This window comes from Streptomyces sp. NPDC093111 (assembly GCF_040683955.1).
Classification (GTDB): domain Bacteria; phylum Actinomycetota; class Actinomycetes; order Streptomycetales; family Streptomycetaceae; genus Streptomyces.
Genome location: NZ_JBFBNW010000006.1, coordinates 56,701 through 110,891, shown reverse-complemented (window position 1 = coordinate 110,891; position 54,191 = coordinate 56,701). Strand labels below are relative to the sequence as shown.

Below are 54,191 nucleotides of genomic sequence, written 5' to 3'. Positions count from 1 at the left end.
GGACCGAGCCCACCGGGGACCGGGGACACAAGGTCCCCCTCCGGCGGAAGACGAGCTCGAAGACCAGGGCCAAGGGCAAGGGACAGCGCGGCAGTCGCCCCCGCACCCCGCAAGCGCAGCGCCCGGCGCGCGAGTCGGAGCAGTCGGTGGACCAGCTCGTCCAGCAGGTCCTCCCTCACGTCCCCGCCCTGCTCGAACGAGACGGCAACCCGGCCATCACCCGAGTCCAGCTTCGGGAGATCCTCCGCCGCGAGGGACTGAAGGGTGGCCGGAACGACCGGCTGAGCCTCGTCCTGCAGGAGCTGCGGAGCATCGACACCACGACGACAAGGAGCAACGCCCGATGAGGACCTGCCACTACTTCACCACCATCCGTACGCAGTACGAGCGGGAGATCGGCTTCATGCTCGCCCACTCCAAGCGGTACGAGGGCAGTCCGGCGGCAAAGTCCAGCGCGAAGCAGGCCGCGTCGGCGAAGCAGCGGATGGCCCGGGCCCTCAGCGGCCATGTCGGGCGCTGCCCCGAGTGCGGTTGAGCCTGCAAAGCCCCAGCTCAGCGCCCCTGTCCGTCATGGGTGGCCCGGCCTCGCGCCGGGCCACCGCCCCGCTTAAGGAGGTATGCCGTGATTCCGCCTTCTCCTCGGTCATCCGAGCCCACGGTCATCGAGGCCGGTGCCTGGGCGGACGTCTTGGTCCGCCGACGGCTCGTACACGCCGCAGTCCTCGCGCCCACCGGCCAGTGGCTCGTCCAGGGCCGTCCCGGCGGCCCGGTCCGCGTCCTGGCGGGACCGGCCGACGTCGTCGCGCTGGCCGCCTCCATCCAGCTCCGCATCCGTTCCACGAGGCCCGAATCCCGATGACGTACCCGACCCAGAACGGCACCACCCCGGAACCTGCTCCCGACCACAACTCGGTCTCGGGGCGAGCAAGTTGGGGCGGAAGTAGTACTTCCGCCGAGCCCGCCCCTGAAGGGGCGGGAGAGGACCTGCACCGGGGGGCGCAGGTCCGGGGGGCTTCGACCGAGGGCGGATCGAAGCCGGAGGAGGAACGCAAGCCGAATCGTCGACCTCGTGAGCGTCCTGCTCGTCAGCGTCCGCGTCAGCCGCCCGAGAAAAAGCGCCGCCACCTGCGTACGACCCGCTTCAACGATGCCGAGTACGCTCTGATCGTTTCCGCCGCCGCCCAGTGCAACCTGACCGTCGGCGGCTTCCTCGCCCGTGCCGCGCTCGCCGCGGCCCGGGATCTCGACCGAACGAACGCCGAGATCGCCACCGAACGCGATGTCTTGACCGCGCTGTTCGACAGCCGGCGCAAGCTCGGCTGGGCCGGCAGCAACCTCAACCAGATGACGAAGGCCCTCAACGCCGGTGCCGGTGCCACCTTCCCTCAGCTGGAGGCGAGCCTCGCGGCCGTACGGCGGGCCGCCAATGCGGTGCACGCCGCCGCGACCGCCGTCCTCGAACAGCAGCAGGCATCATGATCCCGAGCGTCAACGACCCCGGCGACCGGACCATCGGCCTGCTCGCCTACCTCTACGGCCCCGGCAAGCACGAGGAACACACCGACCCGCACCTCGTCGCCTCCTTCGACGACATGTCCCCCGACCCCGGCCGCGACCCGAACGCCACCCTCAAGGACCTCCAGCAGCTCCTGGACCAGCCGGTGATGGCCCTTCCCAAGCACGCCCGTCCGGCCAAGCACGTGTGGCACACCTCCGTCCGCACCGCCCCCGGCGACCGGACGTTGTCGGACGAGGAATGGGCCGGCATCGCCCGCCGGATCGTCGCCGCCACCGGCATCGACCCCGGCGACGGACAGCCCGGCTGCCGCTGGGCCGCCGTACGGCACGCGGACGACCACATCCACATCGTCGCCACGCTCGTCCGCGAGGACGGCCGACGCCCTGACGACTTCCGTTCGGGCGCCCGCGCCCAGGCCGAAGCCCGGCTCATCGAGAAGGAACTCGGGCTCCACGAGGTCGCGCCCGGCGACGGCACGGCCGCTCAGCGGCCCACCAGCGCCGAGCGACACAAGGCCGAGCGACAGGGCCGCGAGCGCACCGCCCGCGAAGAACTGCGCGAGACCGTACGCCGTGCGGTGGCCGGCGTGAGGAGCGAGGAGGAGTTCTTCGACCGGCTCGCCGGCGCCGGCCTCCTGATCCGCAAGCGCACCGCACCCTCCGGGGACCTCCTCGGATACAAGGTCGCTCTGCCCGACGACCGGAACAAGGACGGCGAGCCGGTGTTCTACCCCGGCGCGCGCCTCGCCCCCGACCTCTCACTACCCCGCATCCGGGAGCGCTGGTCCGCCGACACCCAGAACGGCCTGGCTCCCCGGCAGGAGGATGCCGTCCGTACGGGACCGAGCACTCCAGCCGCTGCCCGCCGCAGGACAGCATCGGCAGCCTGGCAGGCCGTGCTCGTCATCGAGCACGGCGACGACGCGGTCGCCGCCGCGCACATCGCCGCGGCCGGTGAGATCCTCGACGCCCTCGCGAAGACGTCCGCCGCCCACACCCGCCGCGAACTTCGCAACGCCGCAACGGCCTTCGAACGGGCCTCTCGCTCCCACGTCCGCGCCGTACGCGGACACGACCGCGCCCTGCGCCAGGCCGCCCGCGACCTCGTCCACGGCGGCCCGGCCCTCGGCCGCGGTGAGGACGGCGCGAGCACTGCGATGGCGATCGACATGCTGTTCTTCCTGATCACCGCCGTCGCGCACTGGCACGCGAAGAAGGGTCACGCGCAGCAGGCCGCCGCCGCCGCGCGGGCCGCCGAGTACCTGCGCTCCGCCTACCAGGAGGCCGCCGCCGGCCCCCTCGGCGTGCTCTACCAGCGCGGCCGGCGCCTGAACCGGCCCCTGCTCCAGCGCCAGACGGCGGTGCTGCGCGAGGCGCTGCCCGCTCTGGCCGAGCAGATCCTCGCCGAGCCCGGCTGGTACGCCCTGGCGACCACCATCGCGGACGCCGAAGCCGCCGGCCACGACCCGGCCGCCCTCCTGTCCGGCGCGGTCGAGCGCCGCGAACTCGACACCGCGGAGTCGGTCAGCGACGTGCTGGTGTGGCGAATGCGGAGGATGGCCGACCTGCCCGCCGACGCCTCGGAGCTGCCCTCGTACGACACAACAGGCAGCCCGTCCAGGGCGCGCGGGACGGCAGCCCGCCCCTCTGCACCTGGCCGACGCCGCAGCGGGGAGGACGCCACCGGAAGGACCCGGTAGGCCCGCCGGCGAAGGGCCCGTACGGGATCGCCGCACCGCCAGGAAAAGGGACACCACCACCGTCCTGGCCTCCTCGAAGGTCACTGTGGACTTTGTGAATTGAAGCTCCCGGAGGTGTGGGGCACGATCATGACGCGAGCAGGACGAGGCAGAGGAGGACGTCAGGATGTTTCACCGGATACGCCGCCGGGCGGCGGAGCCCAGCGAGGCGCAGCGCCGGTTCTTCGAGATGTCGGCGCGGCTGCAGGACCAGGTCCCGCCGGGCATCGGGGAGCCGCCGGCCGAGCCGGAGCGCAGCGCGCCGGCCGTCGCGGTGGACGACTTCCTTCCGCCGGAACTGCGGGTGCCCAGCCACGACCAGCTCGACGGCCGCATGATGCCCTGGAAGCAGCCGCTCGTCCTCGACGGCGAGATGGTGGCCTGCGCCGAGTGCGGCGCGTACCGGGACTGGCTCGTCCTCTCCACGCACGATCAGATCTGGTTGCGCTGCCGGGCCGGCCACCAGCAGCAGGAGGCCCGCCTCGACACCGCCTGGTACAACCGGAGCGCCGGGCCGGCGGACGCGACGCACGCCACGTTCGAGGACTGCCTGCGCCACCTCGGCCACTGACCCCCACTCCTCCAACCCCACCGGGCCCGCGGGCCCGCACTGACCACCCGTTTCCAAGCACCAAGGGGTCAGCTCCGTCATGCGCGTTCGCGTCGCCACCACCGCCCTCGGCACCGCCGCCCTCCTCGCCGTGCCCGCCTGCTCCACCGGCACCAAGCCCGACACCGCCCCCTCGGCCCGTACCGGCAGGCCGACCGACGCCACCCAGAAGGTGGCCCTGCTCTCGTCGGCCGCGCTCGAGACGCGCCTGCTCGACGAGAGCGATCTCGGCAGCGGCTACCTGCGCAAGCCAGAGCGCCCCGCCCGGCACGACGACATCACCGTCGTCGGCTGCCCGGCCCTGGGCAAGCTGGGCGGCGACGCGGCGACCGGCGGCACCCTCACCTTCCCGCGCAAGGCGAAGGCCACCTTCGCCTACGCCGACAGCGTCTCCGAGCTCTCCGAGGAGCTGTACAGCGACAGCGCGAACAAGCTGTCCGACGGCATCGGCCAGATCTTCGACGCGATGACCGGCTGCCCGGACTATCAGGTCGTCGCGGGCGGTACACCGATCGACATCACCTCGCAGAAGCTGACCGCACCCGACGACCGCGGTGACGAGCAGTGGAGCCAGCTCCTGACCTTCTCGGCCGGAGGACGGAACACCGTGGTGAAGCAGACCGCGATCCGCAACGGCAGTCTGCTGCTGATCGTCTCCGGCTCGCCGGCCCTCGTCGACCTGCACCTCGACAAGGCTCTCGCGAAGGCGACGACAGCAGCCCGCTGACGACCGCGACAAACGAGGTTGACGCCCCCGACCATTCGGTCGGGGGCGTCAACCTTCTCGTGCTCTATTGCCCCTTGGCGGGCTGGGCGAAGGCGATGATCTCTTTGATACCGGGGGCGTAGCCGTCGGAGGTGTCGACGAGGAGCGTGGGCAGGTCGAGGGAGATGTCGACGAAGCCGACGGGGACGTACGTACCTGCGGCGATCTCTGCCAGGAGGCTGTGATCGGCGTGGGCCGCGCGGTGCGCGTCGTCCTCGGCGCGCTGGGTGATGCGCTGGACGATCGTTCCTGTGGGTGTCGTGCAGCGGATGACACGGATCGAGGCGATCTCGGTAAGGGGTTCCAGGCCGGGACGCCACAGGCGGTCCTGAAAAGCGGACTCCGCGACGACGGTCACGCCGGCCTTCAGGAGCACCGTGATCGTGTCGAAGAACGCGTCGCGAGCCGGGAAGTTGAGGTTATCGGTTCCGTCCGGTGACGGGACGGCGTTGAGGACCATGCCCTGCTTGATCTCATCGCGGATGACCGCCGGGCAGCCGAGGTGCTCTGCGAGGACGCGGGCGAGCGTGCTCTTACCCGTGCCGGGCGGACCGCTGATGACCAGGAGCGTGGGTCGGTTAAGCACGGCAGATCCTTCGCGAAGGTGATGGGCTAAGCGCTGGCGGGGAGTGACGCGGCGAGCCGATAGGCGATGAAGCCGGGCTCGCGGGCCAGTTTGCCGTACGTCGTCGGGTGCTCGTGGGCCATCGAGAGCGCCGGCTGGTGCTCGACGAGCCGTTCGAGGGCGAGGCCGGCGGCGGCGAAGTCGTCGAGCCATGCCTGGAGGGGCTGTCGCCAGTAGCGGTGCGTCATGCCACCCGACCAGGTCTCTTCCACGTGACCTGCTTCGAAGTAGCTGCCGCCGGCGGCGATCCAGTCGGCGGTGGGGTGGCTCGTCGAAACGATGATCCGTCCGCCGGGACGGAGAAGGCGGCGGAGCTCGGCCAGGGTGGCGACGCGGTCGTGCACGTAGTGGATGACCAGGGCCACCAGGACGATGTCGAAGGTGTTGTCATCGGCCCAGTCGAAGGGCGCGTCGAGATCGTGCTGGCGTACGGGGACGCGGTCGCCGACACGGTCGCGGGCGGCACGGACCATGTCGGCGCTCTGGTCGCAGCCCACGACGGTCGCGCCTCCGGCCAGGAGGGCGTCGAGGTAGAGGCCGGGGCCGCAGCCGGCGTCCAGGACGTGTCGGCCGTCGAGGTCGCCCAGCAGTCCGAGGACGGTGGGGCGGTCGTAGTGGGCGTTGTACGCGCTCGTGCTGGCCTCGCGGGCGAAGGTGTCTGCGAACCCGTCGTACGCGGCACCGTCAGACGAGGGCACGGATACCTCCCGGCCGTGCGGCAGAAGCCATGGGGCGAGAGGTGCCGGTGCGGCCGAGGGAGACGGCAGGGAACAGGGTGTCGAGGAGCCGGCGGCTGGGGGTTCTGCCGGCGGTATAGCCCGGGTGCAGGCCGCGGACGGCGTGCTCGTAGACGTGGGGCTGCGTGGGCAGACCGTCGGCGATGCAGGCGTCGAGACGGCTGTCGAAGGCGCGGAACCACTCGCGGTACGTCTCGTCCAGCGGTGTGGTTGCGGGCCACCGTTCGTAGATGAGAGCGCGGGCCGCGGTGAACGGGGTCGGGCTCGCTTCGTAGGCGAGGGTGACGGCTCCGGGGCGGGGCACCTGGTGGTAGACGCAGGTGACGTGGCCGAGGAGCTGGAAGCGGTAGGCGGCCGTGCGGTGGAGATCGAGCCAGAAGTTCCAGTCCTCGCAGTGGTTCATGGTCTCGTCGAACCGTACGGGAGTGGCGGCGGGGTTTCGCAGCACCACGGAGCCGGTGTGGATGAAGTTGGCGATGCTGAGGAACCCCGCGTCGAAGGCGTAGTCCTTGCGCGGCAGCCGGTCGTGGAGCTGGGGCAGGGCTTCGAGCCAGGTGGGGCTGACGAGCGCCCGCCCGTACACGGCGCTGACGTCTCCGGCTGCCAGGGCGTCCGCAGCGGCGCGCAGGTGGCCGGGCAGGAAGATGTCGTCATCGTCGAGGAACGCGACGTACTCGCCTTCGGCCAGGTCTAGGGCGCGGTTGCGGGCCCGGGACACGCCTTCGGTGGTGTCCTGGTCGATGAGCGTAATGGGCAGGGTTCCGGTCCAGCTGTCGAGGACGTGGTCGACCGGTGAGCCGCCGTCGCGTACGACGATCACTTCGAAGGCGCCGTACGTCTGCCGGGCCAGGGAACGCAGGGCCCGGTGCAGGGGGCCGGGCCGGTCCTTGGTCGGGATGATCACGCTGATCACGTGGTGCTCCTCGTCGTCGCGGTGAGGCGGCAGGTGACCCGGCTGGAGGCGAGCGCCCGGGCCGGGCGGTCACCGCTGCCGAGCAGGGCAACCGCCGCGGTGGGGATGGCGGCCATGCGGTAGAACTCGGCGCGCGAGCGCCGGGCGGTGGCGGAGGTGGTGACCTCCATGGCCCAGTCGATTCGGCCGTCGCGGGTGACCTTCAGGCCGCGTCCGGCCTGGGCGTCGCTGACGAGGACGGTGCCGTCGCTCAGCTGCTCGCACCCGCCGGCCATCTCGCAGAACAGTCCATCGGGGCCGTGCTCCCACACGATCTGACTCGTCACCGGGTCGATCTCCACGACGCGGGAGCGGCCGTGGGCGCGGCCGTTGTCGAAGACGAGCACGTTGCCGCCGGGCAGCGCGGAGGGCTGGTGCTGTCCGGAGAGCTCGCCCGGGCCCCACCACCAGCGCACCTCGTGATGGCGCAGGTCGAGGACGGCGATCAGGTCGAGGTTGCGGAAGGAGACCAGGACGTCGCCGGCGGCCCACAGCCCGTGCGGGTGGGCGTCGAGGACCTCGACGGTGTTGGTGTGGAGCACGTCGCTCGGGGAACCCGGGCGCGTACGCAGGAAGAGGGAGACGTCCCGCCCGCGTGCCCACACCTCGCCCCTGGTCAGCCGAGGCGCGAGCGCCCCGGGAACGGCCGTATGCCCGGCGGCCCGGTGCTGCTCGATGACGTCGTCGACCAGCGCCAGGAGGAGCGGCACGGTGGACAGGAGGTCGTAGAGGGAGTGGGCCGCGCGGACTTGTCCGTCGGGTCCGAGGACGGTGACGGTGTTGTCGAGCAGGACGTGTCCCTGCCCGCGGCTGGTGACGGCGCGGGGCTCCTCGGTGAGAACGTAGATCTCGCCGGAGCGTGCGAAGTCCAGGTCGTGGTGGACCGGCAGGTGGGCCTGCCAGACGAGCGTGGAGTCGGGGGCCAGCTTGATCAGGCAGTGCAGCGGCACCATGGCGTACAGGTGACCATCCGGGCCGAGTTCGACGTGGTTCCAGCCGCGGAGCCACGTCGGCGGGTTCGTCTCGGGGTCGGCCTGCCCTATGGGGCTGCTCCAGGCGTGGACGAGACGGGCCTCGGTGTCGACCACGCAAGCGAACGGCCGGGGATAGGAGGAGGACGGGGAGAACAGGAACATCTCGCCGCTCTTCGTGGGCCGCGAGGTGGAGGGCATGGGCATGATCGGAGATCTCCTGTCTGTGGCCGCGCACGCCGGCATGGGGCCTGGGCGGAGACCCGTGGCGTGCACGGGGCGACTCACTGGGGGCGCAGGGTGGCGAACTCACGGCGGACGGCGACGGCGAGCTCACGGGCGACCCGGTCGGCCACACGCTTGCCGAGCTCGGAGCTGGCGCAGGCGGCGGTGTAGACGATGCCGCTGCTGGTCGTGGTGTCGGCCGGCTGCGGGTAGACGTCGTACGCGATGCGGCGGGGCTGCTCTTCGCTGCCGTCGGCGGCCAGAAGTTCGGGCCGCGCGGCCTGCGGGCTGATGTGGAAGACGAGGCTGGACTCGACGGTGCCGGCGTGGTGGTCGTTGTGCCGGGCGACGCCCGTCTCCTCGGCGAGCGCGTTGCGGAAGTCCTCGCCCACCACGTCCCACCAGTGCACGATCATGATCCGTGCGTCGGGGGACCTGCGGGTGACCAGCCGGGCGGCCTCCTGGAGGAAGGGCCGGTTGTCGATGGCCGAGTTGACCATGATCAGGCGCCGGAAGCCGGCGTCGACGAGCGAGTCGAGGATTTCGGTGACGAGGGCCGTGAAGGTGATGCCGCTGATGGCGATCACGCCGGGGAAGGTCCCGCCGAGCCTGCTCGGGGTGGTCGGCACGCCGTAGTTGATCGACGGCGCGACCACGCCGTTGACGTCGTCGGCAAGGAGGTGGGCGAAGTGCTCGCTGATCATCGTGTCGGAGGCCAGCGGCAGATGGGGGCCGTGCGGTTCGAGCGCGCCGACGGGCACGATCACATGGCGGCCCGCCGCATGGCGGGGCAGGTCGGGAGAGGTGATCTCGCCGAGCAGCATCGAAGAGGCGTCCTTTCTTGCCGGTAGGTGGGTCAGGCGTCGGGCCAGCCGAGGCTGGGGACCTCGGTGGGGCGCAGCGGGTCGGCGATCTGGAGGTTGAGGAAGTCCTCCTTGTTGCCGCAGCCGCCGGCCGCGCCGCACGGCGCCCACGTTTCATCGCGGAGCGGGAGTTCGAAGGCGGGGTCCAGGACGCTGCCGAGGGGGGCGAGGTCCTGGGCGGAGTAGTTGGAGCAGCGGAAGACCTGGCCGTGGATGTCGATGAACACCGAGTCGTGGCCAGCGCGGCAGAGCATGCCCTGACAGGAGGACAGGCCCTTCAGCGCCGTCTCGGCCAGCGCTCGGCTGCCTCCGCACTGGGCGAGGATCGCGAGCGCGTCCGACGCCCGCAGCGCCGGCACCGCGGCCGAGGCGTCACCGGTCTGGGCGACCTCGCCGGTGGCGGCGGGGTCGTAGCCGAGGTCCACGTTGAACCGCAGCCCCGCCTGCACGGCCGCGTCCCGGGCCCGGGCGACGGCCTCGGCGTTGTCCTGGAACAGCAAGGCGTTGACGACGACGAAGCAGCCGTAGGTCTCCTGCGCGAACGAGGCCGCGGCGATGAACCGCTCCAGCTCCACCTGCCCGTCGTGCCAGGTCAGCCACAGTGATAGCCGGCCGAGGTTCGCCGTCGTCTGCAGCTTCGGCAGGCGGCGCGGCAGCAGTATCGCGTTGGACAGCAGCTCCACGTGCTCGACGCCGGGCTGCCGCGTCAGCCACGCCGCCTTGTCCAGGAAGAACGGCGAGGCGAACGGCTCGCCCAGGGACCCGAGGCGGACCTTCACCGAGAACGGGCGCGTCCCGATCCACTCGACGACCCGCTCGTACGTCGCACGGTCGGCGGGGTCGGCCCAGTCGTACCGGTTGCTCTTTGCCCAGTCGCCCACGGACACGCAGTAGGTGCAGTCGAGGTTGCACAGGCGCTGACTGGCGACGTACCAGATGCGCACGGGTTGCTGCATCGTTCCTTCTCCTAGCCGAAGGTGGCGATCGGCCGGAAGTCGCGGCCGGGGAAGTCGGGCTGCTGGTTGTGGCAGCGCCGGCACAGGAAGTCCGCCGGGGAGGCGTCGATGCCGAACACCTTCCGGCGCAGGGCGGTGGCCGGCTCGCTGGTCATGAGCTCGGCGATGGTTCCGTCGCCGATGTGGCCGAAGACCTCACGCTGGTAGTAGTCGTTGCAGCACAGGAAGAGGTGACCCGTGACGCTCACGTTGAGGTGCTGCACCGGCCATCCGCACCCGGTCAGCCGCCCGGCGGCGTAGAGGTCCTGGGCGTACTCGCCGCCGACGTCGCCGGCGCGGTCACACGTCAGGCTCGGGTACACCTCGGCTCCCAGCGCGCCGAAGCGGTCCTGGACCCCGGTCAGGTTCTTCGCCAGCCGGCCGCCGACGCCGTTGACGACGATCTGGACGGGCAGGCCGGCGATGATGGCGGCCTCGGTGTTGCGCATCGTGTGGCCGTAGCTGCGCGACCCGGTCAGCTCGCCGAACTCCGCCTCGTCGACGCTCGGCACATTCACGATCAGGTGCCGCAGAACACCGAGGCGGACCAGCTCGTCGATCTTGCCCGGTGTGAGCGCGGAGGCGTTGGAGTACAGCGCCAGCTGCAGCCCGTGCTCGGCGAGAACGCCCAGGCGATCGATGAAGTGCCTGTCCAGGGTCGGCTCGTTGAAGAACTGGAACGTCACGTAGTCGACCCGCTCAGCGGCGAGCTTCGCGACGATCTCCTCGAACAGGGCCATCGGCATGGTCTGCGGCGGCTTCGGGTCCGTCGCCACCGGGCAGAACTCGCAGCCCCAGTTGCAGTGCGCCGTCACCTCGATCTCGCCGGACCACAGCCGGTAATCGCGGCACAGGTCCTCCGGCCTCTGCAGCCAGCCCCGCGCCTCAGCCGCCGCGACCCGATCGGCCCCGAACCGCCTCCGAAGGGCGGATGCCGTCTGCGGCCTGGAGGACGCCTCCCGAAGCAGACCGCGCATCTGCACGTCGGACTGCCACACGATCGCACGATCCAGGCCCACCACCCCGAACACAGCGTCCGCGGGAGGCACGTCCCCGACCGGGTAAGCGGGGCCGGCCGAGTCCGACAGATAGACGAGCGGCGACTCCTCGCCCGGCTCGAGCGTCGAAAGGTAGGGAGAGGTCTGGAGCCACGAATTCGCCCCGGACAACTCGCGCGGAATCCCACAGGCGGTCGGTGCGTTGGCTAGCGATGTCGAGTACGAGGCAGCGGGCCCGGGCGGGCGCGGTGGAGCGTCAGGAAGCGACACGAAGGTCTCCTTCGAGGGAAGGCGAGGGAAGCCCGATCGGGACGCGCACGGCTGTCCGGCAGCGGGACCACGGCGACAGAACACCGCCTGCTTCAGCGCTGGGCGTCCAGAGGTTCGAGACTCCAACAACTGGGCTCCGAGTGCCACACGTTGACGGTAGTCCCGCAGTAGTCCCGGATCGCCGAACCGAGGGCAGTGCACCGCGGACGGTGCTTGTATAGCGCTGTGGACGAGTTCACTCACCCGCTCGCGTACGCCCGATCCCAGCGAGGGCTCACCGGTCCCGATCTAGCGCGCGAGATCCGCGCACGCGCCGCCCTCCGCGGGCTGCGCTCTGGCACCGACAAGCAGCGCGTGCGCAAGTGGGAGGTCCTGGGCGTTACCCCGGACTCCGACACCCAGTACGACATCGCCGCAATCTTCGGCGTGCCGGCCGCCGAGGTCGACCCGGCCGACTGGCCGAGGTGGCTCCACCCAACCGAGGCGGACGTGGTCCCTCTCGGCCCTTCAAGCACCGTGCCCGCTCTGCGAGAGGCCCTCAACAGCAATATGGACCGCCGCGCATTCCTGACCGTCTCAGGCACGGCCCTCACGGGCCTGGCCGCCACATGGGCCATCGCCGGCCCCGTCGCCCTCGGCCCTTCGGTCATCGACGGCAAGAGCGTCGGAGGCGAACTCGTCACCATGCTCGAACAGAGCACCAAACGCCTAAGCTCGGTGGCCACCGAGCAGCGCCAGCACCTGGCCACCCTCCTGGACGCACACCTCGCCACGGTCACGGACCTCATCGAACATGCCCGCTACGACAAGCCGACCGGCTGCCGCCTCCATGCTCTCGCCGCCTCCCTCGCCCAGACCGTCGCCTGGCACCGCTTCGACCACGGCCAGCACACTCAAGCGACGAAGCACTGGGTCGCAGCCCTCCACAGCACCCACGCCACGGGCGACCACGACATGGGCGCCGCCATGCTCGGCGACCTCGCCTACCAGGCCGCCTGGCGCAAGGACCACACCACCGCCGCAGGCATCCTCACCCACGCGCTCACCCGAACCGAACACCCCGCCGCCCAGTCTCTGCTTCACCTCCGCCTCGCCCGCACCCTTGCCGCCCAGGGCGAGAAGCGAGAAACCCTGCGGGCTCTGAACGCGGCAGAAAACCTATTGGGGGCATCGACTTCCAGGCCACTGCCCACATGGTGCTCATGGATGTCCGCCGCCGATCTCGCCGTCGACTCCGGCCAGTGCCTCCTCGACCTCGGCGACACCGCCCGCGCCCACCAGCTCATCGCCGAGGGACGAGACCTGTTGCCCGCCGCCCGCGACAAGACGAGAGGGGTCTTCCTCGCATACCAGGCCGCGAGCCACCTCAAGTCGAAGGAGCCCGAACTCGCAGCCCGAACCGCGGACGAGGCCCTCCGGCTCGCCCGCCGGATCGGGGCACCACGCTGCGAGAAGCTCGTGCAGGACCTCGTCCCCGAATTCGAACGCGTTCGCACCGCTGAAGGCGTCAACGACCTGCTGATGCTGGTATCTGCATAACCGACTCGCTCATGCCAGGACGTGACGGTGGGTGGAATGCTGCGCATGACGTCGCAGACGCGCGCCCGCCATCCACGCCCTGGCGGTCCAGGGCAACGAGCCCAGAACGCGAGAAGCTCGGCCACCCCAAATCGGGGTGACCGAGCTTCTCGCACATCAGCCGGCGGACCGGGCCAGCTTCACCACTTAGCAGGCCGGGGCACGCAGGAGGCGATCCTGAGTGCTCTCGGGCAGGACCCGACGCAGGACCGGCACGGTGGAGCTGAGAGAGGTCGCGAACGCGGCGACGAGGTCGTGCGGCACGCTTGCGCCGAAAGACGCAGCCCACAGATACCGTGCCCCGAACGCGGGCTCGGCCCATGCCTGCCATCCAGCCGGGCCGGCCTCGTCGGCCTCGGCCGTCAGGGCGCGCGGGTCGCTGTCCTGGATGAGAGGAGGTATCTCGCCCAGGCTGAGGTGCGAGGTGAAGGTCGGGTCCATCGCCCATGCGTCGGGCTGATCGATGTGGCGGAGCCAGCCGTGCGCCGTGGCGGCGTCCATGACCAGCTCGGGCCCGGCGAGGGGGACGGCGGGCTGATCGCTGGTATCGAGCGCGAGGAGGAAGTCGACGAGGACCTCGCCCGGGACATCGGGGGTGAAGTACGCGGACCATGTCGCGAGCGGGCTGTTCGTGTCCGCACGAGCCGAGACCTGCCAGGCGATCGGCAGCTCGCCAAGATGGAACGGCTCGTCCGCCAGGACCCACTGGGCCCACCGGAGGGTGTCAGGGCTGATGTGCAGGACGGTGCTGCGTACGACCTCTCGGTCCCCGTCCGGCTCCTGTCGCCCGCGGACGATCGTCAGGCTCGTCCAACCAAGGTTGGCGAGCGTGTCGGCGACGGCGTCGTAGAGACGCCCGTCGTCACCGGCCAGGTGCCGCGGACCGACCCAGTACGCAGACTGAGCGCCGTTCACGACGGAAGGATCAAGCGGGAAGTCGGGGTACAGGGGCGCCTCCAAGGGCTCGATGCGGTTCTACTTGCCGCCGGCACTACGGCGGGGGCGGCGTGGGGGTGCCTGGACGGGTTCCTGCCAGGTCAGGGCGACGGCGACCTCCGGGGGCAGGTGACCGAGTTGGGTGTTCTCGTCACGTCCCTCGGCGAGGTAGACAACGGTCTGGCCGGTCTGATCCACGGACTGCACGACCTGCGCCAGCCGGTGGGCCGTCGGGAAGAAGGGGTTCATGGCCTGGCGGACCGGGGTATCACGGTCGCAGCGGGACAGCAGGTCGGCGAGGTCGCCGACGGTCATCTCTGCGGACGTCACGAACAGCCTCCAAGGTGGAGAAAACGGCGAGCGTTGGAATCGGCTGACAGCTGACAGCGGCCGTCGGCCTCGGGAGCGGGAGGGGCTGGTGGACCGTGACGTCACACTCGACGTGAGGTCTCCAGCACGCGCGCCACGGCGGCGGCCACGATCTCGGCCGGCGTCTCGGTATCGAACGACAGGTGGTAGCCGCGCACCTTGGCCGTGCCGGTGACGGCGATCTTCCACCCCTCGCCGTTTGTGCCGGCGCGGCCAAGCGGGAACCAGCCGAGGTAGAACCGGCCGTCCTTGGAACTGACGTGCACGTCTGCGCGGTCGTCCACGATGAGGTGGAAGTCCTCCGCGGAGAACTGGTCCATGACGAGCGTGGGCTGGCCGGGACCGAGCTGCCACTCTCGGAGTCGCAGGGCCTCTACGTTCGTGGAGAATCCAGGGCTTACGGGAGCCACGGTCACGGGCAATCACCTCTCTGACCTGGGGTTTCTTGCAAGGTCGTCTACGTTGACATGCCCCTGCCCGCGTTGGCCAGTCTTTCGAGGATCTTTCCTGTCTGCCCCCGGCGAACTGTCCTTCGACGGCGAATGTGGGGTCTCAAATGCCGTGTCATTTTCTCCGGTCCAGTCTCACGCCCGTGTCATGTCGCAGGTCAGCGGCTTGCATCGAACGGGAGTCCTGAGGATTTGGACACGATCGTGAGACTGAACGGCCGGACACGGCGTGAGACACCGCGAGAAGCAGCAGGTCACAGGCTCGGGCTAGGACACGTGCCGCGAGATCCTACAGCGAACCGCGGGGGCTCCCGTTGGCTCATGACTGATGGCTGATCGGCCACGGAACGCCAGTCGGGCACCCTCGAACCACGCCTGAGCTTTCCACCGGTGCCGGCGGCCGAGCCGCCAGAGCCGTGCCTGACACAGGACTTGGACGACGGTGGGGATGTCAGCGGCGAGCTCTAGGATCCCGGCATGGTTTCCCCGGAGAGCATCGAGCGAATCATGACGCGGATCGAACTCGAGGGGGACGGTGAGTTCTGCGGCTGTGGAGCGTGGGCGGCCCGCCTGGTACGGGGCCGCGAGTGCCAAGGGTGCTACCGGATGCGCCGCTGTATCGAGAGGTACGGGATCACCATCCCTAAGTACAACGCTATCTGGCGCGCGCAGAATTTCCGGTGCGCCCTCTGCGGGAACAATGAGGAGCCCTGCGACGGCGGCATCCCTCACGTTGAACCACGCCCCTGGCAAATCGATCACGACCATCACTGCTGCGGCATCAAGGGTTCCAGCAACCGGTGCTGCGTTCGCGGGATCCTTTGCCTCACGTGCAACCTGAATGAGCTGGCACCATATGAGCGCAAGCGCCGTCGCGGCGCTGGCTTCCCGATCCCAGTCATCGACGCCTACCTAGCCAACCCGCCGGCGCGCCGCCCGGAAGCCCGTGTCATCCGCGGCCGCGACGACGCCTACCTGCCGACATCTTGGGCCTTCCTGCACGATGAGCAGGTGGTCAAGCACGGGCATGTGAGGTGGTGAGCCCTCCTCCGTTGGAGCCCCACCGCCCCGCGGGGCTGTGGGGAACCATCCCTCGCCGGATGCCCCTCGGGGCGCGTTCCGATGCCCGGTCGGCTAGTTCCGCTCTGCTGCGGGCGGCTTCCTGTGCCTACCCCGCCCCTTGCCCATCGCGGGCCGATCCCACTCGGCAGGCTTCTCCTGGACGGGCGGCGGCGGGTACAGCACGGCCTTCGCGGCGGCCAGGTTCTCGACGATGCCGACCACCTTCCACTCCGTGCCGGTCCACTCCTCGATCGCTCTCGGCGCGTCGGGCTCGACGTGGGCTCCGCGGTGCGGGCCGTCTCCGAGGGGCACGGCGCGCAGCTTGCCCCTCGAGTCGGCCTGCCGCTCGGCGCGTCGGCGCGCCCACTCCTCCAGCGGTTCGTCGTCCTGCATGTGGGCATGGTGGCCGAGATGCTGGCCGGTCCGCCACCTGGTCACCCGCGGGGATGAATGAGCGAGGTGGGCAGGGCGGGAGCGACAAATGGATTGTCGACAGCCGGTTTTCGGCTCACGCCCCGCCCCTAGCAGTTGCCGGGCAGGATGGGGGCATGTCTGAGACTCCGGCCAGGAAGGCCGTCGACCCGAGCGCGTACGCCCTCGACATGGAGATGAGCCTGCTGCTCCCCTCCTCTGCGCCGCCCCCCTGGGCTGCTGCGGTCCACGAGGCAGCCCGCCACCTCGTGGATCTTCCGTGGGGAGCCGGTGGCCGGGCCGCCGTCGACCTGGCCACGCTGTCCCTGCTCCTGTTCGCCCGCACGTACACCTGCGACCGCGCCCCCAAGGACGTGCCCGTCACCGAACTGCGCGAGGCACTGGACGGTCCAACAGACCGAGAACCGCGCATCATCGACGAGATCGACCAGGCGCTGTCCGAGACCGGGCAGGGCTACGACCGCGCTGCCGGGCGGGGCACGCCGCTGTGGGATCTCTTCAACACCGCCCGGAACCAGTACGCGGGCCGGCTCGGGGCGAGCGCACTGGCCGACGACATCGAGCCCCCCGCTCCCGGCCCGTCGCCCATGCGGGGCGCGGCCGGGCGCCTTGCCCAGTTCTTCGCCGACACGTCGGTCCCGCCCGGCGAGGGGGCGGTCGCGCCGGAGGTCGAGTCCGGCCCCCTCGTCATCGAGTCGGACCGGATCCAGCTCGTAACCGCGGGCAGCATCATGCCGCTGCGCTGTCCTCGGAACCACGACGCACGCACGGTGCGGGTCGACGGCCCTGACGTGTCCACGGAGTGCGGTCAGGGGCATATCTCCGGGCACTGGTCTCTGGACGCTGCGCGGGTGCGGATGGCGGTGGCCCGGGCGACGGGCGACCGGCCCTCCGTACAGGGGAAGCGCGCGCTCAAGGAGCTGCTGATCGTCTCGACCGACCTGCCCCGCCACAGTGACCCGCAGCAGGACAACGCGTTCCTGCGGGCCGCGAGGCACCCGGTCGTCGGGCGGGACGACGTCTTGGAGCAGATTCACGGTCTGATCGACGACCGTCGCTGACCACAATCGAAGCTGTCGGCGTACGGCAGCGGTACCAGCGAATTGCTCGGCATGAGGGCCGGTCGACAGGGCCTGGTCGGCGGGGCGTCCGGTGTCAGCGGTACTCCCAGACGTTGTTGGTCGCGGCGCGGGTGAGGTCGAGCACCACCGCGAGGCCGTGATGGTCAGAAGCTCCGGCTGGGGAGTCCAGCAGCTGGTAGTCGGTGATCGCGTCGCGCAACGGCGCCGACGCCCACAGCTGGTCGATGCGTTCCTCGGCGCACGTGCGGCGGAGCAGCGATTCGTCGCTGGTCCGCTCGTACAGCTCCCAGGCCGCGTCGACGAACCCGGTGTACGACAGCGTCTCGGCAACCCGGCGTTCCGGCGTGATCCGGCCGCCGGACTCGGACGGGAGCCTCGTACGGGCGGACCTGTTGTACGGGCGCATCTCGGCGTAGTCCGGCGCCGGGTGCTTCGGGTCCGCGGGCGGGTAGTTGATGTCGCCGGCGACGATCCCGTACGGCCCGTACCGCAGGGCCCGGGTCGCCAGCAGCTTGGCCTCGTGCCGGGCCCGGTCCGGGACGAACGGGTCCAGGTGAGCGCTGATGACGGTGAGCGGAGCGGGGAGGCCCACGTCGAAGACGGCGACTCCGAAGCCGTGCAGGGTCTGGTCGGCGAAGTCGGTGTTCCAGTGGGTCCAGCGGCCGAGCGTCTCGCGGCGGTAGAGGAGCGTCGGCACGATGCCCGAGCTGGACGGCGGGAGCGGCAGCGGGTCCATGTCCAGGTCGTACGCGGCCCGAGCGAGCTGCCGGTGCCCGAACTCCCCCCAGCCCAGGGCCTCCTGCAGGAAAACCAGGTCCGGACGCCCGATGCTCAGGATCCGCTCGGCCAGAGCCGGCCACCGGTCCTCCGGATCACCGTTGCCGTTACGCAGCCCTCCGAGCCACAAGTTCTGAACGACAGCCCGCAGTTCCATCAGCCCCCCTGATCACCAGCAGCAAGAACGCGGCGCGACCCTACCCAGCGCGCCCAGGCAGTACGCGTCTCAGGCTCGATCCATGCCAGGCTGTTGTCGGGACAAGTCCGATGATTCGATCTAGGTCCGATTGCGAACGTTCGGGTGACACCTCGGCGCGTCGCCACAGGGGTCAGAGCCCGCTCCCGGTCGGTGTGATCGGATTCGGAGTCGTGGGCCCGGCGGGGTCCCTGCCCTGTGCTCGACCCGACATCGAGCACGCCGTGGAGAAGCCAACTCGGCCGGCACCGCTGCGTGGTCCGCATGTTCCTCGTGGCTCTCCGCCGCGCGTGCTGTGTCGGGACGGCTCCGCGGTGTTGAGGAGCTTCGAGTTATGAAGGCAACCGCCGTCGAACGTCGCGCCGAAGTGCTGCGCCTGTACACCGGGATGTCCTGGCAGTCCGCCCGGCGCCGGGTCGAGGCCGCCACGCCCGGCTCCTTGCTGATCCCGCAGCCGGACGCCGACCAGATGCTGCTGGAGGCCCGGGTGATGGCCGCACTGGCCTGGCGCCGAATCGCGACTGTGCACCCATGGGGCATCGAATGCGTCGACCCGCGCTCCGACCGCCTCCTGATCCGATTCGAGGCCGACCTGGCCGAGCGACGCGACCCGGGGGAGTCCCAGGCCCTGGACCTGGCCGAGGCGCTACTGCCGCGCGCCGACGAGTACGGCGACGTCAAGGGAGTTCCGGGGGCCCGTACCCACATCGAGGACGGTCAGGTGGTGTTGCGCGTGCCGGACACGTCCGCCTCCGTCACGCTGCTCGGTCTGGACCCAGACGAGTGGCTGCGCGCGGTCGACGTCCAGGACCGGCGGCTGGGCGCCTACGGCATGACGCTCTGCCACCGCGACCAGACCGCCCGGTGGCACCCGGCCGAGCGTCCCTACCGGCGGTCGGGCCGCCGGGGCACCGCGGCGTCGGCCTGGCTGACCAGCGGGCTACTGCGCCGTGTCGGCCTGATCCGCACCCTGGGTGCGCCGCTGGCCGTGACCGGCTGGCTCGGCCACCACGAACGCGACGGCGGCGAACGCTGGATCATCGACCCCACGTTCGCGGAAGGTTCCGGTGCCACCGGCCACCGGCGGCTGATGGCACTACTCGCGGCGCCCGGCTGGGGCTTGCCCCTCGCCTCCGTGGACGAACACTGCTCCTGCCATCTGCCGCCCGGCTACAGCGACCAGTGCACCACCGCCGCCGCCGGCCTGGCCGAGCGGCGCGGAGTGCTGGAGGTTCGCGCCATCCAGCGCCGCGGCGACCGCCTGAAGCGGATCCAGGAGTACCGCCCGGCGACCTTCGCTGCCCAGCAGCAGCTTGCCCTCTCCGTACCAGCCTGGGTCGACCGCTGGCTCGAGCGCAGTGGATCCCCCGCCGCGAAGGCACCCGTACCGGCATAAGGACGGAACCGGGCAGCACGTGGCGCTGCGTACGGCGGCACGCGGTGGAGCCAGCGTGACACGGCAGCAGACGAGAGCAGGCCCCTGGAATGACGTTCCAGGGGCCTGCTGTTGGGGGTGATCTCCGGCTAGATCTCGCTGGTGTCGTCCGGCTCCGGCTCGGCCACCACACGACGGCGGGTGACGACCAGAGCGACGGCGCCGGCGACGACGAGGAGGCCGGCACCTCCGGCGATCCACGAGGTGGTGTCCGCGCCCGTGTGGGCGAGGGAACCTGTCGGGGTGGCCGACGTGGAGTCGCCGTTCGGGGCTGCGGTTGCGGTGGACGACGAGGTGGCGGGCGCGACCGTGGCCGCAGTGGGTGAGGAGCCGGTGCCCGACGTGCTGGAGTCCGTCGACATGGGCTTCGGAGCGCCGGTCGGGTTGCTGCTCGGCTTGGTCGTAGGCGTGGACGGGGTGCCGGTGGGCCGGTGCGTCGGCTTGTCCGAGGGCGTGGGCTTCGGATCGGTCGCAGTCTTGGCGTTGGTGACGGTCACGGTCACCGGGGCGCCGGGGCCGGCGGTGAACGTCTTCGACGGCTTGTAGAGGTCGTAGCCGGCGGGGGCCTTGATCTGCTTGACCCAGAACTCCGTCGTCCGGGCCGACACCGGCAGCTCCCCGGAAGCCGTGCCCCCGGCGCCGGTGGTGAGGGTCAGGAGCGTCGAGTCGCTGGTGCCGATGTTCACGGTCGCGCCGGGCAGGAGCTTCCCAGTCTTGTCGTCCTTGGCCTGCAGGAGGACCTTGGCGGCCTTGAACGGGTCGGTGATCGTCAGCCGGGTGGTCGCGCCCGGCGTGACGATGACGTCCTGGTCGGCCACGACGTCGTGGAGCGGGCTGCCGGAGGCCGTCTCCTTGAGCCGGTAGACGCCCGGCGCGAGGTCGGGGAAGGTGAGCTTCCCCTGGCCGTCCGTCTTGCCGCCCCCGACCTCCTGGCCGGCGGGGTCGAGCAGCAGGAACGCAGCGCCGGAGAGCACGTCCCCGGCGGGGTCTTTCTTGGTGATCTCGACGCTGCCCGCCTCGGGGGTCGGTGTCTCGGCGCGGGCGGCCGTCGCTGAGGGAGTCGGTTCGGGGGACGGGGCGGCGACGGCGGCAGCGGGCGTGGCGAGCACGGCTGCGGTGGTCAGGGCGAGCGCGGGCAGGATCTGGTGGTGCTTCATGGCGGGAACTCCGGGCGGGCGGTCGGTACGGGGAGGGTGCGCTCGACGATCAGCTGGCCGTGTCGCTCGTGCGCCGGCGGCGGCTGAACAGGTAAAGGCCCAAGCCGCTGGCGAGCAGAGCGGTCGCGCCGGCGATCAGCCACGGTGTGGTGTCCGCGCCGGTGTGGGCGAGGGAGCCGGACGGCGGTGCCGGGGGCGTGCTCGGCGGGGCCGGGGGCGTCGTGGGCTGGGCCGGCGGCGGGGTCGGCGGGGCCGGGGGCGGGGTGCTCGGGGTCGGCGGCGGGGTGGTCGGGACGGGCTGGTCGGCGAGGGTGACCGTAACGTCGGCGCCGGGCTTCGCGGTGAACGCGACGGGCGTGGTGTCGAGCTGGTAGCCGTCGGGGGCCTTGGTCTCAGCGGCCCAGTAGCGGGTGCCGGCCTTGAGGGTGACGTCGAGGTCGGTCTCGGCGGTACCGTTCGTGCCGGTGGTCAGCGTGGTGACGACCTTGCCGGGGATGTGCTTACCGGTCTTGTCTTTCTCGTCGGCCCGGATGGCGATGACCGCGCCCGCGAGCGCCCGGCCGGTGTTCTTGTCGATCTTCTTCACCGACAGATCGGCCTCCTTGAACGGATCGGTGAGGTCGATCGGGTTGGCCTGGGCGGTGCGTCCGGCGGTGATGGTGATGGTCTGCTCGGGCACGAGGTCGTGGATAGGGCTGCCGGAGGAGGTCTCGCGCAGGCGGTAGGTGCCGGCCCGGAGCTGGTCGAAGGCGAGGACGCCCTGTGCGTCGGTCTTGCCCTCGGCGACCTTCTTCCGGTCCTTGTCCAGGAGCTCGAAGGCGGCGCCGGCCAGGCGGCTGCCCTCGGGGTCCTTCTTCCGGATGGTTACGCCGCCGGTCGCCTCGTCCACGGTGACGGTGGCAGAGTCCTCCGCGCTCGTGGTGCCGCCGACGAGGAGCATGCGCTGAGCGGCGGGGTTCTTCGGAGTGAGGACCTGCAGGTCGGTGGCGGGCAGGCCGTCGGTCTTCGCGGTGACTCTGGCGGTGCCCGCGGTCTTCGCGGTGAACTCCCACTGGGCGGTGCCGCTCGCGCTCGTGGTGACCTTCCCTGTGGCGGTGCCGGAGCCGGACTCGGCCAGCGCGACGGTCACCTTGGGCACGGGGGCGCCCGCGCTCGTGGTGATCTTTACGGCGATGGTGACCTTCGTCCCGGCGGTGGTGGTCTTCACCGAGGGGGTGATCGTGAGGGTGTAGGGGCCGGCGAGCCGCTTGGCCTCGGTGATGTAGCCCTGGGCGAGGGTGCGGGCGGTCGGGGATACGACGGGGTAGGCGAGGCGCTGCTTGCCGCGGGTGCCGTCGAGGGCGTACGTGCCGCCGGCCAGGTACTCGTACACGACCGCATCGACGGCTGCCGCCTGCGCGTTGTCGCGGGTCTGCCCGTACCGCCCGATCACGTACGCCGCCTGGGCGAGACGCTCCTTCGGCACGGTCTTGCCGGTCACCGACGACGTCCAGGCGGTCACCGGCCGCGGGGCGCCGTAGCCGTCGGCGTCGGCCGGGCCCTTGCGCTCAGGGTCGGCGCAGTAGGTCTCGGCATCTCCGTGGACGGCCGGGCCGGGCGGGCCATAGGCGCCGATGTGCGAGGCGTCGGCGTTGCCTTCGGAGTCGGGGATCGTGTAGCCGGGGCCCAGGGAGATGGGAGCGGGGGCTGCCTGGGCGGGACTCCAGGCCAGGGTGCCGGCCACGCCGGCGGCGGTGGCCACGGCCAGGGTTCGGAGGGCACCGCGAACGGTACGGGCATGCACGAGAAAGACTCCTTGGTGCGAGTGAGAGGGAGGATTCAGAGAGATCGGCCGAGGCCGACGCCCTTGGGAGGCGGGGCGACGGGCAGAGGGCCCGTCGTCTGATTGGCTGGCGCTGGTGCGGCAACGTAGAGGTGACGGCGGGTGTGGAAGGGGACGTCCTGGGCGGTGCGGTGGACCGGCTCGGTGGAGATCAGCGAGGCGGTGAAGGCCGCGACGAGCGTGGTGGGCGTACCGAATGAGAAGCGCGCCTGCCAGTGAGGTTCGCTCGGGTATCCGCCCCAGGCCCGCCAGGTCGGACCGTCAGATCCCGTGGTGGCGTAGCGGTGCAGTACGCCCCCGAGCCCGTCCGATGCCAGGAAGGTCTGGGTGCCGTCCGTCTTGACGCTGTGGCTCCAGCCGCGGGCGAACAGCGGCGCGTACGCCTCGTACGGCGCAGCCTCGTCCTCGTACAGCCAGTCGCGGTCGCTGTGCCGGTCTTCCAGGTAGAGGTCGAGCAGTTCGGTGTGGAGATCGTGCAGCAGCTCGACCGGTGTGGTGGCGTCGAGGGTGATCTGCCAGGCCACCGGGCCGAACGGGACACGGTTGGCGGCGATGGTCCACGTTCCCTTGCAGGGCTTGTCGGGTTCGAGGGCGAGGCGCGTCCACAGCCGCAGGCAGGGGCTGGTGGCGAAGGCTGTTCCCTCTTCGGGCTGGTGCAGTGACCAGTCCTTGTCGAAGGGGAAGGGCCAGGCGGTACGGGGACTGGCTGGGCCGGGTCCTGCCAGGTGGCGCGGAAGGACCTTCACACTCTGGGCGGGGTCGAGATTCTGGAACGGGTCGGACGACACGAAGTGGCTCCTGGAGAGGCCGAGCGCCCTCGGCACGGGGATGGAGAGAGTCGGCTCACCGGGCACGGCCACCGCTGCGGGCGACTGCCGGGGCGGGGGTCCTGTGAGCGGTACGGCCCCGGGTGCGCGGCGGCGCGGACTCGTCCCACACACCGGGGAACCAGACGGCGGCGTAATGCTCGATGGCGTCACGCAACCCGGTGGTGACGGCGCCCTCCCACGGCGGCTTTCCAGGCCGGCGGTACGTGGCGAACGTGCCGTAGTGCTTGCTGTTCACCAAGGTGTTGCGAGCCTCGTCGCGGCGGTGAAAGGTGCCGTGGTCCACGAAGTCGAGCGCCACCGCGTCGATCTCGCCTCGGTCCGGGTGGACGACCGCCAGGCGCAGGCCACCGTACATGTCGGCGTGGATGGTGCGGCTGAAGTCGATCCGCAGCCGCAGCGGTGCGCCGGCGACGGGGGTGGCGTAGTACGTGTTGCCCACGACGGTGCTGTCGGGGAAGGGAAGGCACAGTTCGGCGAAGAACTCGGGGGCATGCAGGGACACGAGGCGTCTCCGGTCGAGGTCGAGCTGGTGTCAGCGGCGCGGACCGGGCAGGGCCGGGCGGCTGGTGGTGCTCCAGCGCGGGACGCTAGCGGCGGGGAGCGTGGCCGGGCGGCGGGATGAGACGGCCCGCTTCACGTCGAGCGGGGTCGGAGGCGGCGAGCTTGGCGAGAGGATGGGGGTGAGCTGGGCCATGCCCTCGACATAGCTGTGGGTGTCCTGACGCCAGCGCAGCAGCGGGGTCAGGTCAGAGACGCACTCGGTGACGGCCTTGAGCAGGGCGACGGGGGTGTCGGTGCTGGCGGTGGCGTACCAGAGGGGCCGGTCGAGGGAGGTGCCTGCCCAGATCTCCCAGCGGGCAGCGCGCGTGGCCAGCTCGCTCTCCGGGGCGAGGTGACCGGTGGTGAAGTGGAGTGCGGCGAGCCCGTCGGGGGCCTTGACCGCGAATGTGTCGGGCTCGGGGCGGTCGAGCTGCCAGCCGCGGTTGACGAGCACGGCGACGGCGTGGAACGGGTTGTGCTCCGCGCTGTCGGCCACGGGGCGTGTGAGGTAGGCGTCGGGGCCCTGTTCGTATGCTTCGGCGAGGGCGGTGGTGAAGGCGGTCACGAACTCGGTCGGGGTGGAGTCGTTGAAGCACACGCCCCACGCGGGCGGGCCGAACGGGTCCTTGTAGGCGTTGATCCGCCACAGGCCGTCGTCCTCGCCTTCGGGGAGGAAGCCGAGGCGGATCTTGCGGTCCGGGGAATTGACGTAGACGTTGCCTAGGTCGTCGTGCTCCAGGTCCCAGCCGAGGGCGAGAAGCGGGGCGAGTGCGGGGTCGCCGATCGCGAGGGAGCCGGCGAGATGGCGCGGGGAGACGTAGACGTCGCCGTCGATGTCGGAGCGCGGGTCGGGCGCGGGGCTCATCGGACCGCCTGGGTGGTGACGGTGATCTCGTGGGCGGCGGTGTCGAGGCGCTCGTTGACCTCGGTGGTGTCGCGGCCGGTGACGATGTAGAACCCGGCTCGGGCGGTGAACAGGTCTCCGTGGGGCGGCAGGAGGATCGGCTCGCCGAGCTGGCGGGTCCACTGCACCTGGCGGAGCCAGGGGGTGTGGGCGGCGAATTCCTGGTTGATGTGGCGCTGGGTGAGGGTGCCGGAGGCGGCCGGGTAGAGCATGCGGATGCCTGCGGTCTCGTGCCGGGTCGGGGTGAGGTCGGGGGTACGGCCGCAGGCGAGGTCGGCTGCGGCCTTGGGCAGGTCGATGCCGGTGGCGAGGCGCACGAGGTGGCCGATCATGTCGCCGCCGATGCGTGCGTTGACCTCGATCAGGCGGGGGCGGCCGTCGACCAGGCGCATCTCGACGTGCTGGACGCCGTCGGTGATGCCCAGGGCCTTGATCGCGGCGGCGGCGACCGGCGCGACCTGGACGAGGAGCGGGTCGTCGGGGTCGACGGTGTGGCCGGTCTCCTCGAAGTACGGGGCCGGGCCGAGGCTCTTGCGGGTGACGGCGACGGCGGTGGTCTCGCCGTGGTGGGTGACGCACTCGACCGAGATCTCCGGGCCGTCGAGGTACTCCTCGACCAGGACCGCGGTGTCCTCGTGGCTCTGGCCGGCACCGGCCGAGGCGAAGTCGAAGGCGTCGGGCAGCTGCTCGGGCCGGTCGATGCGGATCACGCCGATGCTTCCGGCGAACGCGGCGGGCTTGAGTACGGCGGGGTAGCCGATGGTCATCGTCGCCAGCCCCGCCTCCACCAGGGACCGTGCCTTCATCGAGGCGGCCGAGGGAACGCCGTGGCGGGCGAACAGGGTGCGGGCGGTGGCCTTGTTGCGGCAGGCCCGCATCACCTCGACGGAGTTCGTCGGCAGTTCGAGCGCGCGGGCGAGGCGGGCGGTGGGTACGAGGTGCCACTCCGTCCAGGTGACCACGCCGGCGAGTTCGTGGCGCTCGGCCAGGGCACGGCCGGCGGCGAGCAGGTCGGTGGTGTTGTCGAGGTCGGCGACGGCGTGGTCGACGATGTACGGCCTCTCCCACGACGGCTCGGTACCGGTCAGCAGGACAACGTCGTAGGCGGCGGCGACCTGTTCCAGACAGTAGCCGCGATACGTCTCATCGCCTGGCGAGACGACGAGGAGGCGGGGGCGAGCGGACAAGAAGGGTTCTCCGTATCGGTGGAGGGCAGGACGGGGGAACTCAGGCGGCGCGGCGGCGGCGCAGCTCGAACGCGCTGGCCCAGCGGGGGTGGTCGTCGACCAGGCGACGGGCGTAGAGGGCGGTGAAGTTGTTGTTCAGTCCGGCGACGCCGTGCGGGAGCTGGCGGCGCAGGTCCTCGAAGAGGTCCTTCACGCCGACGCGGGTGGCGCCGGCTGCGAGGCGGCGCGCGGCCAGGCGTTCCAGGGCGCGGTACACGTGCGGGTTGTGTGCGTCGAAGGCGTGGAACTGCTCGGTGATGGTGCGACCGTGCGCAGGGTTCGGGCCGAGAGCGACAGCGGGCATGGGGGTCTCCACAGGCTGGGGAAAGCGTGGCGCGGTCAGGAGTGCAGGGCGGGATCGGTGCGCAGGCGGGCGAAGGCGCAGAACAGCCCGAGTGCCTGCAGGGCGGCGCAGGCGGTGATGACGTGGCCGAGTGCCTCGGGCGGGGTGAGCGCGGTGAGCACGCCGGCGACGGGGAAGGGCAGCAGGAGGATGAGGATGGTCACCGACAGGGTGCTGCCGAACTTCTCCGGCGGAATAAGGCGGGAGCGCAGGGTGCGCAGGACCACCGTCATGCCGCCTTCGCCCGCCATGAGGAGGGCGACGAGGATCAGGTAGGAGCGGTAGTCGGGGGCCTGGGCGGCGGCGAGACAGGCGAGCGAGGCGAGGGCGGCGCAGGCGGCGCCGACCGGCCACAGACCCAGGCGGTCGATCGCGAACCGGCAGATGGTAACGGCCAGAAGCGTCGCTCCGGCGGCGGCGGACCAGACCAGGCCGACGGCGGTGGTCGACTGCCCGAAGTGCTGGACGACGATCACGGGGCCGGCCGCTTGAAGGAGGCCCGTGGCCAGGTTGGACAAGGTCAGCCCAGTCACGAGCCAGCCAAGCGCGGGCAGGGAGCGGATGGTGCGCCATCCGGTGAGCAGGCCGGCGCCGGACTGCCCCTTGGGCGCACGGGCCGGGGCGACGGGCGAAGGGGGTGTGCGCAGGGCGAGCAGCGCGGCGAGCAGCGAGAGCGCGGTGATCACGGCGAGCATCTGCGGCGGGCCGGTGAGCAGGAGCAGTCCGGCGAGCGCGGGGCCGGCCAGGGTCGCGGTCTGGTCGATCCCGAGCAAAACGGCCTGGAGCCGGTGGGCGCGTGCACCGGCTCGGCGGCCGGCCGCAGCCCCCGCGGTCTCGGCCGCGATGTAACTGAACTCCGTGAGCACGCCAGTGGCCGCCGCGAGCGCCATCACGGTCACGCTCGCCACGATGCCGGACGGATGAAGGTAGAGAAGGACCGCGCCGGCGGCGAGAGCCAGCGCCCGCCCCAGCGAGGCGAGGTGGAAGACGACGGAAGCTCCGCGCCGGTCGACGACCGACCCGGCCCACCCGAACGCCGCCAGCCTCGGTATCCACTCCAGCGCGAACGCGGCGCCGGTCAGCGTGGCGGAGCGTGTGGTGGCCAGGACCAGGAGCGGGATGCCGTAGGTGGACATCGCGAACGCCAGGGCGTCCGCCGTACGCGGCAGGTAGATACCGCCCATCAGCCCGGCGGTATGGCGCGCGTGCCGGGGCATGACCGCTGCGCTCACGCGACCGGCTCAGGCTCGGGCAGCGCGGTGACCTGCGGATTACTGGTCAGCCACTGGATCAGCAGGGCGCGGAGAACATCGAGGTCCCTCTCGCGCCCCGAGCCGGACAAGGAGCCGGTACTCGGGGAAGGGAAGCCCGCGGCCTGCTCGGTCGCGAGCGAGGCCGCAAGGAGATCGAAGGTGTGCCGGACGCGGCTGCCGAAATCACTGACCGGCTCCGGACAGTTGTAGCAGCGGGCCCATCGGGCGGTCGCGTCGTAGAGGTCGGCCAGGGCCGAACCGGTCTCGGTGAGTTCCAAGCCGACGCCGGGTACGGACCGGACGAGACCATGGCCGCGGCCCGTCTCGACAGCACAGCGCAGGTGGTGCGGGGACAGATCGTGGAGGATGCCAGCCAGCCGTCGCGGCGGTATCGCCCCGTTGTCGTCGATCTCGGTGATGAGCCGGACCAGCGGCGGCGAGGCCAGCAGCACGATGGCCTTATCCAGTTCGGCGGAGGTGAACAGGGTGGTCATCGGCGCGGACCTCCCGCCGCGACGGCCGCCACCGGGCGGGCGGGCGCGGCGTGGGAGAAGAGGTCGCGGTTGCGCCACGTCGGCCGGGACTGGTTGCTGACCCAACCCTTCGGCGCGGGCCTGACCTGGGGATGCCCCCAGACCGGGTGCTGGCCGGCCTTGCTGAGGGGCTGACCGGCGGACCACGCGGACAGGGATCCGAGAACGGGCCCCAGTCCGTCGCCCGCCGCGGACAGCCGGTAGGGCCGGCCGATCCCGTCTGTGTCGACCAGGCCGTCGGCCACCAGCTGGCGCAGCGGAGGGTAGACGTTGGTCCAGTCGCTGCTAGGCATGACCATTTTGGCCAGCGCCCGGCCGCTGGCTTCACCGCGCTGCTTGAGCACCCACAGCAGGGCGGCGGCGTGCCGCCGGGTGAGCAAGATGAGGCTGTCCTCGACCTGCTCGATCGCGGGCAGCGAGCGGTCCGGCTTCTCCAGGTGCTCCTCGGCCCAGGCGACGATCACCGGCAGCACCGGCAGCAGGGCGGCACCACGGTCGGTATGGCCGTAGGTGACGTGCCGCGCGGTGTGTTCGGTGCGCTCGACGAGCCCGGCGTCGCACAGCGACTTGAGCTTGGGGTGGAGCTGGCCGTTCTGCAGCCAGGGCACCCGGGCCGCCAGCTCGCTGTAGCGCAACGGCGGACCGGAGAGCGCCAGCATGATCCTGACGTTCCAGCGCGGAGTGATCATGGCGAGGGCCTCGGTGACCCGGGCGATGTCCGCGTCGGTGTCGGGAGGCAGAGCGGTGATGGCCAAGGGAAGAACTCCTGGGAAGTGAAGAGGGATTCGCCCGCGGGTCAGCGGCTTCGGGGCACGCTTGGGGCCGGGCGGGGCGGAGCCGGTACGGGTGGCGCGGAGGCTGGCGGTGAGGGTGCCGGGGCCGAGGTACGGGTCAGGCTCTGCAGAACTGCGGAGGCCGACTTGGTCTGGGCGTCGCGGGTGGCGACGGCTTCGGCGAGCCGGCGGGCTCCGTCGAGGAGGTGGGAGACCTCCTGCCGGTCGATCTGCCGTTCCGGGTTCAGGAGCCGGGCGAGCTGATCACGGTGGAAGTCGATGCTGCGCTCGGCGCGGGCGAGGTCGGTGTGCATGCCGAGCAGGGCGGCGAGCATCCCGGGCGGCTGGCCTCGGGCACAGGCTTCGAGGTCGGCGAGCGGAGCGCCGTACAGGTCCTCGATCCGTCCGGCTATCTCAGTGGACGTGGGATGAGGCAAGCGGGGGCTTTCACGGTCGGCGGGCCCGGGCCGCCCCGGCAGGCGGAGGTGCTGGGGCAGCAGACGGGGCCAGGGTGGTAGTGGCCCTGAGCTGGGTCATGCGGACGGGCCGGGGACGCTGGTCGAGCGTGGGCATGGTGCGCAGCAGCTCGCCGAGCGCGGTGCGGTACCCGTCGCGGGCTTCGAGCGCCGCCTCCAGCCACTGCGCGTCGAACCGGAGCTGGTCCGCCGACAGTTCACCCATGTCGCGATCCGGCCGCATGTCCGCGTGGACGCGGTCACGGACGCGGGCGACCTGTTCCTCGGTCAGAGCGAGGAAGGAGCGCAGCTCCATGGCCCGGGCGAGCGCGGGAGAGGCATCGGGACCGCATGCCGCCTCGTGCAGCTCGGCGACGGGGGTGCCAAAGACCGCCTGCAGCTGGCCGTCCATGGTGCTGGTCTTGATTCGCACGCTCACCGGAGAGCCCTTCCCGCTCGGGCCACCGCCGGCGCGGGTACTCCCGCAGGCCGGCGAGCCGGGCTGGTCTGCACCGCCGGCCCTGTTCGGGAACGGAGGCGGGCGAGGCGTTCGGCGACGAGCCCCTTCTTCCCCGGAGTGTCCGGGCCGAGGAGCCACCGCACGACCAGGGCCCGGCCGTCACGGACGGTGACGGCCGCGTTCACGCGGTGGGCGCGGTCCATCGTCGGGTCGTCGACCTCACTGGGCTGGGTCGCCAGCGCGGCGAGGAGATCGTCCTCCGCACGATCGAGCACCGACTGGGCGTCGAGAAGCAGACCGTGCCACTTGACGATGTCGGTGACGTAGGGGTTCGCGGCCGGATCGTCGGTGACCACGGCCTTCAAGTGGTCTATGCCCATTCCGAGATGGGCTTCGATCCGGGCGGTGAGCACGCCCACGACGTCTTCACCGACGTCGGGTATGTCGTCAGACAAGGGAAGGGTTCCTTTCCGGAAGGGCAGTACCGGAGGGGAAGGTGGGGAGTTCCCTGGGCGTCCCGGTAGCTCAGCCGGTGGGACGGGAAGGGCGCGAGTGCGGCTCTCAGTCGAGGCACATGCGGACGTCGCGGTAGACGTACGTGCCGGAGACCCAGCCCTTGACGCCCGTGGTCCTGTCCGTGATGTAGAGCCAGTTGCCGCTCTTCTTGTGCACGGTGAACTTGTGGCTGCGGTAGAGCACGCCGAGGGCGGTGGACCTCGTGGTGGCCTTGGACCGGATGGTGACGGCCGCGGTGTGCACCTCGTACGGCAGCGGCGGCAGGTCGTGGCAGCTGCTCGCGAGGGACGCGGGCGCGGCGGCGGGTGCCGCACTGGCGGTGGCGGTGGACAGCACCGGCAGGGCGAGCGCGCCGAGCATCGCCGCGGAGAGTGCAATTCGGTTGGAGCGCATGCGGAAGAAACCTCCGTGAAGGTAGAGAGATCGCGTGGAATGGCGCCGCGGGGAGTTGTCCCGGCGGCTGTATAAGAGTCCGGAGAATCGCCGGTTTGGCTAACCGGCGATCGTCGGCTATGTTTCGCCGCTCTCGAAAGCCGTGGCGCTCAGTGAGAACGGCCGGACGGGCGGGCGGCAGGGCCCTTCGGCAAGTCGGCCGGGCGTGTGGTTGTAGCTGCCGGGCGGACCGGCGGGAGAGGGTCGGCTTCGCCGTCGAGCCGGTTGAAACACCAGCGCAGGGCCTCGGACTTGGTGTCGAAGCCACCCTCGCGCAGGGTGTGGGTCCATGCGTCGGTGTCGACGTCTTCGACCAGGACGCGGAACGGGCTGGGGGCCCGCTCGTCCAGGGCGCGCAGCGCGACGACGGTGAACATGTCGTCCGGGTCGTCGCGGGTGTAGGAGTAGCCCATGGCGTAGTGGTCGCCGTCGCCTGCGAGGCGGCGCTCCAGGGCGCGCGTCGCCTCGTCCGCCGCCGGTGGCCCCAGCTCGGGGTTGAGGCCGATGGCGTCGGGCGGGCAGCCGCGGTGGATGAGCCAAGACTGCGCCATCGCCGGCAGCGGCAGCTGTTCGCCCTCGAAGGTGAACGTCCTTTTTTCCCGGTCCCGTTGCAGGTGCAGGGCCATCAACTGCGAAGTACCGGGGATTCCCCAGGTGACGGAGCCGTCGAACAACACGTAGTAGCTGTGCACGCCGTCGGTGGAGTGGTGCTCGGCGAGCGGGGTGAGCATGTCCCGGCCGATGCCGACCTGGCGATCGAAGTCGAGGAGGACCTCTTCGTCGGCGTCGAAGTCGTCCGGGTCGAAATCAACGACGGGGATGGAATTCCGGGCGGGCGCCGGTTCGGTGGAGGACAACAAGAGCCTTTCGGTGGGATCAGCGCCGCCGAGCCGGGGTGGACGGCCAGGCCCCAGGCCGGGCCGGTGGCTTCGGCACCTGCGTGGTGGTGGGCGGCCGGCGGGCGGCGAACAGCGCGGCGCGGCCGGCGTCGGTCAGAGCGACCGGCTGGCCGGCGTGCAAGGGATGGCTCCTATCCCGGACGATCAGGCTGGCGTCCTCCAGCTTGCGCACCTCGGTGTAGGGGATGCGGGTGCCGGAGGCGACGGTCACGGACAGCCGGCCGGTCAGCAGGTGCTCGTAGAGCTTGGCTCCGCCGGCGATAGCGAGCAGTGCCGCCTGGTCGTCGGTCGTGAGCGCTCCTTCCCCGCGGACCGGTGCTGCTGTGGCGGTCTCGATGGGTTCCAGGGCCGCGAGCACCTTGCGGGCGGCGGCGTCACGTGCGTCGGCGGCCTGCTCCATCTGGTCCACGGTGCGGTCGACGCGCTCGAACCAGGCGGTGTCGACGGGGAACTCGCCGCTGGTCAGGCGGTTGAGGAGCGTGAGGTAGAAGGTGACGCTGGTCTGGGCCGTGGCCAGCTCGCGGTGCTGGTCGACCAGACGGGCGTGCGGTTCGTCGAGGACGCCGCGGTCGCGGTAGGCCCACAGCGTGTCGACGTCATGGCCGGTGGCGGCTTCGATGCGATGGTCGAGCGGGGAGACCGCACGCCGGGCTGCAGTCGGCGCGGGTTCAGGTGGCATAGGCGACGCTCCACGGGTTCATCGGGTGTGATGGTGCACGGGGTTCTGCGCAGGGCGGGGCAGGCCCGGCATGCCGGAGGTCGGCGGACCGGGACGGGGGACGGGAGCGCGGGTGGTCAGCTGCGGGGAGCGGGAGCGTGCCGCGTGGGTGCGGGCGCTCAGTGGCCGGCGGGTCATCCCCAGGCGGCGACCGACCTCGTCGTAGACGTCGTTGTCCGCGCGTGGCCGGACCGCGACGACGTGGATCTCCCGCTGGTGTGTGGACTCTGCGGGCGCGGGGCGGAGCCCGTAGACGACGCGCCAGTCCTTGCGGGCGTCCACGAACAGCTTGCGGTAGCCCTCCAGGTCTCCGGTGAGGCGCAGCCCGAAGCGCTGGGCGTTCACGACTTCCTGCAGGTAGGCGAGGGTGAGGTCGCGGATGTCGCCGGGTGCCTGGAGGAGGTCGGTCAGAGCGCGAGGGTCGAAGCTCAGGCCGAAGGCCGGCTGTCCCGCGTTCATGACGTCGACTCGTCCGGCTCCGCGGTACCGGCGGGCTGCACTGCGCTCGCCGTTTCCGTACGGGCGGACGGCGGCGGTCCGGGCAGCAGGCGGTGCGCGGGCCGGTCGGGAGAGGTCATGCAGGCCGACAGCGGGCCGCCTGGTGCGCGGATCGCCGCGATGGCGTGGGTGAGGAAGTCCCTGTGCCATACGAACATCCCGGCGAGGCCGGCGTCGGGTTCCTTGTGCTGCTGGTAGGCGAGCCACAGGGCGTGCAACCAGGCCACGACGTCGTCGTGCTCCTGCCACTGCAGGCACCAGGGGGCCGCGGTGGTGACCTCTGACCCGTAGACCGGGAGGAAGAAGTCGTCCACCCAGTCCGACAGGGCGTCCAGCTCGTCCTCGCGCTCCTCCCCCGCGAGTTCCAGGATCGGGCGGGGCTCCGGCGGGGCGGCGGGGGGCCGCCCGCCGAACCCGGGCATGCCGAACGCGGCGAACGGCGAGCGGTCCGGGGCCGGAGCGGAGGCGAGATGGTCGAGCTGCCGGGCCTGCTGTGCCGACTGTTCCATGAGCCGTCGGACGCTCGCCTCGATTCCCTCCAGCTGCGGGTCCGGAATGCGAACCGGCTCCAGCGTCCCGCCGTCCGCGGGTTCTGTGGATTCGGGCATGAAAAGTACGGCCTCCTACGAGACACGAATGGCGGCGCACAGACCGGTCGGCGGATGCCGAGCACGCTCCGGCGTGAAGCCGCAAGAGAAACTGGAAATGGTGCCGAGTGCCGCTGAAGGCAGCGCAGTTGATGCCCTAGACGGCGAGGACCACGTCGTCCTGTGTCAGGGCCTCGCGGACCGTCGCGGTGAGCCGGTCGGCCGCGATCGACGCATAGTGCGCGGTCTTCTCAACCCCGATGAAGTCGCGGCCTTCCAGCAGGGCGGCGACGCCGGTGGAGCCGGAGCCGGCACAGAAGTCGAGCACCGTGCCGCCCGACGGGGCGATCTTGACCAGCTCGCGCATCACGGAGACGGGCTTCTGGGTGATGTGCTGACGCTTCGCTCCCGAAGGCTGCGAGGCGCTGTACAGGCCCGGCAGGTAGACAGGGTTCCGAGAGCCGTCGATCGCCCCCTTCGACGCCCAGACGATGAACTCACAGTTCTGCGTAAACCGGCCCTTCTGCGGCCTGGCCTGCGGCTTGTGCCAGGCGAGCACCCCGCGCCACAGCCAGCCGGCCGCCTGAATCGCGTCCGTGGTGACCGGGAGTTGGCGCCAGTCGGTGAACAGCAGAGCGGTGCCGCCCTCCTTCGTCAGGCGGTGCGATTCGGTCATGATCTGCGTCAGCCAGAATCCGTACGACCGCTGGTCCATGTTCTCGCCGGTGAAGTCCGGCAGGGCGTGCTGGGCATCGGCGGAGGTGTACTTCGTCTTGGCGGAGCGGGTGGTGCGCTCCTTCGCGGTCCTCCCACCGCTGTTGTACGGCGGGTCGGTGATGACGGAGTCGACGCAGTCGTCCGGCAGACCGGCAAGAACGCTGAGGGCATCACCGTGGTGCAGGGAAAAAGGCAAAGAGGAACCCCAATTCGGGTGTGGAAGCACAGAGGGAACTGCCCGTCGCGCGAAAGGAGTCCTCGCGGGCCGAAGGTGGGCATACAGAAGCCCAGGGCCGCAGACCGAGGAGGGCGAGGGGAGTCCAAAAACTGTAGAGGCGAAAACGCCGACGACCAAGAAGTGCATGGCCGAGGTGCCGGATTCCGGCACCCCCGTGCCGCTTTTTGGTCAGCCGCCAATTCGCGCCTACTGTTTTTGAACCGCCCGGCGCACACCGCCGCTGGCTCCTCCCCTGCCCTTCCTCACGGAGGTTCCCCCTGCCCCGGCACACCTAGCTCACGGCCCGGCCGCATGGAGCGAGCGGCAACTCGCCCGCGCCGGCCCGTACCGATCGCCCACCCCGGCCGCCGCGCCCTTCCGACACGCCTCGCGCACGCGGCACGCCGGACACCGCACCCCGAAGGACACGTCCATGACGTCTCGCTACCCACCCCTGCCCGAAACCGCTGACCTGCGAGCCATCCGAACCGGTTGAAGGCGCTCGCCGCCGGTATCGGCGCCGTCTTCCTCTCCCCGCTCCTGATCGCCGGCACCGGCATGACGCTGGCCGCCTCCGCCGAAGCCGTGCAGACCACCGGCTCCGTCAGCAACTGCCTGACGGACATCGACGCCGGCAAGGTCGCCGACCAGGTCACCAAGATTCTCGACGGGGCGTCCGGCGAGGAGGTCCGCGTCGAGGGCCTGGACCTGCCGACCGAGCAGATCCCCCACGCCCAGACGATCGTGGCCACCGGCATCAGCCTCGACGTCCCGAAGAAGGGGCAGATCATCGCGCTCGCCACGGCGATGCAGGAGAGCCGGCTGCGCAACCTCAACTACGGCGACAGGGACAGCCTCGGCCTGTTCCAGCAGCGGCCCTCCCAGGGCTGGGGCACCGCCCAGCAGATCCGTGACCCGGTCTACGCGAGTGAGCGCTTCTACAAGGCTCTTCTCGCCGTGGACGGCTGGCAGCAGATGACCGTCACCCAGGCCGCCCAAGCCGTCCAGAAGTCCGGCTTCCCGGACGCGTACGCGCAGTGGGAGCCGTTGGCGACCGCCCTGCAGAAGGCCATCGCCGCCACCTTCCCCGGTAACTCCGACAGCTCCGGGAAGGACACCGGCGCCGCCGCCCCTTCGGGCTGTAGCACGCAGGACGGGTCCCAGTACGGGCCGATCCCCGAGGGTGCCGTCCCGACGGGCTACTCGATCCCGAAGGACGCCGACCCGCGCGCCCGAACGGCGATCGACTGGGCGATCCACCAGCTCGGCACGATGTACCAGTGGGGCGGCTCGTGCACGGCCCCGCACGGCCCTGACCCGATGGGCCGCTGCGACTGCAGCTCGCTGATGCAGCAGGCGTACGCCAAGGCCGGCATCCAGCTCACTCGCACCACGTACACGCAGGTCAACGAGGGCAAGGCCGTTTCCGTCAAGGCGCTCAAGCCTGGCGACCTGATCTTCAGTCGCGGTACCGCGGCCCGTCCGGAACATGTCGGCATGTACATGGGCGAGGGGCTTGTGATCGAGGCCCCGCGCACCGGCAGGCCCGTCCGGATCACGCCGCTCAAGGACTGGGACGTCCTCGCCGCCCGCCGCGTCCTCTGACGCCGGCCCCTTCTCGCGCCGCTCGCGCGCTCCTCCTCCCCTTCTTCTTCACCTCCGCCCGGGCCCGCTCGGCCTGCGCACGCAAGGAGCCCTGCTACAGCCATGCCTCTCCCTCTCGCAGACCACGTCCTCCAGCTCGCCTTCGACCCTGGGATCTCGCCCAAGGGCGGCGGCCTGCCCGGCCTCGCCGTGCTGAAGAACGTCGTCAACTCGATCAACATGTTCGGGATCATCGCCGTCGTCGGCGCTCTCGCCGTCTCGCTCGGCGTGTGGGCCTGGGGCCACCACACCGGTGGCCACCAGGCCGAGGCCAACGGCAAGAAGGGCGCCGTCGTTGCGGCCGGCGCCGCCCTCGGCCTCGGCGCCGCCAACGGCATCGTGAGCTTCTTCTCGGCCCTCGGGTCGCAGGTCCAGTGATGCAGAAACGATCCCCCTCCCTTTCGCTGTCCTCGTACGGCGCCGGCTGGTCCGCCAACCGGCGCATCGCGATCGTCGCCGCCATCGTCGCCGTCCTGCTGGCTGTCGCCACGGTCGTCGCCTGGCTGTCCGGCGGCAACAACGGCCAGCAGGCCCCGGACACCGCCGCTCCGGCCCCGGCGCCGAGCACGTCCTCCTCCGAGGCCGCCCCGAAGCCCGCGGCCGGATCCGGGTCCGTTCCCCATCCTCCGCGGATCGCCGAGCCGGTCGCCTACGCCAAGGCCGCGGCCCAGATGCTGTGGTCCTACGACACCCGGACCACCAGCCGCGACCAGCAACTCGCCGGGATGCGGGCGTGGATGACCAGCGAGACCAAGTACGCCGACTGGGCCTCCGTCGTCGGGCAGGTGCCCGATCCGGTGCTGTGGTCGCGGATGGCCGACCAGGACCAGCACGCCACCGGCACGGCCCTCGAAGGCCACTACCCCGGCGCGTTCAAGCAGGCCCTGACCGAGGACCCCTCCGCGATCACGAAGGCGTACATCTACGTCGTCACCGTCAACGGCAAGCAGCAGATCGCCTGGAAGAAGGGCGGCGTCGGCGCCGAGGCCCGCGCCGTGACCCTCGCCGTGCAGTGCCGCCCCAGCCACGACTGCTCTCTTGCCGCCATCGCTCCGAGCGTCACGCAGTGACCTGCGCCTGAGACAAGAAAGGAGGAGTAACTCCTCGTGGGTTTCTGTGACTTCCCCCTGGCAGACAAGCTGTGCGCCGTCGGCGACGCGGTGGACTTCGCCTCCAACCCCGGCAAGGCGATCGGCGACTGGATGGCGAAGTCGGCAGGCGAGCTGGCCGCCGCTGCCGCCGACCTGGCCGCCGAGGCCGTCGACACCACCACCAAGGTGGACCTGAACGCCGGATGGTTCCGCGACAACTACGAGACGCTGCTGCCGCTGGGCCTGGTCCTGCTGGTCGCGACGTTCTGCGCACAGCTGGTCCGGGCCGCCGTCCGCCGCGACGGACAAGCCCTCACCCAGGCATTCACCGGCACCATGGGCGGCGTCCTGTTCGCCTTCTGCGCCATCGCCTTCACCACAGTCGCCGTCGAAGTCGTCGACGCGATCTCCGACGGCCTGTTCAAGACCGCGCAGCTGGACATCGCCTCAGCCGTGCGCCGCATCGTGAAGGTCAACCAGATCGGCGCCCTCGCCGGACTGGGCTGGCTCGTACCGGTCGTCGCCGGCCTCGGTGCCGCGATCGGCGCGATCCTCTACTGGTGCGTCATGATGGTCAGAAAAGTGGGCATCCTGGTCATGGTCACCCTGGCGATCTTCGCATCCGCCGGAGGCGGCTGGGAGGTCGCTCGGCGCTGGCGTCGGGGCTGGATCGAGGCCACCGCCACCCTCGTGGTCAGCAAGCTGCTGATGACCGTGATCTTCGTGCTCGGCATCGCCGCCATGGGCCGGACGGAGGCCAAGGACGGTGTGGCCGCCCTCGCCGACGTCATGGCCGGCATCGTCATCATGGTTCTCGTGCTGCTTTGCCCGTACGCCGTTTTCAAGTTCGTGCACTGGGCGGCCGAGGGCACCGACGGCGAGTCCATCCACCGGGCCGGCGGCGCCGGAGCCCAGATCGCCAAGACCCATGCCGAGAAGGCCGCCCGGAAGGCCGCCGCAGCGGCGGCCACCGCCGGAACCGGTGGTGCGGCAGCCGGAGTGAGCGCCGCCCCGCAGGGCCCGTCCGCGGCTGGTGGCGGTGGCTTCCCCGGCGACATCGCCTCCCACCCGACCGGCGCAGGTGGAGAAGGCAAGGAGGGCTCGTCGAGCGGCGGAACGGGCGCCTCGCCCGGTGGTGATGCCATCAAGTCCGGTCTGGAGAAGGCCGTCCAGCCCGCACCGACGAGCGTGTCCGCCGACACCAGCGGCCAGGTGGGCGGCAGCCCGGGGCAGGGCGGTTCCGGAACGAACCCCGCGTCCGGCCAGGGCGGCGGATGGCAGTCCACTCCGCCGACCACGACCCCACCGCCGCAGGGCGCATCCCCGTCCTTCGGCTCACAGAACGCCACGTCCGGCGGACCGGCCTCACCGCCGCCGCCTCCGGCCGGCCTCTGATCCCCTGCCCGACTACTGGGGGCGGGACGTGCACGCCACCTCCCGCCCCCGGGTTCCACCCGCGTCCCCAGGACCCGTCCCTTGACTGATCTCTCCGTCGCCCCGGTCACGGTGAAGTTCCCGCACCGGTCCCGCCGCGGCATCCTCCTCGGCCTCTCCCTGCCCCAACTGGTCCTCCTCTCCGCCACCCTGGCCCTGCTGCTGATGACGGTGATCTCCACCGGGCTGCTCGGCGCCGTCACCCTGGCTCCCCTGTGGGCGGCTTCCGGTGCGCTCGTCGCGATCCGCCGGCACGGCCGCTCCCTCATCGACTGGATGCCGATCGTCGCTCGCCACGCGCACCGCCGCCGCACCGGCCAGACTCTCTGGCTCGCCCGACCCGTCACCCGCCCCCGGCAGGACGGCGTCCTGCACCTGCCCGGCAGCGCCGCCTCCCTCAAGGTGGTCACCCCCGGCGACTCCGCCAACGGCGCCGCGGCCGTGCACGACCCCCACCAGCAGACGTTGACCGCCATCGCCCGCGTCAGCAGCCGGGCCTTCGCCCTCCTCGACCCCACCACCCAGAATCACAACGTGACCAGCTGGGGACGCGCACTGGCGAGCATCGCCCGCAGCGGGCACATCGCCACCGTGCAGGTCCTGGAACGCACCGTCCCCGACAGCGGCGACACCCTCACCCGCCACTGGACCCAGCACGGGCAGCCCCAGGCCCCGGTCGCAGGCCAGATCTACTCCGAGCTGGTCGCCTCGGCCGGCCCCGCCGCAGCCCCGCACGAGACCTACCTCGCCATCTCCCTCGACCTCAAGGCCGCCAAGCGGCTCATCGCTCAGGCAGGCGGAGGCTTGCCCGGAGCGTTCACCGTCATGGAGCAGACCACCGCCTCCATCGCCCAGGCCGCCCGCACCGCCGGCCTCCAGGTCACCGGATGGCTCAGCTCGCGGGAGATCGCCGCCGTCATCCGCACCGCCTACGACCCGAAGGCCCTCGGCGCACTCCAGCAGTGGTCCGAGACGGGCCGCGCCGAGGCCGACCCGGCCGCCGCCGGGCCCGTCGTCCAGGTCGAGGAGTACGACCGCATCGCCACCGACAGCGCACGGCATGCGACGTACTGGGTGGAGAACTGGCCGCGCACCGAGATCGGGGCCGGATTCCTGCACGGGCTGATGTTCACGGCCGGCGTGCGGCGCAGCCTCTCCCTTATATACGTGCCGCAGGGGCTCGAGTCCGCGCTGCGGGACGTCCAGCGGAAGAAGGCCGCGATCATCGCCGACGCCAACGAACGAGCCCGCCGGGGACAGGTCGACAGCGAGGAAGACTCCGTCGAGTACGCCGACGTCAAAACCCGCGAACGCCAGCTCATCGCCGGTCACGCCGACGTGGCCCTCACGGGTCTGATCACCGTCACAGCCGAGACCGACGCCCTCCTGGACGCCGCCTGCGCGCAGATCGAAACCCACGCCGTCACCTCGGGCGTCGACCTGCGCCGACTCAATTACCAGCAGCCGGACGCCTTCGCCCTCAGCGCGCTCCCGCTCGCCCGGACCGCCCTGTGACCCAGGCCCGCCCCGGTCCTGCTGGCCCCCTCCGATCGTCTGCGGCGGAACCCCCGTCGCCACCCCTGCCTTCCGGCAGGAAGGACCACCACCTTTGATCTCCCCCGCCCACCCGGCCGACGCCCACCCCTATCTCCGCGCCGCGAACGCCGGAGTACGCCACCACACCCGCGCGCTGGCACCGTCGGACACTAGCCCGCCCCCGCCGGCGGACCGCCTGCACCTCGACGTGCTTCACGCCCACCTCACCACGGTGCACCAGCTCCTCGACCGCCTCGCCGACACCACCCGGCCACCGCACCCGGCAGCCGGCCGTCATCTGGCCGCCGCTCACACTCACCTGTGGCAGGCCGCCAGCGAAGTCCACGCCGCCTTCCACCTGCTGCCCAGCAGCACGACGGCGGGCACCGAGTCGAGCACGTGCCGTCCGGAGCGGCTGCCCGAGGGACCGCCCGTGCTGACCATCTGCCAGCGCCACCTCGCCGCCGGCCACGTCGTCCGGCGCAAGACCACCCCCACCGACCTCCGCGCGCACACCACGGCCTGCGCGCGATGAGTACGACCCGCAGAAACGAGGGCCTCCGATGAGTCACCGGCCCGCCCGCCGCGCCCGCCGCGCCTCCGCGTCTCCTCTGTTCACCCCCCACGGAACCGACCGGGCCAGCCGAAAGGCCGCTCGCCGGCAGCTCGCCGAAGCCGCCGCCAAGGCCCGCGCGGAAGCCAGCGCCCACCAGGCCGAGACCACATCGGCCGACCACGAGACACCGGCCCCGCTCTACCCTCCGGGCGGACGCCCCGGCCCCGCCTCCGCCCGCCACAACCGGCTCAGACTCCCCGCCCACCGCATGACCACCGCTGTGGCCGCCGGCGCGTATCCGTTCCTCGCCGAAGGCGGGCTCGGCGCGCAAGGCATCTACATCGGGCGCGACGTCCACGCCGAGGCGTCGTTCGTCTTCGACCCGTTCTCGCTGTACGGCAAGGTCGAGGGCTTCACCAACCCGAACCTCCTCCTGGCCGGCGTCATCGGCCAGGGCAAGAGCGCGCTGGCCAAGTCCTTCGCGCTGCGTTCAATCGCCTTCGGATACCGCGTCTACGTCCCGTGTGACCCGAAGGGCGAGTGGACACCGGTGGCAGAGGCCCTCGGCGGACGGTCCGTGGCCCTCGGACCCGGACTACCCGGCCGGCTGAACCCGCTCGACGCGGCCCCGCGCCCCGCCAGCGTCTCGGAGGCCGACTGGGTCGGCGAGATCCGCAAACGACGCCTGCTCCTGCTCGGCTCCCTGGCCCGGACCGTCCTGGGCCGGGACCTGATGCCCATGGAGCACACCGCCCTGGACATCGCCCTGGACGCAGTCGTCAGCCACGCTGCCGCCACCGGCCGCACCCCGCTCCTCGGTGACGTCGCCGCCACCCTCAACGACCCCCGAGCGCTCGACGAGGCAGCCGGGATCGTGTCCGGGCAGCTCGGCGACGCCGCCCGCGACCTAGCCCACGCGATGCGGCGCCTGGTCCACGGTGACCTCGCCGGCATGTTCGACGCCCCTTCCACCGTCGCCTTCGACCCGAACGCGCCGATGCTCACCATCGACCTCTCCCGGCTCGGCGGCTCCGGAGACGACACGGCCCTCGTCCTGGCGATGACCTGTGCCTCCGCCTGGATGGAGTCCGCCCTGTCCGATCCGTCCGGCGGCCGGCGCTGGATCGTGTACGACGAGGCATGGCGCCTGATGCGGCACGTCGGCCTGCTGCAGCGGATGCAGGCCCAGTGGAAACTCTCCCGCGGCCTCGGTATCGCCAACCTCCTGGTGATCCACCGCCTGTCCGACCTGCTCACCGCCGGCGACGCCGGATCACAGGGCCGCGCTCTCGCCGAGGGCCTCCTCGCCGACTGCTCCACCCGCATCATCTACCGCCAGGAGAACGATCAGCTCCAGGCCGCGGCCTCCCTGCTCGGCCTCACCTCGGTCGAGATGGACGCCATCGCGCACCTGAACCGCGGACGCGGCCTGTGGAAGGTCGCCGGACGATCATTCATCGTTCAACATCTTTTGCATTCGAGCGAGCTGGCGCTCTTCGACACCGACGCCCGAATGCACTGACTCCGCGCGTTCACGCCGGCCGACCAGCACTCACGCCCTTGGTCAGCTCATCCATCGTTCTCAGCCGCGCGGCTCAACGCCGCACGTCCAAAGACCTTTTCGGAGGCATCGCGTGCCCACTTCGGCCGTCCCCTCTGCCTCGGCCTCGCCCTGCTCCAGGCGCCAGACCGCCTCATGGGAGCACATCAAAATCGCCGGGCTCATCGCGCTCGGGTTGCTGGCCGCCTTCGACTTCCTTCCCAGGTTCAATGACCCCGTACTTCCCCCGCTTGTCTCCCTGTTGTTCCTGGCGGCCGTCGACGGGCTGATCGCCCTGACCGTCGCCGCCATCATCGGCCTGCGCTCCATCCCGTTCGAAGGCGACGGCTTCTGGCCCCTGCTGGCCCCCATCATCGCCGTGCGCGCCGTCGCGGTCCTCGTCTCCGCGGGCCTCGGGGTCCCGCAAGGCCCCGCGGCCATGTGCCTGTCCGCCTGCGCGCCCCTCCTCCTCGTTGGTGCCGTAGCCCTGTACTTTCTCGTCACCAAGCACATCACAGAGTTCGCCGGCCGTGGGGAACGCGACTTCAACCAGAACCGAACCCAGTGCGGTGACCGCCGGTGATACCTGGCTCCGAACCGCACACCGGCGGTGCGACACCCGACGCTCTCCACCGCTGGGCCCGCCGGGACGCCGAACCCTTCCTGGCCGCGCACCCGCTCCCGGACGAGCCGTTGCCGCTGCCAGACCTGAATCCGTACCTCACGGTACTGGCCGAGGCGGAGACACCCGCCGAGGTCAGCGCCGTCACCCAGCAGCTGTTCGGAGCCACGGCTCCCCTGCTCGATCACATCGCCGGCCACTTCGTGGCCTTAGCCCTCTGGGCCGGCCACGGGCACCGTCATACGCCTGAGGCTGCAAACCTCCTGCGTGACGCCGGGCGCAGTATCCGGTCCGCTCTGATGCAGGTCGCCTGGGCGGACTGGGAGAACCTGCGAGCCCACTACGCCCCGCCCGCCGTGGGCCCGGGCGAGGAACAGGCCGACCGGACGGCCGCCTCCCGCCCATCTCCCCCGGGCCCTTCCGCCCCGTCCGGCCCCCCGCGTTCCCGTCGCTAGAAACGCCCCCTCCCCTCGTCCTCCAGGGAGCACATGCTCACCTCACGCACGGATCTCTCCGCTTTCGCCGCCGCCCTGGCCGACCGACTGCCCGGCCGATGGGCCAGCGAGTACGAAGAACACGGCTCCTACGGCGAGCAGTTCGTCGCAGCCGAGGATCTCTGGGACGCCGGCCACGTCGACTACATCGTCAGCCAGTACGTCCTCAGCCGCCACGCAGTCCTTTCCCACCGGGACGGACGACAGCTCTACATCACCGACCGGCCCTTGTACCGGCACCAGTTCGTCGTGGCACCGCTCGAACCCGTCGGCCTCCGTATCAAGCCGCATCACTTCGCCGGCGTCGAGGAGCCGAACGGCATCGCCGTCCCCAACGAGCCCGCCCGCGCAGCCGCCCAGGTCGTCCTTCGCCTGCTGCCCCGCTACCAGCACGCCCTGGACACCGTGCTGCGCAACGCAGCCGTCCAGCCCGACCCCCCGCACCGCCCCGGACCACCGCAGGTGGCCGACGTCGTCACTCTGACCTGGTACGAGGACGGCGCACTCGGCGCTCCGTACAAGAGCGTCCCCGAAGACGCCCGTACGGCCTTCTACACCCACGGGTTCCACTACTACCCGCACCAGGCCGCGTTCCTGCTGCCCTCCCCGTACGGCCACGACGGCCTCGCTCTACCCCTGCGATCCCTGGTCCACCACCTCGCCCAGAAGGGCATCGGCGTGAACCTCCGCCACACCGCCCCACCGGCCACGCCCGCACGCCTGCCCGTTCCTGCGCCGACCAGCGCCGCTGCCACCGCGCCCCACCGGTAGACCGGCGGCAGGCAGGTAGCCCCGAAACTCGCCCACCAGAAACTCGTCCCTCCCCGCTCACCGGAGTCTGCCCTGCCCACCCCCCTGATCACTGTCGTCATCGCCACCCGCCTGCGTGAAGACCGCCTGGACTACCTGACCGCCATGCACACCAGCCTCACCCGGCAGTCCGTGCCCTGGGAGGCAGTGATCGCCCTCGACGGCGCCGACCCGAAACGGCTACCCGGCCCTCTCGCGGCCGACCCGCGTATCCGCACACTCGCCCTGCCCCGCCCGGTCGGCGCCGCCTGCGCCCGCAACCTCGCGCTCACCCACGTCCGCACCAAGTACGTGAACTGGGCGGACGATGACGACGAGTTCACTGACGACGCCATGGCCGCACGGCTGTCCACCCTGGAATCGACCGGGGTCGGCTGGTGCGCCGGGTGGAGCGTGGACCTTCACCCCGACGGCTCGACACGCCTTTGGCGCTGCCCGACGCCGCCCGGCCGGCACGAAGCCGGCGACGTCATGAACTACTGGGCACGGCCACAGGACACCATCCCGATCGGGCCGACCACGATCCTCGCCCGCACCGACCTCGTGCGCGCGGCCCCGATGGGCGGCCTCGTCCAGGGCGAGGACTACATGGCGGCCGTCGGCGTCACCACCCTCGCCCCGGGGATCCTGCTGCGCCTGCCGGTGTACCGGTACCGCAGCACCCGGGGCAGATGACGCAGCAGACGTCGTACGACCAGTTGGAGGCGGCGGCGCGCGAGCACGCGCACAGCTACGGCCTCAGCCTGCGCACCGCCCTGTACTCACGTCGTAAGACCGCCGCCCGTGGCTGACGCGCACATCGTCCTCACCTACGGCCGGGATGCCGGCATCGTCGCCATCGCCGGCGGCGAGCGGTACCGGTGGGCCCACACCGCACTGGAAGAGTCCGGCTTCCACCGGGACGAGGCCGGCATCTACCGCCTGCCGGGCGACGACGAAGCTGCCGCCCGCGCCACGGTAGCCGGTCTCATCCGCTGTGCCGAACGGCACCGCACCAGCGTGTCCACCAGCAGCCGGCCCTACATCGGCGACGCCGCTCGCGACATCGCCCGCCTCCTGCCCGGGCGATGGGACGCGGCGGTCGAGATCTACTCCCACCCCGTATGGCAGGAGGACCTAGCGGCGTGGCTGTGGGACAGCGGCGAACTCACCCGCGCCGTGCAGAGCACCCGCATCCTGTACGCCGCCACCCTCACCGAATCCGTGTCGGGGACGACCCTGCTGCTCGCCGAACGCCCCGGCCATCAACACGACTACCTGCTCGGCGCCTTCCCGCCTAAGCCATTCGGCGAGGGGCACGGCGACCGGCACGCCCCAGCGAGCATCATCCTGCCGCCCTTTCCCGGCCGCGCGGCGAAGGCGATCACGGAGCGGTTCCTCCCCGCCTACGACCGGGCCGTCCACGACCGCCGGACCGCGACCGTCACCGAGGCGCTCGACCGCATCCACACCGAGCACGACGCCTGGACGACCATGGTCATCTCCGGCAGGTACAGCGACGCCTCCCCGCTCGGAGCTGACGCACTCGATGACGCCATCGAAACGTTCCTGGACAAAGCCTGGCCTGAATTCCTCAGCGTCATGCAGCACGCGCCCGCGCTGCTCGACAAATGTCGGCCCGCCGCCACCGCCCAGCCCGACGACATGCATGCTCTCGCGCGGCTGGCCGACTCCCTTGCTCACGCCGAGACCCTGGACGGCGGCACCCGGCTCAACCCGCGAGAGCGCCGCAGCCGGACATGGACGGCCATCAGCACGTGGCTGACGTACAGGGAACCGTTCCTGCGCCAGGTACGGACCGCGGCCTCGCACAGGCCCTCCGCCCCGGCTGTCTCTGCGCCGTCGCGTGCTCTTCCGCCGGGCCGCCCCGCTCCCCGCCGCCGACCTGCGGCATCACCACCGTAAGGAGCTTCCCTCTTTGGATCCTGGCACCCACTTCGCTTTCGGCACCCATGAGCAGCACGGCTTCGTCGCCGCCTTCAACTCCTCCCTTCCGGGACACCTGGCCCAGTGGTACCTCGTGCGGGAGCAGTTCGAGCCCGTCCCCGATCAACCGGGGCTGTTTCGACTGACCGAGCCCGAGCGCGACGGCCCGCGCCGCACCCGCCAGGCCGTTCACGACCTGCGCCGCCACGGGTACACCGTGCACGCCGACGTCGCCCTTGACCCCGCCGCCTCGGCCAGCCCGCCACGCCCGGCCCGGTCCAACGGCCTGGCGGAGCGCCGCAGCCGAGTCGCCCAGGCCGCCGCCGGCCGGTCACCGCAGCGCGCCCAGCCGCCGACCGCCACCCCGCCCTCGGCGCGGCCGATCCCGCCGAAGCCCGCCTACGCCCCCACTGTCCACCTGACCGCCTCCGCCGCAGCCGGACGGTCATGGTGACCCCCGAAACCGGGCACATCCGCATCGCCCGTGGACGAGGCGGCGAGGTCGAAGTCGACGGCCCCATCGACTCGTTCGCCGGAGACGTCCTGCGTCGCGCCGGCTTCCTGTTCGAGCCCTCCCTGAGCGGGCACTGGATCCGGCTGCCGTTCGACATGGGACGCGGCTGGGAGAACGAGCACGCGACCTGGGCGGCCGAGATGCTCGCCGTCGCTCGCTACCCGGTGCGCCTCGCACCCGACCTGCACCGCGACACCGCCGCAACCACCGCCCCCACCAGGCCCGCACGCCCGCCGGCCATGACCGCACAAGCCCCTCCCGGCCGCCGGACCGCCCGCTGACCCACACCAACCTGGAGAAGCAGATCCCCGACACCCGTACAACCGGCGTCGCCGCCCTCAGCGCCCAGGCGCGTAACTTCCGGTTGCGGATGGCGGTCATCGGCCGCGAGACCGAGACCGCGCTGGACATGACCCGCGACCGCTACGGCCGCACCGTCCGCCCGGACGCCGCGGCAGATATACGTGCTCACCGTGACCGGGCAGCCGTCGAGGCGTACACCACGTATCTCGCGCCGTGCGCCGATGCCCTGCTCGATACCGCCCGCCGTGCGCTCGACGAGCTGCCGCCCGCCCGGCACCTGGCCGGATGGCGGTCCGTGCTGGACGGTCTCGCCGCCTCCACCGCAGCGATCCGCCGGGGACTCGACCAGCCGACCACGCCCGGCCCCGCTGGCGAACGCGCCCAGCACAAGGCCCTGTGGCCGCACCTCACCGCCTGGGCGGATCACGGCTGCATCGCCAGCCACCTCGCCGACCTCGACCAGGCCCAGCACCACAAGGCCCCGCTGACCGTCGAAGAGCAGCAGATGTGGACCGAGATGGCCCGGGCCGCGCAGAAGCGGGGCGAGCTGGAGCTCACCGAGTCCTGGTACGCCGCGGACGGCCAGCCGATCACCCTCGCCTACCTGGTCGAGGACGACGCCTCGACGGTGGTCGCGCTGAGAGGTGACCCGGACGCATCGGGCTGGCAGGTGATCGGCCACTACGCCCACGAATACGAAGCCGGCCAGATGCTGCCCGCCCCCGTTCCGCCCGGTGTACTGCGGGCCGACGCCTCCGAGTTCAACCGGGCCGAGCCCGCGCCCGAGGTGTCGCTGCAGGAACTCATCCGGAACGTCGTCGAGTCCCAGCACGCCGGTGACGCGACCAACGCGCTCCTCGGCGCCACCCAGCGCGGTCACGACGCAGGCCCGATGGTCCGCCTCCAGGAACTCCTGGAGACCGGCGCCCAGTTCGCCGGTGCGCTGGAGACCGTGCAGGGCCGGCAGATCGCCGCCCGGCTCGCCGCGCTCGGCCGGCAGATCGAGTTCCTCACCCGCGAAGTCGAGGAGGCGGCCGAGGACCTCGGCGCGACCGTCGCCGTCCTGCCGCCGCACCGCACTCCCGTGCCGCGCTTGCGCCCCGGCCCTGCCGTGGACACCACACCGCCCACGCTACCGCCTCGCACCAGCACGACCGCCCGCCACCGCTGAGGCGTCGCCTCCTTCGAGAGAAAGCCCTTCTTGTCCCTGACCGCACCCCCGGCCCCGGCACCGCGCATCACCTACGGCGCGGTGCTGGGCAGCCCGTACGTCGCTCGCCTGCTCGGCGGCACCCTCACCGGCCGCCTCCCCAACGGCATGGCGCCCGTCGCCATCGTCCTGTGGGCCACCACGAGCGGCGGCAGCATCGCCTTTGGCGGGCTGCTCAGCGCCCTGTACGGGCTCGCGTCCGCGCTGGCCCAGCCGGTCAAGGGACGCCTGATGGACCGCCACGGCCAGACCGCCGTGCATCTTCCGGCCGCCCTGCTCAACTCGGCCCTCCTGGCAACGCTTCCCCTGGCCGGACTGTACGGCGGACCAGGTCTGGCCACGGCCATCGTCGTCGCCGGCGGCCTGACCACGCCTGCTTTGGAGGCAGGGCTCCGGGCACTGTGGCCGAGCGTGCTGCCCGACCACCGGCTGCGGCACGCCGCGCTCGCCCTCGACACCGGCACCCAGGGCCTGCTGTACATCGCCGGCCCCCTGCTCGTCGCCGCGCTCGCCTCCACGTACGACCCGGCCGTCGCGCTCGCCGTCACCGCCGTCCTCGGCCTTACCGGCACCGCCGTGGTCGCCTTCGCTCCGCCGTCCCGGTGCTGGCGCCCGGCGCCGTCCGCACAGGCACCAGCAGGGATGGCGCACCGTCTGGCCGGCCCCGGCCTGATGCTGCTGTTCGTGTCCCTCGCCGGGATCGGGTTCGCGATCGGGGCCATGAACGTCTGGGCGATCGCCATGGCCAGGCACCACGAGCAGGAGCTGATCTCCGGGATCCTGCCCGCCGCGTTCTCGACCGGCAGCTTCCTCGGCGGCCTCCTCTACGGACGACGCCGCTGGAGAGGCACCACCAGAAATCGACTGATCGGCGGCGGAACCTTCTTCCTGGCCGGTTGGCTCCCGCTCGCTGCTCTCCCGGGCCCGTACGCGGCCACCGCCGCGGTCGCCGTCCCCGGAGTGTTCCTGACCGTCGTGGTCGCGTGCGCCTATGTGACCACCGACTCCCTGACCCCCGCGGGCCGCACGAGCGAGGCGTACGCGTGGCTGATCCTGTCGATCGGCGTGGGGCAGTCCGCCGGCACCGCCCTGGCCGGACGCCTCGCCGAGCAGCCCCTCACCACCGCGGCGCTCCCTGCCGTCGGCGCGGCCTTCGCGCTCGTCGTCCTGCTCGCCGCCCGCCGACGCCTCGGTCCCCCCGGATGCCTGAGCCGCCGCGGCCGGCACCGCCGCCCGCCCGGGGGTCGGCACAAGACGCCCTGATCCAGGGCGACCCCACCTTCCCACCGTTTTGAGGAGAACTATCTATGGCCGTCCGTACGAAGTGGACTGTCGAGCACTCGTGCTCCCACCAGGTCATTCATGACCTGTCCGACCGCCCCGCTGACCGGCGGGCCAGCTTCGCCCGCTGGCTCGCCGGCCGGGACTGCTCCGACTGCTGGAAGGCGGCCCGCGACGCCGACACGGAGTCCAAGGAGGAGTGGCTCGCGGCCAAGCGAGCCGCGGAGCAGGAGGCTGCCGCCGCGTGGGCGAAGCAGTTCGACATGCCGCAGCTGGAGGGACCGGAGAAGGCTCTGGGATGGGGCGAGCGATCCCGTCACCAGCTGATGCTCTCCGCGCACACCGCCCTGGTCGTCGAGGGGTCGTGGGACGAGGCGGACTGGGCGGAGCTGGAAGACAAGGCCCGCTTGATCACCCGCGCCGGGTGGTGGATCGACCAGCGCGACGCGGAGGGCTCTGACCTGCTCGAACTCCTCGACGCCGCCGGCGAGGACGACTGCGGGACGGAGAACCCGTTCCGCTGACGGGGGCGGAACATAGCCGACGATCGCCGGTTAGCCAAACCGGCGATCCTCCGGACCATTGTTCCTCCCACCGCATCCGCTCCGCGTGGAAGGAAACGCATGTCCCAGCTCCCGCCTGACCCCGTGGTCGCGCTCACTCCGGACCCGCTCACTCCCGACCGGGACGTCACCCACGCCCACTTCCAGGCCGGTGACACGGTCGTCGTCCTGAAGGGGGTGGCCGGTGGCGAGCTGTGGGGCGACGCGATGCGCGTGGTCGCGCCGTCCTGGCATCTGCTGACCGACGAGGACGGCTGGCGCCTGCGTGACGCGACCGGCGGGCAGCAGTCCTACATCACCGCCCACCCCAGGTACCTCGTGCACCTCTCGCGCCGCTGCCCGGACTGCCTGATCCACCTGCGGGCCATGGAGGACGCCCTCCTGCCGAAGTACCCCGGCGACGACGCCCTGATCGACTGCGGCTGGTACACCACCACCGCCGTGGGCCAGCTGGTGCACGTCGCCGACGTCCGGGCCGGCCAGTGATCCCGCGTCTCCACGAGCAGTCCGACACCCCGTACGATGCGCTCGCCGAAGCCCTGGGGCGACCCATAGCGCCGAACGAGCGGCTTCCGGAACGCAGCGTCGTAGCCCATTGGCCGGGCCTGGATGACTATGCCCTGGAACCGAGGAAGACCTGGACGCTCGCCCGGTGGGCCGATCACCTCGACGAGGCCCTCCTGGAGCATCCGTTCGCCGCCGGCCCGGACGGCGATCGGCGGGCGATCCTCCACCTCGATGTCCGACTCCACCCCGACGACCGGCCGCTGACCGGCCCGGAGTGGGGTGAGGTCGCCCACCGGTTCGTACGCGCCGCCAGCGTCGAGATCCCGGGCAAGGGACACGGCTGCCGGTGGATCGCCGTCCAGGCCCGGCCCGGGCGCCTCGACCTGATCGCCAACCTGATCCACCTCGACGGCGCGTGGCACGCGCCGCCCGCCGATGTCCTGCGGCGTCTCACGGGCGAGGCCCGTCGCGTCGAAGAGGACCTGGGCCTGATCCCGGTGCGCACCGCCTCCACGGCTCGGGTCGCCTCCCGGCCAGTACCGGCGGTGTCGTCCCAGCTCGCGAGTGTGCTCGCGCAGCTCGCCGACGAGCAGGCCGGACCGCTGGCCACGGTCCGCGGACTCGTCGAGCACACCGCACATCGCCTCGCCCGCCTTCCCGGCGCCGCCGGTGTCGATGCCGCGCACCGCCTGGAGCTGATCGCCCACCGTCTCCACGGCATCCAGCAGGAGCTGGACACCACCGCCGCTGCCCTGGCCAAGCCCCGGGTTGCCGCCGCACCGCCAGCGGCCCGGCTTCTTGCCCATCGAGCCTTGTAGGAGAAACGTCTCTTTGCCCCTTGCCGACCGCTTCCTGGACATCCGCCGCGACCCGCACTCCGACGAAGTCCTCGCGCGCGGCGGGGACCCCGAAGCGCACAGCATCCTCCAGCGCGCCGGGTTCGTCGCCGTCGTCCGTCTCCACGAGACCTACCACCGCGCCCCCACCGGCCTGGCCGAACCAGACGAGAACCGCCTCGCCAGCGACGCCGTCGCACGGCTTCGCGCCGCCGGGTACCACGTCGACTGTCACGAGGACTTCGACTCCGACTCCCGTCCGGCCAGTTACCTGCCGCTGGGCGCCTCCGTCACTCACCTCGCCCAGAGGATCCGCGAAGCCACCACCACCGACGAAGTGGCCGATGCTCTGACCGAGCTGACCGCCGCCCACGACGGCATCCTCACCGCTCTGGGCGAGGTGCTGGTTGCCGGCGCCGACTTCCATGACGGGCTCGGCCAGGCGTCCGACCCGTACACCGCCCGGCGGCTGCGCTACCTCGCCGACGAGCACCTCCTCGTCCTCCGCAGCGACCTCACCCACACCCGCAATGCGCTCGCCGACCGGCACGCCCCTCACCCCGGCCGCAGCACCTGCACCAAAGAGGTCCCCGCCACCGAACGCGAACGCTCCGCCGTGTGCGCTTGCCCGCCCCCGCCGCGCACGCTGCCGGCCCCGCCGCCCCCGGTCGCCGCCGGCCTGCGCCGCTGACCCTCACCTCGCCCAAGGACACCATGCACGACCACGACATCTCCGAGCGCCTCGCCTCGTACGCCGACGTCCTCGCCGGAGAACTCCCCGACATCTGGACCAGCTCCTACGTCCCGCCGGATGCCAAGGACGATCTCGCCGAACTCGCTGATCGCATCTGGGACCTGGACCTGGTCGCCGCCTCCCTCACCGAGCATCCTCTGCGGCAGGCAGCCGTCCTGAGCCGCCCGGACGGCGCCCAGCTCGTCCTCCTTGAGCGGCATGACGAGCGCGACGGCTTCCTCGTTGCCGCCGTCGCCCCGCGCGCCCTGCCCGACGAGGCGTACCGCGCCGTCCCCGAGCCCAACGGCATCGCCCTGGCGGACGACCCGTTCCTGAGTGCCGAGCAGGTCGCCGGCGACCTCCTTGTCCGTTACGACAGTGCCCTCGCCCAGGTCCGGGACAACGCCCTGGGCGGCATCCAGCCCTCCCAGCCGGACCGTCTCGTCCTGACCTGGCAGCCGGACGGCAGCGTCGCCACCGCCCCCGTCGGCGACCGGGCCGGTGCCGTCCTGGAAGCGAACGGCTTCATCCAGGACCCGCAGAGCGGCATCTACCGTCTCGGCATGGATGACACCCAGGCGCAGGCCCGTGTCCTGCGCGCGATCGGACCGCAGCTCGAAGCGCTCGGCATCGGCACGGCGCTCCAGCACCCGGCCGGCCGGACCGTGCCCACCTCGGCTCCGGCGTCCGTGCCCCCCGTTCCGGCCGGCACCCGAGCCCCGGCCGCCCGGGCTCGATGAGCCAGAAGGAGCCCGATTTCTGGGTGCTGGAGTACGTGACCATCACCCAGGACCCCCGCACGGGTCTGGTCGTCGCCATCGGCGGGACCGACCGGGCGGCGGACGTCCTTCAGCGAGCCGGCTTCCTCTCCGTCCCCGGGCCCCGCGGTGACTACCACCGGCTCCCCCACGCACTGCCCTTCGAGGAACAGCGCCTGAAGGCGACCGCCGCCTCACACGCCCTGCTCACCGCGGGCCACAGCGTCCACCTCGACCCCGCCCTGAACACGCTGGCGACACCGGACGGCGATCGGGACGCGGCCCTGCGCTACCTCGCCCAGCTCGCCGAACGGACCTTCGCCACCAAGACCAGCAGCGAGGTGGCCGAGGTCCTGACCGAGATCGCCGCCCCGGTCCACGGGCTGCTTCCCCTCGTCCGGGAAGTCGTGGTCGGGGCCTGGAACGCCGCGATCCGCCAAGACGCCCATCGCGAGGAAGCCGGTCCCGTCGCCCGACTCGGGGACACCACGGACTCGCTGTCCCACGCCGCATACCTCATCCGCCTCGCCCGCGACCACGTCGCCGGCACTCCGCGAGAGCCGGTCGCCCCGTCGCTGCCGCCGGGCCCCGCCCAGTCCCCGGCCGCCCGCCGCCGTTGACCCAGAAAGGAGATCCGTGGCCAATCTGGCCCACGAATACGGCACGGACGTGGAGCTCTACGTCAAGCCGTTGACCACCACCATCCACGCCGACACCCCCACTGGTGCTCCCGCCGCACTCCACGACCTGCTGGAACAGCTCGGTCTCAAGCGCCACGAGTACCCCACGGGTGCGCCCCTCTACATCTGGCACACCGTGCCCGACGACCTCGCCGCAGACGAGCAAAGGCGCCTGGCGACCCGAGCCATCCCGGCCCTGCGCCTGGCCGGGTACAAGGTCAACTGCACTCCGGAAGTCTTCGACGAAGCCGCCTCCCAGCAGGCCGCACACGAGGCCCGCGCCCGCACGACCCACGCCTCACCGCGGAACCCGGCACCGGCCCCCTCCTCCTCGCGCCCCGCACCAGCCCGGCGCACCCCGTAAGACCGTTCGGGCGGCCCCGGCCTCGGCCGGGGGCCGCCTGCCCCGCCCCGCTCGACCTTCGGAGAAACCCGTAGCACCCCGTACACCCACACCGATCACCTCCCTGCTCAAGCCCCGCCTCGCGACAGCCCTGTTCCGCCGCTACCTGCGCGCCTGCATCCCGACCGGCCCCGACCAGGTCTCCCCACTGGCCGGCGCCCGCCCGGAGGCGGTCCTCGCCGAGACCCAGCGCGTCGGCCACCAGCACCACTGACCGCCCACCGACCCGGAGGAGCATGTCCCACCCCGCCCCCTACCCCGTGCGTCTGGCCGACGAGATCGCCC

General features: G+C 71.4%; 63 protein-coding genes and 2 pseudogenes (1 of these 65 running past the window's edge). 34 read left to right on the top strand and 31 right to left on the bottom strand.

Annotation, left to right across the window (positions count from 1 at the left end):
* From AB0Q96_RS11985 to AB0Q96_RS11955, 7 genes and pseudogenes are all read left to right on the top strand, one after another.
* Positions 1–347, top strand: a pseudogene (locus tag AB0Q96_RS11985) (hypothetical protein); the annotation flags it as partial.
* Entirely contained in the window at positions 344–535 is a 192-nt protein-coding gene (locus AB0Q96_RS11980) for a hypothetical protein (protein ID WP_071273764.1), read from the top strand. The pseudogene AB0Q96_RS11985 and the gene AB0Q96_RS11980, both read left to right, overlap by 4 nt.
* A gap of 87 nt (positions 536–622) precedes the next feature.
* Positions 623–859, top strand: coding sequence for a hypothetical protein (locus AB0Q96_RS11975; protein WP_365324268.1), 237 nt, complete (start codon positions 623–625; stop codon positions 857–859).
* Entirely contained in the window at positions 856–1,479 is a 624-nt protein-coding gene (locus AB0Q96_RS11970) for a hypothetical protein (protein ID WP_365324266.1), read from the top strand. The genes AB0Q96_RS11975 and AB0Q96_RS11970 overlap by 4 nt, the downstream gene beginning before the upstream one ends.
* Positions 1,476–3,218, top strand: a complete 1,743-nt coding sequence (locus tag AB0Q96_RS11965; protein ID WP_365324264.1) for a mobilization protein — start codon at positions 1,476–1,478, stop codon at positions 3,216–3,218. The genes AB0Q96_RS11970 and AB0Q96_RS11965 overlap by 4 nt, the downstream gene beginning before the upstream one ends.
* Positions 3,219–3,384: 166 nt before the next feature.
* Positions 3,385–3,828, top strand: coding sequence for a hypothetical protein (locus AB0Q96_RS11960; protein ID WP_365324262.1), 444 nt, complete (start codon positions 3,385–3,387; stop codon positions 3,826–3,828).
* A gap of 79 nt (positions 3,829–3,907) precedes the next feature.
* Positions 3,908–4,594: a hypothetical protein gene (locus AB0Q96_RS11955; protein WP_365324259.1), complete on the top strand. Its 687-nt coding sequence runs from the start codon at positions 3,908–3,910 to the stop codon at positions 4,592–4,594.
* Positions 4,595–4,658: 64 nt separating this feature from the next.
* Here AB0Q96_RS11955 and AB0Q96_RS11950 read toward each other — a convergent pair whose 3' ends face one another.
* The 7 genes from AB0Q96_RS11950 to AB0Q96_RS11920 form a co-directional block, all read right to left on the bottom strand.
* Positions 4,659–5,219, bottom strand: coding sequence for an ATP-binding protein (locus tag AB0Q96_RS11950; protein WP_365324257.1), 561 nt, complete (start codon positions 5,217–5,219; stop codon positions 4,659–4,661).
* Positions 5,220–5,245: 26 nt separating this feature from the next.
* Positions 5,246–5,956, bottom strand: a complete 711-nt coding sequence (locus AB0Q96_RS11945) for a class I SAM-dependent methyltransferase (protein ID WP_365324255.1) — start codon at positions 5,954–5,956, stop codon at positions 5,246–5,248.
* Entirely contained in the window at positions 5,943–6,908 is a 966-nt protein-coding gene (locus tag AB0Q96_RS11940; protein ID WP_365324253.1) for a glycosyltransferase family A protein, read from the bottom strand. The genes AB0Q96_RS11945 and AB0Q96_RS11940 overlap by 14 nt, the downstream gene beginning before the upstream one ends.
* The gene (locus AB0Q96_RS11935) at positions 6,905–8,125 is read right to left on the bottom strand and encodes an arylsulfotransferase family protein (protein ID WP_365324251.1); all 1,221 of its coding nucleotides are present in this window, start codon (positions 8,123–8,125) and stop codon (positions 6,905–6,907) included. The genes AB0Q96_RS11940 and AB0Q96_RS11935 overlap by 4 nt, the downstream gene beginning before the upstream one ends.
* 77 nt (positions 8,126–8,202) lie before the next feature.
* Positions 8,203–8,967: a creatininase family protein gene (locus AB0Q96_RS11930; protein ID WP_365324249.1), complete on the bottom strand. Its 765-nt coding sequence runs from the start codon at positions 8,965–8,967 to the stop codon at positions 8,203–8,205.
* A 32-nt stretch (positions 8,968–8,999) separates the two neighbouring features.
* The gene (locus AB0Q96_RS11925; RefSeq protein ID WP_365324247.1) at positions 9,000–9,962 is read right to left on the bottom strand and encodes a hypothetical protein; all 963 of its coding nucleotides are present in this window, start codon (positions 9,960–9,962) and stop codon (positions 9,000–9,002) included.
* Positions 9,963–9,973: 11 nt separating this feature from the next.
* Positions 9,974–11,269 carry a radical SAM/SPASM domain-containing protein gene (locus AB0Q96_RS11920; protein ID WP_365324245.1) on the bottom strand — a complete coding sequence of 432 codons (1,296 nt, stop codon included), beginning with the start codon at positions 11,267–11,269 and terminating at the stop codon, positions 9,974–9,976.
* Positions 11,270–11,494: 225 nt separating this feature from the next.
* Here AB0Q96_RS11920 and AB0Q96_RS11915 point away from each other — a divergent pair, with 225 nt between their 5' ends.
* On the top strand, positions 11,495–12,808 hold the full coding sequence (locus AB0Q96_RS11915; RefSeq protein WP_365324243.1) for an XRE family transcriptional regulator: 1,314 nt from the start codon (positions 11,495–11,497) through the stop codon (positions 12,806–12,808).
* Positions 12,809–12,994: 186 nt separating this feature from the next.
* Here the strand turns inward: AB0Q96_RS11915 and AB0Q96_RS11910 are convergent, their stop codons facing one another.
* The 3 genes from AB0Q96_RS11910 to AB0Q96_RS11900 form a co-directional block, all read right to left on the bottom strand.
* Positions 12,995–13,807: a DUF317 domain-containing protein gene (locus AB0Q96_RS11910; RefSeq protein ID WP_365324241.1), complete on the bottom strand. Its 813-nt coding sequence runs from the start codon at positions 13,805–13,807 to the stop codon at positions 12,995–12,997.
* 15 nt (positions 13,808–13,822) lie between these two features.
* The gene (locus tag AB0Q96_RS11905; RefSeq protein ID WP_365324239.1) at positions 13,823–14,113 is read right to left on the bottom strand and encodes a hypothetical protein; all 291 of its coding nucleotides are present in this window, start codon (positions 14,111–14,113) and stop codon (positions 13,823–13,825) included.
* A gap of 101 nt (positions 14,114–14,214) precedes the next feature.
* Positions 14,215–14,568: a DUF317 domain-containing protein gene (locus tag AB0Q96_RS11900; RefSeq protein WP_365324236.1), complete on the bottom strand. Its 354-nt coding sequence runs from the start codon at positions 14,566–14,568 to the stop codon at positions 14,215–14,217.
* A gap of 510 nt (positions 14,569–15,078) precedes the next feature.
* Here AB0Q96_RS11900 and AB0Q96_RS11895 point away from each other — a divergent pair.
* Entirely contained in the window at positions 15,079–15,642 is a 564-nt protein-coding gene (locus AB0Q96_RS11895) for an endonuclease domain-containing protein (RefSeq protein WP_365324234.1), read from the top strand.
* A 93-nt stretch (positions 15,643–15,735) separates the two neighbouring features.
* Here the strand turns inward: AB0Q96_RS11895 and AB0Q96_RS11890 are convergent, their stop codons facing one another.
* Positions 15,736–16,056: a DUF6087 family protein gene (locus AB0Q96_RS11890; protein ID WP_365324232.1), complete on the bottom strand. Its 321-nt coding sequence runs from the start codon at positions 16,054–16,056 to the stop codon at positions 15,736–15,738.
* A gap of 155 nt (positions 16,057–16,211) precedes the next feature.
* Between AB0Q96_RS11890 and AB0Q96_RS11885 the strand changes: the two genes are divergently transcribed.
* Positions 16,212–17,156, top strand: a complete 945-nt coding sequence (locus AB0Q96_RS11885) for a hypothetical protein (protein WP_365324230.1) — start codon at positions 16,212–16,214, stop codon at positions 17,154–17,156.
* Positions 17,157–17,250: 94 nt separating this feature from the next.
* Here AB0Q96_RS11885 and AB0Q96_RS11880 read toward each other — a convergent pair whose 3' ends face one another.
* Positions 17,251–18,111: an endonuclease/exonuclease/phosphatase family protein gene (locus AB0Q96_RS11880; RefSeq protein WP_365324228.1), complete on the bottom strand. Its 861-nt coding sequence runs from the start codon at positions 18,109–18,111 to the stop codon at positions 17,251–17,253.
* A 373-nt stretch (positions 18,112–18,484) separates the two neighbouring features.
* Between AB0Q96_RS11880 and AB0Q96_RS11875 the strand changes: the two genes are divergently transcribed.
* Entirely contained in the window at positions 18,485–19,546 is a 1,062-nt protein-coding gene (locus tag AB0Q96_RS11875; protein WP_365324226.1) for a hypothetical protein, read from the top strand.
* A gap of 128 nt (positions 19,547–19,674) precedes the next feature.
* Here AB0Q96_RS11875 and AB0Q96_RS11870 read toward each other — a convergent pair whose 3' ends face one another.
* The 19 genes from AB0Q96_RS11870 to AB0Q96_RS11780 all read right to left on the bottom strand — a co-directional run bounded on the left by AB0Q96_RS11870 (position 19,675) and on the right by AB0Q96_RS11780 (position 34,444).
* The gene (locus tag AB0Q96_RS11870) at positions 19,675–20,742 is read right to left on the bottom strand and encodes a SpaA isopeptide-forming pilin-related protein (protein WP_365324224.1); all 1,068 of its coding nucleotides are present in this window, start codon (positions 20,740–20,742) and stop codon (positions 19,675–19,677) included.
* A gap of 49 nt (positions 20,743–20,791) precedes the next feature.
* Complete coding sequence (locus tag AB0Q96_RS11865) at positions 20,792–22,525, bottom strand: SpaA isopeptide-forming pilin-related protein (RefSeq protein WP_365324222.1); 1,734 nt, start codon at positions 22,523–22,525, stop codon at positions 20,792–20,794.
* A 35-nt stretch (positions 22,526–22,560) separates the two neighbouring features.
* Complete coding sequence (locus AB0Q96_RS11860; protein WP_365324220.1) at positions 22,561–23,352, bottom strand: DUF317 domain-containing protein; 792 nt, start codon at positions 23,350–23,352, stop codon at positions 22,561–22,563.
* A gap of 55 nt (positions 23,353–23,407) precedes the next feature.
* Positions 23,408–23,896 (bottom strand): hypothetical protein, encoded by a 489-nt coding sequence (locus AB0Q96_RS11855; protein WP_365324218.1) that lies wholly within the window; start codon positions 23,894–23,896, stop codon positions 23,408–23,410.
* Positions 23,897–23,926: 30 nt separating this feature from the next.
* Complete coding sequence (locus tag AB0Q96_RS11850; RefSeq protein ID WP_365324216.1) at positions 23,927–24,799, bottom strand: DUF317 domain-containing protein; 873 nt, start codon at positions 24,797–24,799, stop codon at positions 23,927–23,929.
* The gene (locus tag AB0Q96_RS11845) at positions 24,796–26,025 is read right to left on the bottom strand and encodes an ATP-grasp domain-containing protein (protein WP_365324215.1); all 1,230 of its coding nucleotides are present in this window, start codon (positions 26,023–26,025) and stop codon (positions 24,796–24,798) included. The genes AB0Q96_RS11850 and AB0Q96_RS11845 overlap by 4 nt, the downstream gene beginning before the upstream one ends.
* 40 nt (positions 26,026–26,065) lie before the next feature.
* Positions 26,066–26,368: a hypothetical protein gene (locus tag AB0Q96_RS11840; protein WP_086832245.1), complete on the bottom strand. Its 303-nt coding sequence runs from the start codon at positions 26,366–26,368 to the stop codon at positions 26,066–26,068.
* Positions 26,369–26,403: 35 nt separating this feature from the next.
* Complete coding sequence (locus AB0Q96_RS11835) at positions 26,404–27,639, bottom strand: MFS transporter (protein ID WP_365324213.1); 1,236 nt, start codon at positions 27,637–27,639, stop codon at positions 26,404–26,406.
* Entirely contained in the window at positions 27,636–28,154 is a 519-nt protein-coding gene (locus tag AB0Q96_RS11830) for a regulator (RefSeq protein ID WP_365324211.1), read from the bottom strand. Before AB0Q96_RS11830 ends, AB0Q96_RS11835 begins: the two co-directional genes overlap by 4 nt.
* Complete coding sequence (locus AB0Q96_RS11825; protein ID WP_365324209.1) at positions 28,151–28,948, bottom strand: helix-turn-helix domain-containing protein; 798 nt, start codon at positions 28,946–28,948, stop codon at positions 28,151–28,153. Before AB0Q96_RS11825 ends, AB0Q96_RS11830 begins: the two co-directional genes overlap by 4 nt.
* Positions 28,949–28,989: 41 nt before the next feature.
* On the bottom strand, positions 28,990–29,403 hold the full coding sequence (locus tag AB0Q96_RS11820; protein ID WP_365324208.1) for a hypothetical protein: 414 nt from the start codon (positions 29,401–29,403) through the stop codon (positions 28,990–28,992).
* Positions 29,404–29,413: 10 nt separating this feature from the next.
* Positions 29,414–29,833, bottom strand: coding sequence for a hypothetical protein (locus AB0Q96_RS11815; protein WP_365324725.1), 420 nt, complete (start codon positions 29,831–29,833; stop codon positions 29,414–29,416).
* 23 nt (positions 29,834–29,856) lie between these two features.
* A complete protein-coding gene (locus tag AB0Q96_RS11810) occupies positions 29,857–30,336 on the bottom strand; it encodes a hypothetical protein (RefSeq protein WP_365324206.1) in 480 nt (159 codons plus the stop codon).
* A gap of 106 nt (positions 30,337–30,442) precedes the next feature.
* Positions 30,443–30,757 carry an SH3 domain-containing protein gene (locus tag AB0Q96_RS11805; protein WP_365324723.1) on the bottom strand — a complete coding sequence of 105 codons (315 nt, stop codon included), beginning with the start codon at positions 30,755–30,757 and terminating at the stop codon, positions 30,443–30,445.
* 182 nt (positions 30,758–30,939) lie between these two features.
* Positions 30,940–31,689 carry a hypothetical protein gene (locus AB0Q96_RS11800; protein ID WP_365324204.1) on the bottom strand — a complete coding sequence of 250 codons (750 nt, stop codon included), beginning with the start codon at positions 31,687–31,689 and terminating at the stop codon, positions 30,940–30,942.
* 16 nt (positions 31,690–31,705) lie between these two features.
* Positions 31,706–32,407 carry a hypothetical protein gene (locus AB0Q96_RS11795; RefSeq protein WP_365324202.1) on the bottom strand — a complete coding sequence of 234 codons (702 nt, stop codon included), beginning with the start codon at positions 32,405–32,407 and terminating at the stop codon, positions 31,706–31,708.
* 18 nt (positions 32,408–32,425) lie between these two features.
* Positions 32,426–32,905, bottom strand: a complete 480-nt coding sequence (locus AB0Q96_RS11790) for a hypothetical protein (protein WP_086825740.1) — start codon at positions 32,903–32,905, stop codon at positions 32,426–32,428.
* Complete coding sequence (locus AB0Q96_RS11785; RefSeq protein WP_256961890.1) at positions 32,902–33,453, bottom strand: DUF4913 domain-containing protein; 552 nt, start codon at positions 33,451–33,453, stop codon at positions 32,902–32,904. The genes AB0Q96_RS11790 and AB0Q96_RS11785 overlap by 4 nt, the downstream gene beginning before the upstream one ends.
* A gap of 235 nt (positions 33,454–33,688) precedes the next feature.
* Positions 33,689–34,444, bottom strand: a complete 756-nt coding sequence (locus AB0Q96_RS11780; RefSeq protein ID WP_365324200.1) for a site-specific DNA-methyltransferase — start codon at positions 34,442–34,444, stop codon at positions 33,689–33,691.
* Between the two features lie 513 nt (positions 34,445–34,957).
* Here AB0Q96_RS11780 and AB0Q96_RS11775 point away from each other — a divergent pair.
* The 23 genes and pseudogenes from AB0Q96_RS11775 to AB0Q96_RS11665 all read left to right on the top strand — a co-directional run.
* The gene (locus tag AB0Q96_RS11775; RefSeq protein WP_365324198.1) at positions 34,958–36,070 is read left to right on the top strand and encodes an NlpC/P60 family protein; all 1,113 of its coding nucleotides are present in this window, start codon (positions 34,958–34,960) and stop codon (positions 36,068–36,070) included.
* A gap of 102 nt (positions 36,071–36,172) precedes the next feature.
* Complete coding sequence (locus AB0Q96_RS11770; RefSeq protein WP_184931823.1) at positions 36,173–36,487, top strand: DUF6112 family protein; 315 nt, start codon at positions 36,173–36,175, stop codon at positions 36,485–36,487.
* A complete protein-coding gene (locus AB0Q96_RS11765; RefSeq protein WP_365324196.1) occupies positions 36,487–37,179 on the top strand; it encodes a hypothetical protein in 693 nt (230 codons plus the stop codon). Before AB0Q96_RS11770 ends, AB0Q96_RS11765 begins: the two co-directional genes overlap by 1 nt.
* Positions 37,180–37,215: 36 nt before the next feature.
* On the top strand, positions 37,216–38,595 hold the full coding sequence (locus AB0Q96_RS11760; RefSeq protein WP_365324194.1) for an ATP-binding protein: 1,380 nt from the start codon (positions 37,216–37,218) through the stop codon (positions 38,593–38,595).
* 81 nt (positions 38,596–38,676) lie between these two features.
* Positions 38,677–40,149 carry an SCO6880 family protein gene (locus AB0Q96_RS11755; RefSeq protein ID WP_365324192.1) on the top strand — a complete coding sequence of 491 codons (1,473 nt, stop codon included), beginning with the start codon at positions 38,677–38,679 and terminating at the stop codon, positions 40,147–40,149.
* 94 nt (positions 40,150–40,243) lie between these two features.
* Positions 40,244–40,705, top strand: coding sequence for a DUF6238 family protein (locus AB0Q96_RS11750; protein ID WP_365324190.1), 462 nt, complete (start codon positions 40,244–40,246; stop codon positions 40,703–40,705).
* Positions 40,706–40,733: 28 nt separating this feature from the next.
* On the top strand, positions 40,734–42,248 hold the full coding sequence (locus AB0Q96_RS11745; RefSeq protein ID WP_365324188.1) for an ATP-binding protein: 1,515 nt from the start codon (positions 40,734–40,736) through the stop codon (positions 42,246–42,248).
* Positions 42,249–42,360: 112 nt separating this feature from the next.
* Entirely contained in the window at positions 42,361–42,849 is a 489-nt protein-coding gene (locus AB0Q96_RS11740) for a hypothetical protein (RefSeq protein WP_365324186.1), read from the top strand.
* A gap of 527 nt (positions 42,850–43,376) precedes the next feature.
* Positions 43,377–44,153: a hypothetical protein gene (locus AB0Q96_RS11735; RefSeq protein ID WP_365324185.1), complete on the top strand. Its 777-nt coding sequence runs from the start codon at positions 43,377–43,379 to the stop codon at positions 44,151–44,153.
* A 144-nt stretch (positions 44,154–44,297) separates the two neighbouring features.
* Positions 44,298–44,983: pseudogene (locus AB0Q96_RS11730) on the top strand (glycosyltransferase).
* Positions 44,976–46,097: a hypothetical protein gene (locus tag AB0Q96_RS11725; protein ID WP_365324183.1), complete on the top strand. Its 1,122-nt coding sequence runs from the start codon at positions 44,976–44,978 to the stop codon at positions 46,095–46,097. Before AB0Q96_RS11730 ends, AB0Q96_RS11725 begins: the two are co-directional and overlap by 8 nt.
* A gap of 13 nt (positions 46,098–46,110) precedes the next feature.
* Positions 46,111–46,572, top strand: a complete 462-nt coding sequence (locus AB0Q96_RS11720) for a hypothetical protein (protein ID WP_365324181.1) — start codon at positions 46,111–46,113, stop codon at positions 46,570–46,572.
* Positions 46,566–46,913 carry a hypothetical protein gene (locus AB0Q96_RS11715; protein WP_365324179.1) on the top strand — a complete coding sequence of 116 codons (348 nt, stop codon included), beginning with the start codon at positions 46,566–46,568 and terminating at the stop codon, positions 46,911–46,913. Before AB0Q96_RS11720 ends, AB0Q96_RS11715 begins: the two co-directional genes overlap by 7 nt.
* An 89-nt stretch (positions 46,914–47,002) precedes the next feature.
* Positions 47,003–48,106: a hypothetical protein gene (locus tag AB0Q96_RS11710; RefSeq protein ID WP_365324177.1), complete on the top strand. Its 1,104-nt coding sequence runs from the start codon at positions 47,003–47,005 to the stop codon at positions 48,104–48,106.
* 30 nt (positions 48,107–48,136) lie between these two features.
* Positions 48,137–49,408, top strand: a complete 1,272-nt coding sequence (locus tag AB0Q96_RS11705; RefSeq protein WP_365324176.1) for an MFS transporter — start codon at positions 48,137–48,139, stop codon at positions 49,406–49,408.
* 44 nt (positions 49,409–49,452) lie between these two features.
* Positions 49,453–49,950 carry a hypothetical protein gene (locus AB0Q96_RS11700; RefSeq protein WP_365324174.1) on the top strand — a complete coding sequence of 166 codons (498 nt, stop codon included), beginning with the start codon at positions 49,453–49,455 and terminating at the stop codon, positions 49,948–49,950.
* A 99-nt stretch (positions 49,951–50,049) separates the two neighbouring features.
* Entirely contained in the window at positions 50,050–50,475 is a 426-nt protein-coding gene (locus AB0Q96_RS11695; protein ID WP_365324172.1) for a hypothetical protein, read from the top strand.
* Entirely contained in the window at positions 50,472–51,314 is an 843-nt protein-coding gene (locus tag AB0Q96_RS11690) for a relaxase/mobilization nuclease (protein ID WP_365324170.1), read from the top strand. Before AB0Q96_RS11695 ends, AB0Q96_RS11690 begins: the two co-directional genes overlap by 4 nt.
* Positions 51,315–51,327: 13 nt before the next feature.
* A complete protein-coding gene (locus tag AB0Q96_RS11685; protein ID WP_365324168.1) occupies positions 51,328–52,023 on the top strand; it encodes a hypothetical protein in 696 nt (231 codons plus the stop codon).
* Between the two features lie 23 nt (positions 52,024–52,046).
* Positions 52,047–52,805 carry a hypothetical protein gene (locus AB0Q96_RS11680; protein WP_365324166.1) on the top strand — a complete coding sequence of 253 codons (759 nt, stop codon included), beginning with the start codon at positions 52,047–52,049 and terminating at the stop codon, positions 52,803–52,805.
* Positions 52,802–53,443 (top strand): hypothetical protein, encoded by a 642-nt coding sequence (locus AB0Q96_RS11675; RefSeq protein WP_365324164.1) that lies wholly within the window; start codon positions 52,802–52,804, stop codon positions 53,441–53,443. Before AB0Q96_RS11680 ends, AB0Q96_RS11675 begins: the two co-directional genes overlap by 4 nt.
* Positions 53,444–53,459: 16 nt before the next feature.
* A complete protein-coding gene (locus tag AB0Q96_RS11670; RefSeq protein ID WP_365324162.1) occupies positions 53,460–53,867 on the top strand; it encodes a hypothetical protein in 408 nt (135 codons plus the stop codon).
* Between the two features lie 275 nt (positions 53,868–54,142).
* A protein-coding gene (locus AB0Q96_RS11665; RefSeq protein WP_365324160.1) for a hypothetical protein crosses the window boundary here: on the top strand, positions 54,143–54,191 show its beginning. The gene runs 335 nt beyond the window's last position; only the first 49 of its 384 coding nucleotides appear in the window; its start codon is at positions 54,143–54,145; its stop codon lies off the right edge, out of view.

What these genes read in the sequence shown, in the direction of transcription:
- AB0Q96_RS11805 (WP_365324723.1), bottom strand. Translation starts at nt 30,757, where the DNA reads ATGCTCGGCGCGCTCGCCCTGCCGGTGCTGTCCACCGCCACCGCCAGT.
- AB0Q96_RS11770 (WP_184931823.1), top strand. Translation starts at nt 36,173, where the DNA reads ATGCCTCTCCCTCTCGCAGACCACGTCCTCCAGCTCGCCTTCGACCCT.
- AB0Q96_RS11715 (WP_365324179.1), top strand. Translation starts at nt 46,566, where the DNA reads ATGGTGACCCCCGAAACCGGGCACATCCGCATCGCCCGTGGACGAGGC.
- AB0Q96_RS11880 (WP_365324228.1), bottom strand. Translation starts at nt 18,111, where the DNA reads ATGGAACTGCGGGCTGTCGTTCAGAACTTGTGGCTCGGAGGGCTGCGT.
- AB0Q96_RS11955 (WP_365324259.1), top strand. Translation starts at nt 3,908, where the DNA reads ATGCGCGTTCGCGTCGCCACCACCGCCCTCGGCACCGCCGCCCTCCTC.
- AB0Q96_RS11960 (WP_365324262.1), top strand. Translation starts at nt 3,385, where the DNA reads ATGTTTCACCGGATACGCCGCCGGGCGGCGGAGCCCAGCGAGGCGCAG.
- AB0Q96_RS11980 (WP_071273764.1), top strand. Translation starts at nt 344, where the DNA reads ATGAGGACCTGCCACTACTTCACCACCATCCGTACGCAGTACGAGCGG.
- AB0Q96_RS11965 (WP_365324264.1), top strand. Translation starts at nt 1,476, where the DNA reads ATGATCCCGAGCGTCAACGACCCCGGCGACCGGACCATCGGCCTGCTC.
- AB0Q96_RS11695 (WP_365324172.1), top strand. Translation starts at nt 50,050, where the DNA reads ATGTCCCAGCTCCCGCCTGACCCCGTGGTCGCGCTCACTCCGGACCCG.
- AB0Q96_RS11925 (WP_365324247.1), bottom strand. Translation starts at nt 9,962, where the DNA reads ATGCAGCAACCCGTGCGCATCTGGTACGTCGCCAGTCAGCGCCTGTGC.
- AB0Q96_RS11785 (WP_256961890.1), bottom strand. Translation starts at nt 33,453, where the DNA reads ATGGAACAGTCGGCACAGCAGGCCCGGCAGCTCGACCATCTCGCCTCC.
- AB0Q96_RS11970 (WP_365324266.1), top strand. Translation starts at nt 856, where the DNA reads ATGACGTACCCGACCCAGAACGGCACCACCCCGGAACCTGCTCCCGAC.
- AB0Q96_RS11700 (WP_365324174.1), top strand. Translation starts at nt 49,453, where the DNA reads ATGGCCGTCCGTACGAAGTGGACTGTCGAGCACTCGTGCTCCCACCAG.
- AB0Q96_RS11790 (WP_086825740.1), bottom strand. Translation starts at nt 32,905, where the DNA reads ATGAACGCGGGACAGCCGGCCTTCGGCCTGAGCTTCGACCCTCGCGCT.
- AB0Q96_RS11765 (WP_365324196.1), top strand. Translation starts at nt 36,487, where the DNA reads ATGCAGAAACGATCCCCCTCCCTTTCGCTGTCCTCGTACGGCGCCGGC.
- AB0Q96_RS11815 (WP_365324725.1), bottom strand. Translation starts at nt 29,833, where the DNA reads ATGGACGGCCAGCTGCAGGCGGTCTTTGGCACCCCCGTCGCCGAGCTG.
- AB0Q96_RS11875 (WP_365324226.1), top strand. Translation starts at nt 18,485, where the DNA reads ATGAAGGCAACCGCCGTCGAACGTCGCGCCGAAGTGCTGCGCCTGTAC.
- AB0Q96_RS11675 (WP_365324164.1), top strand. Translation starts at nt 52,802, where the DNA reads ATGAGCCAGAAGGAGCCCGATTTCTGGGTGCTGGAGTACGTGACCATC.
- AB0Q96_RS11895 (WP_365324234.1), top strand. Translation starts at nt 15,079, where the DNA reads ATGGTTTCCCCGGAGAGCATCGAGCGAATCATGACGCGGATCGAACTC.
- AB0Q96_RS11735 (WP_365324185.1), top strand. Translation starts at nt 43,377, where the DNA reads ATGCTCACCTCACGCACGGATCTCTCCGCTTTCGCCGCCGCCCTGGCC.
- AB0Q96_RS11930 (WP_365324249.1), bottom strand. Translation starts at nt 8,967, where the DNA reads ATGCTGCTCGGCGAGATCACCTCTCCCGACCTGCCCCGCCATGCGGCG.
- AB0Q96_RS11885 (WP_365324230.1), top strand. Translation starts at nt 16,212, where the DNA reads ATGTCTGAGACTCCGGCCAGGAAGGCCGTCGACCCGAGCGCGTACGCC.
- AB0Q96_RS11710 (WP_365324177.1), top strand. Translation starts at nt 47,003, where the DNA reads ATGGCGGTCATCGGCCGCGAGACCGAGACCGCGCTGGACATGACCCGC.
- AB0Q96_RS11850 (WP_365324216.1), bottom strand. Translation starts at nt 24,799, where the DNA reads ATGAGCCCCGCGCCCGACCCGCGCTCCGACATCGACGGCGACGTCTAC.
- AB0Q96_RS11935 (WP_365324251.1), bottom strand. Translation starts at nt 8,125, where the DNA reads ATGCCCATGCCCTCCACCTCGCGGCCCACGAAGAGCGGCGAGATGTTC.
- AB0Q96_RS11840 (WP_086832245.1), bottom strand. Translation starts at nt 26,368, where the DNA reads ATGCCCGCTGTCGCTCTCGGCCCGAACCCTGCGCACGGTCGCACCATC.
- AB0Q96_RS11870 (WP_365324224.1), bottom strand. Translation starts at nt 20,742, where the DNA reads ATGAAGCACCACCAGATCCTGCCCGCGCTCGCCCTGACCACCGCAGCC.
- AB0Q96_RS11795 (WP_365324202.1), bottom strand. Translation starts at nt 32,407, where the DNA reads ATGCCACCTGAACCCGCGCCGACTGCAGCCCGGCGTGCGGTCTCCCCG.
- AB0Q96_RS11745 (WP_365324188.1), top strand. Translation starts at nt 40,734, where the DNA reads ATGAGTCACCGGCCCGCCCGCCGCGCCCGCCGCGCCTCCGCGTCTCCT.
- AB0Q96_RS11830 (WP_365324211.1), bottom strand. Translation starts at nt 28,154, where the DNA reads ATGACCACCCTGTTCACCTCCGCCGAACTGGATAAGGCCATCGTGCTG.
- AB0Q96_RS11680 (WP_365324166.1), top strand. Translation starts at nt 52,047, where the DNA reads ATGCACGACCACGACATCTCCGAGCGCCTCGCCTCGTACGCCGACGTC.
- AB0Q96_RS11890 (WP_365324232.1), bottom strand. Translation starts at nt 16,056, where the DNA reads ATGCAGGACGACGAACCGCTGGAGGAGTGGGCGCGCCGACGCGCCGAG.